Origin of the sequence: Enterocloster sp. 210928-DFI.2.20 (genome assembly GCF_020554465.1) — a bacterium.
Lineage (GTDB): Bacteria > Bacillota > Clostridia > Lachnospirales > Lachnospiraceae > Enterocloster > Enterocloster bolteae.
On the sequence record NZ_JAJCHK010000039.1, the window covers coordinates 1 to 54,808 of the forward strand.

Sequence of the window (54,808 nt, forward strand, 5' to 3'; positions counted from 1 at the left end):
AGTTCAATGCCAGAGTTTTGCTGGCATGATCACTCAAGATTCCGAGAGATCATATTATATAGTTTTTGCTACACCCCATAAGAAACGAAATACCTTCTCCTAAAATGACCAGTTCCCCGACTGGTCATTTTACTTTTATCTGAAGCTGCAAATTCTCGCGGTTTTATCTGGTTGTCACGGAAATGAATCCCCATTCTCAATTAAAAGTGCACAAAATTAAGTACGTAATTTTGAATAATATACACGAAATAAAGGACGGATCAAAAAAACAGTTGACTTTAAAGTTTGCGGGACTTACAATGTGTCCATGAAATGAATACGTATAATTAACAAAAAATTAACGGAAAAAGGAGGAAAAATTAGAAGAAATGACAAAACCATGGCAAAAACTTGGGGACAATGTAAAAAATGACAACAAATGACAAGAATAGATATCCTTAAAACCATGTTAATCTGTATGTGGTTTTTAAAATGATTCTTTGCATACCAAAGAAATGTATCAAAGTTTATTTTTTTAGGCCAAAACCATTAATACGTATTCATACAAACCGTAAATAAAATAGTAAAAAGGAGAAATAACATGTTAAAGGGAAGAATTGTATCAGGAAAAATAGTGAGCATTTTGCTGGCGGCCACAATGATGGCGGGATGTATCCTGACAGGATGCGGCAGCGCAGAGAGCGGCAGCCTGGAAGCCGCGGACAAAGTGGCAGAAACAGCCAATGCACCTGCCGCCGGAAATGGTGAAGAGGGACCGGGCGGGACTTCTGGAAAACCGGCTGAGGTTTCTGTCATCATTGAAACCTTTGACAATACATTTGCATCTTTTGTGATGAATGCCATGAAAAAATACGAGGAAGAGCATAAGGATAAAATCCACATTACATATTTGGACTCCAAGCAGGATGCCAACACGCAGATCAGCCAGGTGGAGAATCAGATTCTCAACGGCACCCAGGCCATTATCTGCCTGGCAGTGGATGCCAAGCAGTCAGAACCCATTGTGAGGGCTTGCAAGGAGGCGGGGGTGCCCCTTATTGCCTTTAACCGCATATTTGAAAACTGTGACAGTTTTGTGGGTGCGGACGGCGCAGTGGCCGGTTCTCTGCTGGCCCGGTTTACAGGGGAAAAGACAGGAGGAAAAGGCAATGTAGCGATTGTAAACGGAATTATGGGCCAGGAGAACCAGTTTATCAGGCGTGACGCAATTGTAGAAACCTTAGGTGAAATGTATCCGGATATGCAGGTGGTGATTGAAGGCGCCGGCGACTGGAAACGAGACAAAGCGCTTCAGCTTGTAGAGACATGGCTGCAGTCCGGAACAGATATAGATGCAATTCTGTGTCTGAACGATGATATGGCCATGGGTACGCAGCTGGCAGTAGAGCAGGCGGGCAAAAGCGATGATATTATTGTCTGCGGCGTCAACGGGGATCCGGATGGAATCAATGCGGTCAGGGACGGCAAGATTGCTGCCACCGTATTCCAGAATCCCGACCGCCAGGCAGAGGAAGCGCTGGAGGCAGCTTTGCAGTATATTCACGGGGAGAAGCCGGAGAGCAAGATCATGATTCCCTTTGAACTTGTGACAGCGGACAATGTTGATGATTATGTGCAGTATTCCCAGAAGTAGCAAAAATAGAAGAGGGCGCTTGGCAGGCGCCCATCCATTCAGATTTTGGAAACGGACAGAAGGGAGGAAAACAAATGGGCAGTGATACCGGATACATTCTGGAAATGAACCACATAACAAAGGAGTTTCCAGGAGTCAAAGCGTTGAAGGATGTTACCTTTAAGGTGCGCAAAGGGGTGGTGCATGGCCTTATGGGGGAGAATGGGGCAGGTAAATCCACTCTTATGAAAATCCTTCAGGGAATCTATACACCCACATCGGGGACAATGATATTTGATGGAAAACCATTGGAGCTAAAGACAATCTATCATGCCCTGGAAGCGGGGATATCCATGATTCACCAGGAAATGAGCCCAATTCCGGACATGACGGTGGCGGAGAATATCTTTTTGGGAAGAGAACCAAAGAATAAATGGGGATTTGTTGACCACAAACAATTGAATGAGATGACAGCCTGTCTGTTAGGCAGGCTGAGGCTTAAGCTGAGCCCCACCATATTGATGAGGGAACTCAGCGTGGGAAATATGCAGATGGTGGAAATCGCAAAGGCTATATCATTTCATTCCAAGCTGATCATAATGGATGAGCCTACATCTGCAATTGCAGACAAGGAAGTGGAAAGCCTTTTTAACATCATAAGAATGTTGAAGGAAGAGGGCGTGACCATTATTTATATTACACATAAGATGTCGGAAGTGTTTGAGATAACAGATGAGATTTCGGTCCTCAGAGATGGAGAGCTGGTAGGAGGGGACCTGACTGCTGACCTGGATAACAATAAGCTGATTTCTCTCATGGTAGGAAGGGAACTGACGGAAATGTTCCCCAAAGTATATTACGAGCCGGGAGAGGAATTGCTGAGAGTTGAACATTTTTCTGACGGAAAACGGTTCTTTGACGTATCCTTCTGCGTGCATGAGCGGGAAATGTTAGGGTTTACAGGACTGATTGGGTCGGGCAGAAGCGAGCTTTTAGAAGCGGTGTTCGGCCTGCGTCCCCATACGGAGGGCAGGGTATTTATCCGGGGAAAGGAAGTACATATAAGGAATCCGCATGATGCCATCGCCCTTGGCATCGGCCTGCTGACAGAGGACAGAAAGGCCAGCGGATGCTTTCTTCCCCTGGATATCACTGACAATATGATTATGTCGAATCTGGAACTCCAGAAAAAGGGGATGTTTCTGGACTTTAACCGGATTAAGGCCCATACGGAATCCATGCGGGCCAAACTGGCGGTTAAAACACCCTCTATGGAGCAGCATATTGAATTGCTTTCAGGCGGCAACCAGCAAAAGGTTCTGATGGGAAGATGGATGATCAATGCCCCCTTGATTCTGATTGTGGATGAGCCTACCAGGGGGATTGATGTAAATGCAAAGGCGGAAATCCACCGCCTGCTAGGTGAAATGAACAAAAACGGCACTGCAGTCATTCTGGTATCCTCGGAGATGCCAGAAGTCCTGGGCATGAGCGACCGCATTGTCATTATGCACGAAGGCCGCAAGGCCGGTGAGATTGGAAGGGAAGACGCCACGCAGGAGCTTCTGATGCAGATTGCATTCGGGGAAGATGAAGGGAGGAAACATTAAAATGGAAAATAAAGAAAGGGCCGCAGCCAGCCGCTTAATCAAAAAATACAGTATTATACTGATACTGATTGCGCTCATGATTGTTCTGACAATGATTAAGCCGCAGTTTATAAAACCGGGAAATCTTGTGAATATGCTGCGCCAGATATCACTGGTAGGGATTCTCACCATGGGCATGATGCTGGTGATACTGATTGGCGATATTGATATTTCGGGAGGACCGCAGATTGCGCTTACATCCGTTATATGCGCTTACTTTGCCAGCAGGGAATGTCCGCTGGTTCTGGCTTTCCTGATGCCTCTGCTGGCAGGATTGTGCTGCGGTCTGGTAAATGGTGTCCTGACCGCGAAAATGAGGATTCCTTCTTTCATCGCTACCCTTGGCATGATGAGCGTGGCAAAGGGCCTGGCTTTGATTGTCTCAAAGGGCCAGCCTATCAGCGGCATACGGCCTGAGATAGAGTGGCTGGGAAGCAAGAAGCTTATGGGAATCCCGGTATTAGTAATTGTATTCATTATATGTGCCGCAGTGGTCAGCATCATGCTGCAAAAGACGGCCTTTGGCAAGAAAATTTATGCACTGGGAGGCAACCAGGAAGCGGCCAGGGTTTGCGGCATTAACGTTGATTTGACCAGAATCAAGGTATTTCTGCTGATGAGTGTGTTTGCCACCATTTCCGGCATCCTGATTACCGGGCGTGTAAGCTCGGGTTCAGCCACCAACGGAATCGAGTATCACATGGATGCCATTGCCTCCACGGTAATCGGAGGCGTCAGCATGACCGGAGGGTCCGGCAATGTGATGGGCGTTGTGGGCGGAGTGCTTATAATGGGCGTTCTGCAAAACGGCCTGGATTTAATGATGGTATCACCGTATTTGCAGCAGATTTTCAAGGGCGCCATTATAGTAATAGCAGTGGTGGCCGACAACATGAAGAACAGAAGGTAGAAGGATAACTTATGAAGGCATTGGTTATGAGGGCGCCGGGGGAATATGGCGTGGAGGATGTAAAAAAGCCGGTTCCCGGCTTTCAGGAAGTACTGGTAAGAATGCATTCCGTGGCAATCTGCGGATCAGATCCGCCCCTTCTGGCGGGAGAGAGCCTGAAGGACGGACTGCCCGCTTACATGCCTTTTATACCGGGCCATGAGGGAGCCGGCGTGGTGGAAACCGTGGGAAGCGGCGTGACTGATTTTAAACCAGGGGATATGGTGGCGGCAGAGGCCCATCTTGGGTGCGGACACTGCGCCAACTGCAGGATGGGGCGGTATAACCTGTGCCTTAATTTCGGCATCAGGGAGCAGGGGCATAAGCAGTATGGATTTACCGCTCAGGGATGCTATGCCCAATACTGTGTCTATCACATACGGGCCGTCCATCATATTCCCGACGGCCTGACCTGTGAACACGGAGCCATGGCAGATACGATGGCCACGGCCCTTCATGGGATTGAATCAGTGGGAATCAGGCCCGGAGGGCTCACGGCCGTCATGGGCTGCGGTCCGGTGGGCATGTCTGCCATGCTTTTGGCAAAGGCAATGGGCAGCCGGGTTATACTGTGCGGCAGGGGAGACAGGCTGGAACGGGGAAAGCAGATGGGCGTGGATGTGGTTCTTGATTATACGGCGGAGGACATTGGAGAGCGGATTCACAGCATAAGCGGCGGAATAGGGGCGGACCAGGTGATTGAGTGCGCCGGAACAGAATTGTCTTTTCGCAATTGCATCGCAGGGGTGAAGCGGGGCGGAAGGATTGCCCTTTTGTCCTCGCCCCGCAAATCCTCTTACGGGATTGACATGAAAGCCATCATGTGGAATGAACTGACCTTGTGCGGCAGCAGAGGAAATCCCAACAGCCACCAACAGGTGATGCAGATGATGAAAATGGGAATTGCAGATCCGCTGCCCATGATAACCCACCGCTTTGCCCTGGAGGATATGAGAGAGGCGGTTGACGTATTTACACAGCGGAGGGATGGATGCATTAAGGCTCTGATACAGCTGTGATATTACTTTGCGGCAGTGGGAGCGCCTTAACAGGCCCCGGCATAGAACGGTTTTTGTTCTATGCCGGGGTGATTTTTGATTTTCTCCATATTTACTAAATTACTATATTAAATTTGTGAGGCTTGCACAAAAAAAGATAATTTAATAAAAAAAAATTGACAAACAGTTTGAGAGCTTTTATAATGAGTGCATAGAAAGTGAATACGTATTAATTAAATAGATGGAAACAAAAGGCAAAAGCAATAAAAAGCATATAGATGTACTGGGGTTTAATTGCGATAATGCCTAATTTTTACCAATAAAATGTATACGTATTCAGAAAACAATCATACATAATAAGCAGCAGAAAATAATGCGGTGTGCGGAGGGAGGATATATACAAACCATATAAAGTGGAAAGAGGTGAAGAAAGATATGATATATCTGGACAACAGCGCCACCACACAGGTTGACAAGGATGTGGCCATGACTGCCTGTGAAGTGATGACTGAGGTTTACGGAAACCCATCATCCCCGTATCTGCTTGGAAGGGATGCGCTGGGGCGGCTGACAGCAGCCAGGCAGCAGGTAGCCCAGGTCATAGGCGCCCCTACCAGGCAGATCTTCTTTACATCAGGAGGTACTGAGGCCAATAACCTGGCCATCAGGGGAAGCGTCCTGGCTGCCCGGGCAGAGGGGAGAAACAAGGGCAGGATAATTACCACTGCCATCGAACATTCTTCTGTCCTGGAATCCTGCAGGTCGCTGGAAGAGGATGGATACGAAGTGGTATTTATCCGGCCCAGGGACGGGAGGATACAGGCGGATGATGTGATTCATGCAGTGAATCAGGATACTCTGCTGGTGTCGGTCATGGCGGTAAATAACGAGACAGGAGAGCGCCTTCCTGTGGAAGAAATTGCCGGGGGTGTGAAACGGAAAAATCCGGATGTCCTGGTGCATTGCGACTGCGTGCAGGGATTCGGAAAGATTCTGTTCAGCTTAAACCGGATAAAGGCTGACATGGTTACCATGAGCTCCCATAAGATTCATGGACCAAAGGGAAGCGGGGCCATCTATGTGCGGGAAGGCGTAAACGTACGTCCCCTGTGCTTTGGAGGCTCCCAGGAGAGTAAGGTGCGGCCGGGAACCGAGAATGTACCGGGAATCGCAGCCTTCGGCCATGCTTCCTTAAAAGCCCTCCGGGATATACGGGAGAACTGGGAGCATGTAAAGGAACTGAACCTGTATCTGACGGACTGTCTGCGGCAGATGGAGGATGTGGTAATTAATTCCCCTTCGGGGGCGGTTCCTTATGTGCTGAATATATCGGTACTTCCCTTTGCCACGGAGGAGCTGCTTCATGAGATGCGTATGAGGGGTATATATCTGTCGGGCAGCTCGGCCTGCGAAAAGGGGGCCAGGAGCCATGTAATCCGGGCCATGGGCATAGAAGGCCCCAGGGCGGACAGTGTTGTGCGGATTGGCCTGGGAAAAAAGAATACCAGGGAAGAAGTAACTGTATTAGTAGAAACATTAAATGAATTAATAAAGAGAGGGAAATGATTATGAGCAAGATTAATGAAAAGAGTACATTAAATGTAAAGTTGACAGTTAAACCGATTTTATTTACCATGTATCATATACATGCGTATATGGGACCGTGCCGTTACGGTGAGGGATATGCCCTGACAACGGAATCCGACATGGAAGTAACTCAGAAGGAATTCGATATTTTCAAGAAGGAGATGGAGGAAGAAGCGGACCTGCGCAATGTGGAATTCCTGGAGCCGGTGGTTATTTTCTGGAATGAGGATTTCGCGCTTAAGGAGGAACAGATTCAGAAGGCCCTGGAAGACGATGCAAAGACTGATTTCTATTTGATCCGCGGCCTGAGAATTTCTTCCTACTTCGCGGTTGAACTGTCTAAGCGGACAGATAAACCTATCGGCCATACTCCTAATAAATCCGCCATATCCAAATGCGACCATGTGGATATGACTGCCCACCTGTTTGCCGAGGGAAAACCCGGCTATGCATTCCTGGATTTCGAGGAGATGAACCGCACATTTGCAGCCCTGAGAGTAAAGAAGGCTCTGGCCTGCACAAAGATATTCTTCCCCTTAAAGAGCGCTATGCTCACCTTTGGATGTCAGAGTTCTTACCTGAACCTGGAGGATATCACCAGGAAGTTCAAGGTGCGGTTTTCCCATGTGAACTCGGATGAGGTGTTTCAGTGGCTGGACGCACTGACGGATGAGGAGAAGGCAGAGGCAAAAGCGCTGGCCGATAAGCTGGAAAAGGAATCCCAGGGCGTACATATGCCGGCTGAATACATACTCAATGATACGGAGTTTTATGAGACTATTAAGAAAATGATGGCTCATTACGACTGCAATGCATTTACCATCCCCTGCTTCGAGGTCTGCGCCACCAGGGAGCTGAACCGCAGGAGGCTGACCTTCTGCCTGGCCCATTCCCTGTTTAAGGATGAGGGAATCGCCTCTGCCTGCGCCGGCGACGTGGGGTCTGTGCTGACCATCACCATTCTTATGAACATTGCCAGAAAGGCTCCTTACATGGGAAATACCATGGTGTTAGATAAGAACACCAACCAGTGCAGGACTCTTCACGATGTGGCCTGTGCCCAGATGAAGGGTTACGACGAGCCTGCCCTGCCTACGGAGTTCGTTTCCTTTACAATGGATTCATGGGGGACCACCATGCGTTATGATTTCTCCAAGGATAACGGGGAAACGCTGACCATGATTAACATGAGTCCGGATATGAAGAAAATTATGGTTGCAAAAGGCACCATCAATGGATGCGACGACTATCTTACACCTGAATGCAAGCACGCGGTGCGCTACACGGTGAAGGACGCAAAACGGTTCCATGAGTGCCAGAAGTTCGTGGGACATCACTTCGCTCTCGTATATGGGGATTACGTGGAGGAGGTAAAGGCATTTGCAAAGGAATGTGATTTAGAGGTACTGGAAGCATAAGCAGCAGAGGGGACGAAGATGGGAGGAGGTATCTTATGGATAGATGGCGCATAAAAGCAGCCATGGGTCTTGTCTGTATTCTGACGGTGAGCGCGTTTGCGCTCACCGGATGCGCCCAGACGGAGAAATCAGATGTGATCACAATCAGGATTGCCCATGACAATAATGTAAACACACCGCTGCACAAGGCATTTTTGAAGTTCAAGGATCTGGTGGAGACAGGGTCTGAGGGGCATATGGAGGTGGTTATATTCCCGGGGGGACAGATGGGCAGTGTCCAGGATACATTTGAACAGTGCAGGCGCGGGGATATCGAAATGAGCGGCTCCACCACCAGCAACTTTACAAGGGCCATGCCGGAATTCGCCGCATGGGAGAGCTTTTACATGTTTGACGACACGGCCCACGCAAAGCGGGTGTTTGAGAGCGAGGCCGGAAAGAAAATGATGGAGCCCTTAAAACGGATGAACCTTACGGGAATCGGTTATATGGAGCTGGGCTTCCGCAATTTCTCCAACAGCAAGCGTCCCATACAGACTGAGGAGGACTTAAAGGGCCTGAAAATCCGCGGCTATAATCCCCTGCAGATTAAGGCGTGGGAGTCCGTGGGAGTCAACACCACCAGCGTCAGCTGGAACGAACTGTTTACGTCCCTCCAGCAGAGACTGATTGACGGTCAGGAATGCGCCACCACCAGCTTCTATACTGAGAAATTTTACGAGGCACAAAAGTACTGGTCCTTGACCAGGCATGTGTTCACGAATTTCCTGTGGTATGCCAATGAGGATTTCATGAACTCCCTGTCGGATTCCGACCGCGCATTTATCATGGAGTGCGCTCAGGAGGCCATTGATTATAATTGGGAACTGGCGGACCAGAGCGAGGAGGAGATACTTAAGCAGCTTGAGGACGCAGGTTTTCCTGTCAACGACGTGGATATCTCTGTCAGGAGACAGCTGGGCGAGAAAATCAACGCGTCCATTAAGGGCGATATTATAGCCAACTGCGGAGAGGATACATATAACATGCTGATGGCTGCCGTGGCGGCTGAGCGGCGGGAGCAGGGGGAGGAGTAAAATGAAAAAAACATTGAGATGGCTGGATGTGAATTTTGAGGCAATCCTCATGGTACTCTTTTTCTCCTTGATGATATTGCTGGTTACTGTGCAGGTGGTGCTGCGGTTTATCTTTAAAACAGGATTTTCCTGGGGCGAGGAAGTGGCCAGGCTGCTGTTTGTATGGATGTCCTTTTCCAGCTTTGGCTATCTGACCAGGGGAAGCCGCCATGTGCGGGTGGGCTTTTTCAGGGAGCTGTTCCCGGTCCGGACCCAGAAAGCCATTCTGATTTTATGCGATGTCCTCTTTCTCGTATTTTCCGCAGGCGGGCTGAGGGCAATGGTGCAGCTTTGTTCTGACGCATGGCGTTTTCAGGATATGCTGACAGCTGTTCCGTGGAACTACAACGCCCTTTATCTGGCCGGAATGCTGGGCTTCTTTATGATGGTGGTGCGCAACATCCAGATCCTGGTGTGGAAATTCCGGCACTGGGGGGATGATCTGGAACGGTTTGTGAACTACGACGGCGATTATTATGAGAACAACCGGATCTGCTTTGAACCCAAGGTAAAGGATGTCCTGGAACTGGCGGAAAAAGAGGCGGCGGAACTGTTGGAGAAGGGGGAATAAAGGCTTATGGTTGCAATCTTATTGTTCGTATCGTTGATTCTGTTTCTGCTGCTTTCCATCCCGATTGGCGTCAGCCTGGGGCTGGCCTCCCTGACCACCATCCGGACCATGGACTGTATCAGCATGACCACCTTTGTACAATCCATGATACAGGGACTGAATTCCTTTCCTCTGATGGCGGTTCCCTTGTTTACATTTGCCGGGGAGGTTATGGGGAAGGGCGGTATTTCCAGGCGCCTTATAGACCTGGCGAGGGTATTCACCGGCCGGTTTACAGGCGGATTGGGCATTGTGACTATTGTCACATCCCTGTTCTTCGCCGCTATCGCGGGCACAGGCTCTGCGGCCGTGGCAGCCATCGGACTTATCATGATTCCGGCCATGGTGAAGAATGGCTATGACAAGGGGTATTCCAGCGCATTGGTGGCAACCGCAGGAACCGTGGGCGTAATCATTCCGCCAAGCGTCTGTATGGTGGTCTATGCCGTAGCGGCAGGCGCCTCCATCAGCGGCCTGTTCATGGCCGGAATCATGCCGGGGCTTCTTATTGGGGCTGGCCTGATTCTGTACTCAGTATTCTATTCAAGAAGGCATGGGTATAAAGGGGAAGATAAGCGGTATACTCCGGGAGAGATATGGCAGATTATACTGAAGGCCATTCCTGGTCTGATGATTCCTGTTATTATCCTGGGCGGTATCTACGGCGGCGTATTCACACCCACCGAGGCGGCGGCCATAGCAGGCGTGTACGGTGTGATTGTGGGACTCTTTATATACAGGGAGATTAAACCGTCGGACCTGATTTATATTATGTACCGTTCCGTGCTGATGTGCGCGCCGGTACTGCTCATCATAGGCATATCCACCGGCTTCGGACGCATCCTGACCATTACCCAGGTGCCGGTCATGATTGCGGATGCCATTCTGGGACTGACCAGCAGCAAGATTCTGGTGCTGCTTCTCATCAATGTACTGCTCTTGATTGTGGGCACCTTCATGGAGACCAATGCGGCCATCATTATCCTGACGCCCATCCTGCTTCCGATTGTGACCAGGCTGGGAGTGAATCCCATCCATTTCGGAATCATCGTGGTAATGAACCTGTCCATCGGCTTTATCACTCCGCCTTTGGGAGCCAATCTGTTCATGGCCTGTCAGGTGGGGGAGATATCCTTTGATAAGCTGGCGCGGAAGATATGGCCGTGGATCGTGGTCATGGTGGCGCTTCTGATGCTGGTAACATACATACCACAGATATCCATGGCGCTGCCTGAGGCGATGGGAGTGATTTGACAGCAACAGAACCGGATATGAAACAGCGGCTTTGACAAATCAAAGCCGCCGTTTTTGCGTTGTTCTAATCCGCGCTCATTCATTTAACAGAATACGGCCACATTTATGCAGATGCATGCAGGCTATCCAACACGGAGCAGTGAGGCGGAACGCTGCTTAAACAGCGGCGTGTCATGCGGTGCCCCTGGTCTTTAAGGTGCAGGGGAAAAGCGTCAGATTGGTGGATTCCGAGGGCTGCTTCTCTGACAGCAGCAAATCCAATACTCTGTCAATCATGCTGTCCATGGGCTGGACAAAGGAAGTGATGCTGTAGGAGTTGTAGGAAGCCAGCTCTATATCGTCGAAGCCTATGACTGCCACGTCCTCCGGCACCTTCAGATTGTATTCAAACCGGGCGCAGTCCAGGACTCCGGCGCAGACCAGGTCGCTGACACAGAACAGGGCTTTGGGGCATGTTCCTTCCTGCTCCAGAAGCCTTCTGAAACCATCCCTGCCCCCTTCGTAGGTAAACGGGGTGTTGATGACAGAGCAGTCATGAATTCCCCGCTCCTCCAGACGGGACACAAAGCCTCTGCGGCGGTCGTGGCTGGTGGAAGCCTCGTCGTGGCCTCCTATAAAGGCAAAGCTGCGGTAGCCCTTCATGAAAAAGTAATCCGCGCAGTCGCGCCCTGCCTGTACGTTGTCGCAGCAGACAGCCTGGATTCCAGGGGTATTCATATAGCGGTTAAACAGAACCACAGGAACCCCGAAGTCCACGCAGGTATCGGCCAGATCGGATGTCAGGGTCACGGATGTGATCAGGATGCCGTCCACCCTGTACTGCAGGATTTGATGGATTAGGTCCTTCATATGGCCTTCATCGTCCAGATAAAAAAACAGGATCTGCTTGCCCATGGAGCGCAGCCGGATAGAAAGCTTGCTTAAGACCGTTGCGTAGAATGGATTGGTGGTGTTCTGCATAATGACGGCCACAATGTTGGTGCTGTTGGATATAAGACTCCTGGCAATCGCGTCAGGGGCGTATTTTAAGGCGCTGGCAGCGTCCAGAACCCGCTGGCGCGTAGATGGATTCATCTTCGAGGCGGGATTGAAGGCCCTTGATACGGTGGCCTGGGATACGCCGGCCAGCTTTGCCACGTCGATGGAGGTATTGTGGCCGCGCCCATTTGCGCGCTTGCCGGTATTCTGGATGCTGTCGCCAGAATCAGAGCTTTTCATAAGAAAAATCCTCCTTGGTGTGCTGAATATGTGCGGTAACCGCACTGAATATAGTTAACAGTACCATAAATTATGGTTATTTGCAAGGTAACAAAGGGAAAATATGGGTGAATACGATTTATAATGCAACAGCTGCGTTGCAATTCAAAAAGTACCAAAGAGAAATTGTTAGAAGTGTACAATAAATGTAATGATAGTTTGAGTAAAATAACTAAAATACTTAAAAAGTTAAAAAATACATTGACGAACAGGCGGCATTGGGAATATAATGAGTTTACAAACAAATGTATACGTATTCAAAAACGGCAAAAAACAAAGTTGTATATTCCGAAAAACAACAGTTTTAATACTTTAAGTTAAAAAAACGGAAGATACAGCTTAAATATAAAAATAAAATGAATAGGTATACATAATTGGAAAATACAGATAAAAACAAGTAATCAGGAGGAAAAACAGTGGGCAATACAGTATTGATGCGCGGTGAAACCGTGACTGCGTTTACGCAGGAATTATTCCAGAAGGCCGGAATGAGCGAACCAGATGCGAAGTATCATGCAGAATGTCTTGTAAATACCAATTATTGGGGAATTGATTCCCATGGCGTGATTCGGGTTCCGGCTTATTTTAAGAGAATGTTAAATGGGGCCATTAACACCAACCCTCAGATCAAGGTGGTGCGGGGCGAGGGATGCCTTGAGGTCCTGGACGTGGACGCGGCAGCCGGATTCATCGGCGGCAGGGCAGGTATGGAGCGCGCCATGGACCACGCTGCTGTAAGCGGCATAGCGGCCTGCGGCGTCATCAACAGCAACCACTTTGGAGCAGGCGCCCTCTATGTCCGCATGGCGGCTGAGCGGGGCATGATTGGAATTGCCATGACCAATGTAAAACCTCTGATTGTGGCTCCGGGAGCCAGTGTTCCGGTGACAGGAAACAATCCCATTGCCTTCGGCATCCCTACATACGGCGAATTCCCATTTGTGCTGGATATGTCCCTTTCCGTGGTGGCCGGCGGCAAGCTTACCCTGGCAATCAAGAAGAAGGAAAAGATTCCTATGGACTGGGCAACTGATAAGAACGGCCGTCCCACCGATGATCCCCAGGCAGCCTTTGACGGATATCTGCTGCCCATGGGCGGACACAAGGGATTGGGCTTATCCTATGTGGTGGACATATTATCCGGCCTGATAACAGGAGGCGTTTTCTCGAAGGATATGAAGAGCATGTACGCCAATCCCAAGGACCCAAGCCTGACCGGCCATTTCTTTATCGCCATGGATATCTCCAAGATTATATCAAAGGAACAGATGAAGGAGCGCATGGCGCAGTTTAAGGACCAGCTGAAGGCAACGCCCATGTGGCAGGAAGGGGCTCAGATGCTTCTGCCGGGCGAGATTGAGTACCGTAAGGAACAGGAGAGACGTCAGAACGGTCTTCCTATTCCGGTGACCACCTACGAGGAACTGGCAGAGCTTAAGAAGGAATATGACATCCAGGCTCCGCTGACCATAATCCAAGAGTGATTTATCTGAACACATAATATAAGGAGAGGATACAATATGAAACTGGAAAATAAAGTTGCCGTTATCACCGGCGGTACAAAGGGAATCGGATATGGAATCGCGGAAGAGTATCTGAAGGAAGGCGCAAAAATCACCATTTGTTCCAGAAACGCCCAAGAGGGCATGAAGGCGGCAAAAGAGCTGGGAAAGCTGGGAGAGGTGCTGTACCTGCAGGCCGATGTTTCATCTATCGAGGATAACCAGATGCTGGTGGACGAGACAGTAAAGAAGTACGGAAGGCTGGATATTTTTGTGGCCAACGCGGGAATCAATGATCCTGACAAGACCCACTACCTGCACATCACGGAAGAACAGTATGACAGGATTCTGGGCGTCAACCTGAAGGGACTGTTCTTTGGAGGCCAGCTGGCGGCAAGGCAGATGGTAAAGCAGGGGCAGGGCGGAGCCATTGTCAATATTTCTTCTGTGAACGCTTACCTGGCCTTGGACAGCCAGATGTGCTATACCACCAGCAAGGGCGGAGTCAGCCAGCTGACCAAGGTACAGGCTGTGGCTCTCACTCCCTATGACATCAAGGTAAATGCCATCTGTCCGGGTCCCATTGAGAGTGAGCTTATGAGACGTGTTGGATCGGATGAACAGCTGTTTAACACGGTGATTTCCAGGACGCCCATAGGCAGGATCGGAACTCCTAACGAATGCGGAAGGCTGGCCGTGTTCCTGGCCTGCGATGATTCCAATTTCGTGTACGGACAGTCCATATACATTGACGGCGGCAGAAGCTTCCAGGCATTCCCGGTACCGGGTTACAAGACGGTTACGGATGAACAGTATGAGAAGCTTATGGAGCTGGAGCAAAAGTAGAGGAGGAATAAAAGGTGAAGAAAATGGGGTTGCCGAAAGTCGGCATGATTACCTTTAGCGATGCAAGAGAACATGAGTACAAGGTGCTTTACGAGGAAAAGACAGCAGCCAGGATAAAACGGACCGTTGAATACTTTGCTGACTATGAGATGGAGCTGCATACCTTTGATACCGTGGCACGTTCTCCCCAGGATATTGACCGTCAGACAGATGAGCTTAAGAAGAAGGGGGTGGAAGTATTTATTGCCAATATCCCCTGCTGGACCTGGCCCAACGGAGTGGTCCGGGGAGTGCTGAATATGGGCCTTCCCACCATACTGCTCTCCAATGACGATCCCGGAACCCATGGAACCGTAGGATTCCTGGGCTCAGGAGGAGCGTTAAACCAGATAGGCTACAAACATCTTCGGATACAGCAGGATTTTACGGATGAGCACCCGAATCTGTTTGACACCAAGATGATGCCTTACATACGGGCCGCTGCCGCTGTGAGAAAGCTGCAGGGCAGGATATTCGGCTTTATCGGAGGCCGTTCCCTGGGCATTGACACGGGAAGTTTTGATCCCATGCAGTGGAAGAAACTGTTTCAGATTGACAGCGACCACATTGACCATGAAGAAATCGTCCGCAGGGCTGAGGCGATTGATGAGAGCAGGGTGGAAGCCGTATTCAAGTGGCTGGTGGATTCTGTGGGCTCTGTGAAGTATGACGAAAAGCTGACCGAAGAGCGGTTAAAATATCAGGTGGCCTGTTATCTGGCAACCAAGGATATTATCGCTGACCGCCATCTGGATTTCGGCGCCATCAAATGTATGCCGGACATGACGAATTTCAGGGCGCCCCAGTGCATTTCCACGGCACTGCTCAACGGCGGATACGATGCGGACGGGGAGTTCGACCCATTCCCTATTTCCTGTGAGGCTGATGCGGACGGAGCCCTGACCATGGAGATGTTAAAACTTATCTCCGGGGGAATGCCCACCATGTTCGCGGATGTGAGCCATGTGGGATACAAGGAAAAGCTTATATACCTTCCAAACTGCGGTTCCATGTGCACCTACTATGCGGGCCGGTGCTGCGACGGATGCAGGAACATGAAGAACATCGAGCTGCGCAGGGCAAACAGGCCCTCCGGGGGAGCTGTCACCTTTACCGTGCCGAGCGCGGGCGAGATGACCATGGCAAGGCTTTGCAGGGTGGATGGAAAGTATCAGATGTTTATTATTGAGACAGAGTTTGTGGATCCGTCCAAGGAGATTCTGGATGCCTTTGTGAAAGCAAGAGGCGTGCATCAGCTTCCGGTTGCATTTATGAAAGCGGATTTTGATATTGAGAAATTTGTGGACAGATTCAACTCCAACCACATCAGCGGTGTGGCGGGCCATTATAAAAAGGAACTTATCAATCTGTGCAGTCTGCTGGACATTGAGCCGGTTGTGATACAGTAGAATGTGAGGCGGTGTAAGTGGGACTTTTCTATGAGAGTTTTGATGAACGGTTTTTCGATGTGGTGGATGTGAAACAGGATCTTGCGACGGTCTGTTCCGGCTTTACCTTCATCGAAGGCCCTATATGGAACGATGTTACAGGATGCCTGACCTTTAACGATATCCCGGAGAGCAGGACTTACCGTCTGGAACAGGGCAAAACGGTAAGGCTTTTGCGGGAAGATACACATAAGGCCAATGGAAATGCCTATGACATGGATAGCAACATCATTGTCTGTGAGCATGTGCGAAGCTGCATATCCAGGACCAATGACCAGGGGGAAAACCTGGAAGTGCTGGTAAGCCATTATGGGGATAAGGAGCTTAACAGTCCCAACGATGTGGTGGTCAGAAGCGACGGGGTTATCTTTTTTACGGACCCCAGATTTGGAAGGAATCCGTCCCGGGTGGGACTTGAGAGGCCCCAGGAACTGGATTTCCAGGGTGTGTTCTCCTTTGACCCGGGGACAGGGGAGCTTAAGCTGCTGGCAGATGATTTTGAAAATCCCAACGGCCTGTGCTTTTCCCCGGATGAAGCCTTCCTCTATGTCAATGACTCGCCGAAAAAGCACATCCGTAAGTTCAGGGTGGAAGCGGACGGCACCTTAAGCGGCGGGGCTGTATGGGCAGAGACAACGGGAGAGGGCGCGGGCCTGCCTGACGGAATGAAGACGGACAGCCGGGAAAACGTGTATTGCTGCGCCCAGGGCGGAATTCATATTTTTAATAAAAATGCGGACTATCTGGGAATCATCAAGGTTCCTGAGCAGACCGGCAACTGCGCCTTTGGGGGACCGGACATGGATATTCTTTATCTGGCAGCCTCCACCACGCTCTACAGCTTCCGGATTAAAGGCCGCGCAGATAAAAACGGGAGGAAGATATTAAATGGTCAGGGAAAATAAAGTAAAACAGAAACTGAAAAACGGCGAAGCCGTAATCGGAACCTTTGTAAAGACAGTGGATCCCAGTGTGATTGAAATTCTGGGATGCAGCGGGATGGAGTTCTTTGTTATAGACAGTGAACACGTCTCCTATAACCCGGAAACCATCACGGATTTGGTAAGGGCCTCAGACCTGACGGGAATCGTGCCCATTGTCCGGGTCAGGGAAGCCACGGCGGTGAACATTATGCAGGCCCTGGATACAGGAGCCCTGGGTTATCATGCGCCGAACGTGGATACACCGGAGCAGGCCAGGATTGCGGTGGACGCGGGAAGATATACGCCTCTTGGAAACAGGGGATTTGCGCCCACCCACAGGGCTGCCAATTACGGAATGATGGATAAGCAGGAGTATATTGACAAGGCCAACAAGGAGATTCTGACTATTATCCACTGTGAGACCATGGAATCCCTGGGCAATCTGGACGAGATTCTTAAGTTAGAGGAGCTGGATGTGGTATTTATCGGGCCCATGGACTTGTCCCAGTCCCTGGGAAGGGATGTGATGGGCCAGAGGAACCACCCAAGGCTTCTGGAAGCCATTGACCAAATCATCGAGAAGGTAAACAAGGCGGGCAAGGCAGTGGGTACTGTGGCGGACAACGCGCAGATGGCAAAGGAACTGATGGAAAAGGGAGTGCGCTATATCCCTATCAGCTCCGATCAGGGCATGATTGGAAATATGGCGAAAAACATTGTAAAAGAGTTTAACCAGTATTCAAAATAATATTAAAATAAAAGGAGATATATTAAAATGAAAAAGCAGACAGAATTCAAATTAGACAAGAGAGATTCCGTATGGTTCCAGGACAATACGGCAGCTGTAAACTGTGCTTACGCAAAGGAAGTGTGTGACATTGCGATTCTTCCAATCGGAGCCATCGAACAGCACGGACCTCACTGCCCATGCGGCAGCGATTCCTTTAACGCCATGGGTATTGCTGAGGCGGTTGCCAGAAAGTCCGGCGCCATGATTCTCGCCTGCCCGATGTACGGCTCCCATCCGGCTCACCACTGGGGCATGCCCGGAACCATCCCGCTGACCTTTGAGACCCATGTGGGCCTTTTGACCGATATCGTCCGCGGCGCTGCCAACGCAGGCTTTAACAAGTTCCTGATTATCTCCGCCCATGGCCAGACCATGTCCATGTTTGAGGCGGTTCATAAGTTAGGTATCGAGGGATACTTTACCATCGGCAGCACCTGGTATGATTTCCTGAGAGACAACAAGAAAACACTGGATACATTTATGTGGCATGCAGATGAGGCGGAGACTTCTGTGGCTCTGTCCCTGTATCCCGACAAGGTACATATGGACCTGGCTGTACCGGGCAAGGCCCACGGCCTCATCGACTCCAAGTGGAAGATCGCGCCAGGCCAGGCAGCAGGTGAAGGCATGCTGTACCACTTCGAGGGAACCTTCTCCCTGATGGAGAAGGATGACCTGGATACAGGTGTAATTGGGGATCCCACCAATGCAAGCAAGGAAAAGGGCGACAAAATCGTGGAGAGATGCGCGGATCTGTACTGCGAACTGCTTGAAGAGGTAAAGACAAAGTATCCATGCGGCGTGAATCCTCTGGGCTTCCGCAATCCTCTGGGTTATAACGGCACCAACAATATCCAGTATGACGCAATGCATGACGAACACGGCAACTTGAAGAAATAACAGCCAGACAGAGAAGCCTGCCGGCAGGTAAACAGGCCGGCAGGCGAACCATAGATCAAAAACAGACAGGCGGGGTGGATATGAGAGAAATCACCAGATTACCGGCAGGAGAGCTGGAGCATAAGGCTGAACGGGATGAGGGACGGATTGAACGGCTCCTTGGGGACGCAATCAAAAGGAGCGGCAGGAAGATCGTGGTGCTGGATGACGATCCCACCGGTGTCCAGACCGTTCATGACGTCTCGGTGTATACGGACTGGTCGGAGGAATCCGTGCTGCAGGGCTTTCAGGAGGAAGGGAACCTGTTCTATATTCTTACCAACTCCAGGGGCTTTACAGAGGACGAGACAAAAAAGGCCCACCAGGAGATTGCCGGAAATATAGTAAAGGCTGCCAGGAAAACAGGCCGGGATTTTCTCATTATGAGCCGCGGCGATTCCACACTCAGGGGACATTATCCCCTGGAGACCCAGGTGCTGCGGGATGTACTGAGCCGGGAAGGACAGCAGGAAACAGACGGCGAAGTCATCTGCCCCTTTTTCAAAGAGGGGGGACGCTTTACCATCGGAAACATCCACTATGTCAGATACGGCCGGGAACTGGTGCCTGCGGGGGAGACGGAATTTGCCGCCGACAGGACCTTTGGATATCGTTCTTCCAATCTGGCTGATTATGTGGAGGAGAAGACGAAAGGCGCCTATCCGGCTGGTGAAGTCATCTGCATCGGCCTGGACGACCTAAGACACGGCAGAGTGGATAAGGTGGCTGGACAGCTGATGGAGGTCAGGAACTTTAATAAGGTGATTGTGAACGCTGTGGACTACGGCGACTTAAAGGTCTTTGCCCTGGCTCTCTATGAGGCCATGGGGCAGGGAAAACGGTTCCTGTTCCGGACAGCAGCCTCCCTGGTAAAGGTGATGGGAGGCATCACGGACCAGCCCCTTCTTACCAGGGAGAAGATGGCGCTGCCGGAGAACGGACACGGTGGCGTCATCGTGGTGGGGTCACATACAGCCAAGACCACCAGACAGCTTATGGAGCTTAAAAAGGTACCCGGAATACGGTTCCTGGAATTCAATTCCGACCTGGTGTTAAATGACGCCGCATTCAGGGAAGAGACAGAGCGGACCCTGGAGCTGATTAGCCAGACCATAGCGGAGGGAAAGACGGCTGCGGTCTATACCAGAAGGAAACTGCTGGAATTTAAGGATGACACCAGGGAAGCCGCCCTTATGCGTTCTGTGAAGATATCGGAGGCAGTGCAGTCCCTGGTGGGGAACCTGAAGGTGGTACCCGCTTTTGTGGTAGCAAAAGGAGGCATCACTTCATCTGATGTGGGCACAAAGGCGCTCCGGGTGAAGCGGGCCACGGTAATGGGGCAGATATGTCCCGGCGTGCCGGTCTGGCAGACGGGGAAGGAGAGCCGGTTTCCGCATATTCCATATGTGATATTTCCGGGTAATGTGGGAGAGGATGCGACTCTCAGGGAGGCAGTGGAGATATTGCTGGGGCGATAAGCGGAATAAGATATACATAGTATAATGGAAAATGGGCTGTACCGTATTGTCTGTGACTGCGGTGCCGGCCCTTTTTCGTCTGCCTGCCGTTCAAACCGGGCATTTGTGCCTGCCGTTCAAACCGGACAGCAGATGCCTGGTTATCGCCGGATGCAGGACTCTTGACTTCCTGGGAAATCTGGTCTACTATTAAATGGAATTTCAGATTAGACTTGAGATTAGGAGAGACTGGTTCATGAATAAGAAAGAAGCAAATGAGATCAAAAAATTGTTTACACCTGCAGGCTGCGCCATCACCCGTATCTGCGGCTGCTATGTGGACGCGGAGAAAAATAAAAAGACGGAGCTTAAGGAGGCATTCCTCTCTCTCCAGGAGGAAGAGGCCTTTAAATATTTTACCATATTCAGAAACGCCCTTTCCGGGACCATCGAAAAGAATCTGATTAATATGGAGTTTCCTTTACATACGGAGGCAGAAGGAGGTACCCAGCATTTTCTCTTAAAGCTCAGGGACAGCCAGTTAAAGGATGACGCGATACTGGAGGAGTTCTATGACAAGGTCATTGCGTCATATGACTACGGCGAGAATTACTATATCATCCTTATCCACTGCGCCTACGATATCCCGGCCAAGGCAACGGACGGTACGGAGATGTTTGACGCGTCGGACTATGTATACGAATTCATACAGTGTACCATCTGTCCTGTCAAGCTTTCCAAGGCCGGATTGTGTTACAACAGCCTTACAAATACCATTGAAAACCGCGACAGGGACTGGCTGGTGGAAGCGCCCGTCCAGGGATTCCTGTTCCCTGCCTTTAACGACAGGAATACGGATATCCACAGCCTTTTGTACTATGCCAAGAACCCGGAAGAGCTGCCGGATACCCTGATCGACGAGCTGTTAGGCTGCGTGATTCCCATGTCTGCCAAAAGCCAGAAGGAGACGTTTCAGGCCATTGTGGAGGAGACGCTGGGTGAGAACTGCGATTTTGAGACAGTGAAGAACATCCATGAGAACCTGAGCGAGCTGGTGGAGGAGACAAAGGATGAGCCTGTCCCCCTGACCCTGGACAAGTATCAGGTGAAGAAGCTGTTAGAGACCAACGGCGCCACCCCTGAGAAGCTGGAGGAGTTTGAACAGAGGTATGCGCAAGTGGAGGACGGCCCCGGCACCAGCTTTGTGGCAGCCAATGTGGTCAACACCAGGAGCTTTGAAATCAAGACCCCGGACGTGAGCATCAAGGTATCATCAGATAAGACATACCTGGTGGAGAACCGGATGATTGAGGGACGGCCCTGTATTGTCATAGCCATCAATGAACATGTGGAGATTAACGGAATCACAGTACGCCCCGTGGCTGCGCCGAAAGGGGATGAGGATGAAAATGTACCTTTTTAGGACATGCCTGAACAGACAGGGATAGAGTCAGGAAAACAGAAAAGGCAGATTCAGAAGAGTCTGTCTTAAAAGAGAGTAAGGAATCACCATATGAATTTTGATTGTTTACAGACATTTATCGTTTTATCTCAATGTAAGAATTTTACCCGTGCTTCTGAAATTATGTATGTGGCACAATCCACAATTTCCAATCGAATCCGCCTTTTAGAGGAATATACAAAATGTCAATTGGTAATAAGAAATAAAACGGGAATTGAATTGACAGAGGAAGGAACACTGTTTCTGCAGTATGCAAAACAATTGCTCAACGTAGAAACAGTGGCTTTACGTGAAATACACATGCTGAATGTATACCAGGACCACTTGAATGTTGCATGTGCTCAATGGATTCATGATTGCTGGTTTGCGGATGATATGGTGCGCTACAGCAGAGATTTTCCGGACATAGCGGTGAATATGACTGTGGACCATGGAGAAACTTTGATTTCAATGATGCACACCAGTACGCTGGATTTGGCAATCACTGCCTATAACATAAACACAAATAGTCTGATAAGCCAGCTTTACAAAAAATCAAAGGTTGTCCTTGTGGGAAAAAGGGAGCAGTACTCCTGTTTGCAGAAAGGAATACGGGGGGACGATTTGTTGAATCTTCCGTTGATATATTCTGATATATGGGACAATTATCTGTCAGATATATCTGAGCACCTTCTGTTGGATGAAAGGATATATCGTATCCACTGCAATATGCTTGGAAGTGCGAAGAACTTTTGCATAGCAGGACTGGGCTGCTGTTTCCTGCCGGCTGACCTTGTAAAACACGAGCTGGAGGCAGAGATTTTAGTGGAAATTCCGGTTGGAGAAATATCTGCACGGTATGTAAATTTGTATGTGACATATAACCGCGCCAGACTGGAGTCTGCGGCCATGAGATATTTTTTTGAATTATTTCCTCAGATGATTCCGAAATAGATCCTGCGGTAACTTATGTTCAGACAACAGAATAGGGATAGGATGTAAAGAACCTGCATAAGTAAGCCAGGTTCTTTTCTTATATACCAAACAATTCGAAAAATAGATTATTTTAATCAATTTAATTCGTTAGACAAATATATAGAGGAGATCTTATAATCTACGTATCAAGTAAATAATGGTTATTCGAAAGGAGAAAAAATGAGTTGTGTATCAACTAAAAAAGCACCGGCAGCAATTGGGCCATATTCACAGGGGATATCTGCCAATGGGTTTGTATTTGTCTCAGGACAGCTGCCAATCAATCCCTCAACAGGAACCATTGCGGAAGGAAGCATCAAAGACCGCACAATCCAGTCCATGATGAATATTGGGGAAATTTTAAAGGAGGCCGGAAGCAGCCTGGATAAGGTGGTAAAAACCACAATTTTTGTGACAAATCTTGAACTGTTTGGCGAAGTGAATGAGGCATATGGGACATTTTTTGGCGGGAATGCGCCTGCGCGTGCGTGCGTCCAGGTTGCGGCGCTTCCTAAAGGGGCAGATATTGAAATTGAGGCCATTGCAACCGTATAGCAGAGGGGAAATCAATGTATACAGGAAAATCAGTTTGTTTAAAATGTGGGCATGTATTTGAATCAGAACGTATTTATGAAGGCTGTTCTTATTGCAGGACAGAAACCTTTGTTTCCAACATAACACCTGTGTATGAACTCCCAAAAACAGATGGAAAAAAGGCAACATTTTTGAAGATGTTTCCAGGTAACAGCATGGAAACATATCGGGAACTGCTTCCATTTAAAGGAAATCAGCCCTTAGTTGACCTTGGAGTGGGAAACACAGCACTTACGAAGCTGCCGGCAATCGGAAAAGAACTGGGATTGGATCTATATATAAAAGACGAGACGAGAAATCCAACCTGGGGACATAAGGACCGTCTGAATGCAGTCTTGATAAATAAGGCAATGGAGCTGGGGGTGCCTGGCGTTGTGTACGCATCGACCGGAAATAATGGGGCATCCGGAGCAGCATTTGCAGCAAAGGCAGGAATGCCCTGTGTGATTCTGACAGTCAAAGGAGTCAATAAAACCCTGGAAACATTCATGCAGGTATACGGGGCTAAATTAATTGGTGTAAAAACAGTATCTGAGAGATGGGAAGTACTGAAATATCTGGTAAACCAATGTGGATGGTATCCTGCCACAAATTATGTGGTTCCGATTGTGGGAAGCAATCCATGGGCTATCGAGGGCTATAAGCTGATTGCATATGAACTTTATAAGCAGATGGATGAGCTTCCGGATAAGATTGTTGTTCCCATTTGCTACGGAGATGCTTTGTTCGGAATCATGAAAGGCTTTTCAGAATTAAAGGAGATGGGATTTATTAACCATATTCCCCAGATGGTTTCGGTAGAAGACTATGGTCCGGTGGCCAAGGCATATAATTCCGGATGTGAAATGATTGAACCGGTAGAAGCATGGGATAGCGTGGCATCCTCCATATCCACCAAATGGGGCACATACCATTCACTTTACGCGCTCAGAAAATCAAGGGGATTGGCAATCGCCCTGGAGAAAAATGAGGACTTTTACCAGGCGCAGAGTGAGCTGGCACAAAAGGAAGGCGTTTACTGTGAATCGGCATCTGCGGCCTCGTACGCAGGGCTGAAAGAGCTGGTTGCCGGCGGAAAAATTAAAAAAGGCGAGAAGGTCGTACTTTTAATTACGGCCAGCGGTGTCAAAGACACAAAGGTCACTTCCTCTTATTTGCCTGAATTCCCGGAGAGTATAACAGGATTGGATGGGGCTTTGGATATTTTGGAGAAACAATATCAAATGAAAGTTCGTTGACTTAAGGGATATTAATTATGATGTATACACAGATGGATATAGACCTGGATGTAATTGCTGAAAATTACAAAAAAGTATCTGATAGGCTTCCGGAAGAGACGGGAATTATAGCAGTGGTTAAAGCGGATGCATATGGTTTGGGGGCTGTCCCCATAGCAAAAAAACTGGAGAAAGCCGGTTGTCCCATGTTTGCAGTCACTTTTATGGAAGAAGCTGTAAAGCTGAGAGAGGCTGGAATTAAAGCTCCGATTCTGGTGATGATGCCGGCAGAAAGTAAGGAATTACTAATTGCCGGAAAACATAAGCTCATAATTACAATAACGGATTATGAAATGGCAAAACAGATATCAGATGAACTTGTAAAACAGTCATACAGCCTGCCGGCGCATTTGAAAGTTGATTGCGGACTGAGCCGGATGGGCATTGTACTTAAAGACCGGTTGGAAGAAGCTGCTGAGGAAGCGGCGAAAATACATGCATTACCCAATCTGAACACAGAGGCCGTTTTCTCTCATCTCACGGCAGCCGGTACAGAGGGAGCATACGCGGCACTGGATTTAGCAGAGCAGCAAAGATTCTTTGAACTCATAAAGATGTTAAAGAAAAAGAATATCTCCATAAAGACACATTTAATGAGTTCAGACCCATATATCTGGTATCCTCAAACGCCAGGTGATTACATCCGGGTGGGGTCCATTCTGTATGGTATTTGTCCTGAACGGTATTCCTGCTGCGGCATCAAAAACTGTATGTCAATGAATACATATATTGTGCAGATAAAATGGATACCCAGAGATACGGAAGTCAGCTATGGTCCTTTATATAGGACGGTCAGGAGAACGAAGATTGCCGTTGTACCGGTAGGGTTTGCAGATGGAATCCGGCGTGCCTTATCTAACAAAGGGGAAATGCTGATCCACGGTAAACGGGTACCCATCATAGGAAAGATATGCTGCGATCACACAATCCTGGATGTGACTGATATAGAAGAAGTAAAAGTGGGGGATGAGGTTACGATTTTTGGAAGGAACGGAGAAGAATCACAGACAGCAGGAGATTATGCAGAGTTGTGCAATGCGTCGGCTCCTGAAACAACTGTTATATTTTCAGCTCGTATACCAAGAAATTATCTAAATATGTAGAAGTGAAATGGGGGAAGCAAATGAAAGACAGGAATATAGACAGCAAAAAAAGAAAAATGTCGCTGGTACCTGCAATTATTGTGTTTGTGGTGATTTGCGCGGCGATTGCAGTCCAAAAAGTAATATTTGATGGTGATATGGGAGCCATGTTTTTAATGCTCTGGGTGGTCCTGATTCCGTTTGGAATGTTTTACGGATTTAAGGCATCTGAACTTGAAGACATTGCGGTTAAATTTACGGCCAAATCGCTTCCGGCTGTTTTTATCATGCTGTCCGTCGGGGCATTGATTGGTACATGGATTGCGGCAGGAACAACGCCGGCAGTTATTTATTATGGTATTAAATTCATTAATCCAAAATTTTTTCTCGTAACGGCAATTATTTTATGCTCTATCATATCACTGCTTAGCGGTACCTCCCTTGGCTCTGTAGGAACCGCGGGGGTTGCAATGATGGGCATTGGAAACAGCCTTGGCATTCCGGCGCCTGTCACAGCAGGCGCATGTATCTGCGGCGCTTTTTTTGGCGACAAAATGTCTCCCATGTCAGATACCACCATCTTGGCTTCCTCAATATGCGGAGTCAATATTTTTAAACATATCAGACATATGGTATATGACCAGGTGCCATCCTATTTAATCACATTGATATTCTTTTTTGTGCTGGGATTTAAATACGGAGGAAACATTGATTCGCCGGAAGTAAACGCCATGATGGAAGGTCTTCAGGGAAACTTTAAGCTGGGTATTATGGCATTTTTACCATTACTTGTGACCATTGTTCTGCTGCTTAAGAAGGTATCGGCCACCTTATGTATCATTATCGGGTCGGTTATGGGGATTGCAGTGGCTGTTTTTTATCAGGGAATGGATGTGGCGGCTTCATTCAATACATTTTACAGCGGGTTTACACTTGAAACAGAGAATGAGATGCTGTTTACGCTGCTGAACCGCGGAGGTATTTCAAGCATGTGGAGTCTGGTTGGAGTTACATTGTTTGGATTTACGGTAGCTGGTATGCTGGACCATATGGATGTTCTGAAATGCATCGCAGATTCCACAGTAAAACATATACATGGTACAGCGGGCGTTACCTTCCTGACTATATTGTTTGGATTTGTCGGAAATGCTGTTGCAATGAGCCAAAACTTTGCCATCGTAATGTCCGGAACCCTTATGGCTCCTTTGTATAAGCGGTATAATATGCTTCCAAAAAATTGTTCCCGTGATTTGGAAGCAGGGGGAACATACGGAGCATTATTCATCCCATGGAACACAAATGCATTATTCTGCGCCGGCGCACTGGGTGTATCTGTATTGTCGTTTATTCCATATATTCCGCTGCTTTACATTACGCCGGTTGTAGTCATTATATATTCAATCACTAAATTCCATATTGATAAAATATATGAGGACGAGGATTTTGTGGATGTCAGCGAACGGCTTGAAAAGGACCATGATAAACAGAACGTGATGGGAGAACTTTAGTTAAGGGGCAGGAATATGTCATGTGAGCATATCAATATAACCTGAAAACTGACAGAAGAGTGTTTCAAAGTATACAAAAAAATCCAGACAGAGGCCAGAGACGGCCGCTGTCTGGATTTTTGTATTAAGAAAGATTCCTGTCCGCGCAGTTTTCTGCCTCTGGGCCAGGGCGCTATAACGGCATGATTTTCCTGCCGATACAGTGTCCGGGCCGCTGTTTCAGGCATCAGATGCGTTCTGCATTATCACGCATGAATTTGAATTCCGCCACGGAGCGGTCAAAGGTCTGGATGTGGTAGTACAGCCAGTCCCTGACTTTCTCGGAGACCTTTTCCACGAATGCATCTGTGGGGCCTTCTTCCTCTGTCAGCATCTCATGAAGCTCCTGGACAGTCCTTCTCAGCTCCTCATGCTTTTCCTTGTGCTCTTTGATGCCTGGATAATTTATGGATTCCTGGAGGGCTTCCTCTTCATTAAAATGATACTCGGTATAATCTGCCAGAAAGTTTAACATCCTGGCTGCACCGCTCTGGTTGGAGCGCTCCTCACAGCTCTTTAATAAATCGTTGATCTTGCAAATCAGCTCCTTGTGCTGGGTATCAATCATCTCATTGCCTGTTACCAGGTCGTCTGTAAATTCTGCGTACATAGTCCAATACCTCCTGAATGTTTGATATATATAATAAATGTCCGATATATATAATTTAGCACATATAATGAGAAAATACTATGACTTTTGCAACAAGAAGAACAAATTACTGAATTCGTGGAAGAATTCATCAGGATTGAAACCTGTTCAGCTATATCTTCGACTCTCCGAATACACTTAATGTAGGGGTGGTTATACGTGTAAGAAGTTGTCTGGACAAAAAAGTCAATAGTTGATATAATGACCATGTACGCGTGGCAATCATAAGATAATGGGAGGATGAAGATACAGATGAGTCGGACAATTAGTGCAGGTTATGTATATCGTCAATATTCTACCGAAGGTGTTTATATTGCGGATTATAAAAGCTCCAGGGCTGCCCATGAGGCAACAGGAGTTTCCATTGGTTCCATCGCAAGAGCTGCTCATGGTGAACGCAGGACCGGAGGCGGTTATGTCTGGAGAAAAGTACTGGCGGATTCGCCAAAGGAAAGTATTGAGATAGATTTGATTAGTAAAATCGGCAACCATGATAAACGTCCTCTGGTCCAGAAAAATCTGGATGGAGAAATCGTTGGGGAATTCCTTTCCATTGCCCATGCCAGCCGGAGTCTTAAAATCAGCCGGAGAAGCCTTTCATGTGCGCTCAGCGGTGCCCAGAAGACGGCAGGAGGCTACATATGGGAAGAGAAGATGGAAGATGATATGCAGGTTCAGGAGCAGTAAGGCCTCTGCATTATAATAGTTATAGAAGAAACAGGATTAAAAACAGTCCGTGCAGTGGGGACTGTTTTTTTGTTTTGGCAGACAGTATGGCGGTATGTTCGGAAAGTCTGTAAATAAAAGAAAAAAACGCAGAAATTTGATTATATTTGCAAGATATTTCTGGAAATTTGCATGAGTTTATAGTACAATAATGAATAAGAGGGGTTGTATCCCTAAGACAGAGGAGGACGCTGTATGAAACGTGACGATTTGGTTTGGAGTGACCGGAAAAGGAACTGGCTGGGGCTGCCATGGACATTTACTGTATATGGACTGACAGAGGACCGGCTGTTCATTAAGACAGGGGTCCTTAACATACATGAAGATGAGGTGCGCCTGTACCGGATACTGGATTTGTCCCTGAGGAAAACCCTGTGGCAGAGGATGGTGGGATTGGGCACCATCCATGTGGACAGCAGCGATAAGACCATGAAGGCCTTTGACATCAGCAATATAAGAAATTGTGAGGATGTGAAGGAGCAGCTGTCCCGGCTGGTGGAGCAGGAGAGGGATAATAAGAGGGTATCGTCCAGGGAATTCATCGGAGGATACGGGGACGATGAAGACCATGGGTTTGATGAGGAGGACAGTCCTTATTAGAATGTAATCCATGTTATTTTATTATAAGAAAGGGGACTTTGTATGGGGAAAAAACGCAATATCATAGTGGGACAGTCAGGGGGACCTACCTCGGTTATTAATTCCAGCCTGGCAGGGGTCTATAAGACGGCGAAGGAGAGAGGCTTCCACAAAGTATACGGCATGCTCCACGGCATTGAGGGTCTGCTGGATGAGATGTATGTGGATCTGTCCACGCAAATCCATTCAGACATGGATATTGAGCTTCTAAAGAGGACGCCGTCTGCATTCCTGGGTTCCTGCCGTTATAAGCTGCCGGATATCCATGAGAATCCTGCATTTTATGAAAAAATATTTGCCATACTGGATAAGCTGGATATTGAGGTCTTTATCTATATCGGAGGCAATGATTCCATGGATACCATCAAGAAGCTGTCTGATTATGCCATTGTCAAGGGACATGGCCAGAAGTTCCTGGGTGTTCCCAAAACCATTGACAATGACCTGGCCCTTACGGACCATACGCCTGGTTTCGGAAGCGCGGCAAAGTACATAGCCACCTCCACCAAGGAAGTGATCCGGGATGCCATGGGCTTATCCTACCGCCGCAAGACCATTACCATTATGGAGTGCATGGGAAGGAACGCGGGCTGGCTCACCGGCTCCACGGCCCTGGCCAGGACAGAGGACTGCTGCGGACCGGATTTGATTTATCTTCCGGAGATCCCCTTTGACATTGATAAATTCCTTAAAAAATGTAAGGATCTGATTCAGAAGAAGCCGTCCATTGTCATTGCTGTGTCCGAGGGAATCAAGGTGCCGGACGGACGGTATGTATGCCAGCTGTCAGGAGGCAGCGATTACGTGGACGCCTTCGGACACAAGCAGCTGGCCGGGACAGCGGATTACCTGGCAGGTTTCCTGGCAGGTGAGCTGGGGTGCAAGACCAGGTCCGTGGAACTGTCCACCCTGCAGAGGAGCGCTTCCCATGTGGCTTCAAGGGTGGATATCAACGAGGCGTTCATGGTAGGAGGCGCGGCTGTCAAGGCGGCGGACGAGGGGGATACAGGCAAGATGGTGGTCATTGACCGGGTTTCCGACGACCCCTATATGAGCGCGGCCGGCATATATGACGTACACAAGATTGCCAATAATGAGAAGACAGTTCCCAGAAGCTGGGTCAACAAGGATGGAAGTTATGTGACCCAGGAATTTGTCAATTATGTGGAGCCTTTAATCCAGGGAGACTACCAGCCGTTTATGGTAAACGGCCTTCCCCAGCACCTTGTTCTTAAGCGGTAGAAGGCAGAGGGGGCTTATATTTTCTATGAAACAGTTAAAAATCACATAAAAAATACCTGCTGCAACGGAAAAGAATCAGGGCGGTTCCCAGAAAAATGGGGAACTGCCCTTAAGTTTTGATAAAGTAAAAGAGTCCAAAAGGCAAATAATGGGATAATTGCACAACGAAAACTTGTATTTTTTCAAGTACAAGACATGAAAAGAAATTTGACAATTGAATATAATAGTGATATATATATTTCAACCACTTTCAATTGGTATCTGTTGGACGGTTCCTTCCTGTAACCTGACAGGACAGGGATGTCACAAAAAAGGAGTTTTGACTATGAAAGAAAAGAAAATCATGTTACCGACAATGGCTGAGGCAAAGAGGTTCGTTGATGAAGCTACGAAGTGTGACTTTGATATTGATGTATTCTATAATCGTGTAACCATTGATGCAAAGTCCATTCTCGGGGTGCTGAGCCTGGACCTGACCCGGATTCTGACCGTTCAGTTTAACGGTGAGAACCAGGGATTTGAGGAGTATCTGGAAACTATTTCCCCGGAAGCCAATGCAAGCGCTGCCTGATAGGGGCGCGGATTAAGAGGCGGATTGCGAACACCTGTTTGCAATCCGCCTCTTTTTATGGTATGATATCCTATATTATATATGGAGTGGACAGGGGAGGAAGAAAGAGTTGGGGAATCATTCGCAGCCCCAGATACGCATTTCGGTGCGGAACCTGGTGGAGTTTGTAATGAGAAGCGGGGATCTGGACAACCGGAGGACAGCTGGGGCCAAGAAGGAGGCCATGCAGGCCGGCAGCAGACTGCACCGGAAGATTCAGAAACGTATGGGAACCTCCTACCGTTCCGAGGTGATGCTGCGGCATCAGGTACAGGAGGACATGTTTGATATCCTGGTGGAGGGAAGAGCGGACGGAATCATCACCGAGCCTGCCGGAGTCACCATTGATGAGATTAAGTGCATCTATATGGATGTATCCAGGCTGGAAGAACCGGATCCGGTCCATCTGGCCCAGGCTCTGTGCTATGGCTGGTTTTACAGCACCCAGAATGAGCTGGAAACCATCGGCATCCAGATTACCTACTGTAACATAGAGACAGAAGAAATCCGCCGGTTTAAGGAGGCCAGGAGCTTTGAGGAGCTGAAGGCATGGTTTGAGGGGCTGATTCATGAGTATGTCAAATGGGCCAGATATCTGTACCACCATGGGATCCGCCGCCAGGAGTGCTTAAAGGAACTGCCTTTTCCTTATCCCTACAGGGAAGGGCAGAAGGAGCTGGCCGGGAATGTGTACCGCTCCATTGCCAGAAAACGCAACCTGTTCATCCAGGCGCCTACCGGGGTGGGAAAGACCCTGTCCACCATCTACCCCAGTCTGAAGGCCATGGGCGAGGGCCACGGAGAGAAGCTGTTTTACCTGACTGCCAAGACCATTACCAGGAGCGTGGCGGAGGAAGCCTTTTCCATTTTAAGGCGGGAGGGGAATCTCTATTTTAATACGGTTACCATCACAGCAAAGGAAAAGCTCTGCGTCATGGAAAAGCCGGACTGCAATCCTCAGGCATGTCCCAGGGCCAAGGGCCACTACGACCGGGTCAATGACGCTGTCTACGAAATCATCCAGGAGGTGGACGGCATCACCAGGGACAAGGTGCTGGAGTATGCCGAAAGATTTGAGATATGTCCCTTTGAATTCTGTCTGGATATCAGCAACTGGGTGGACGGCATCATATGCGATTACAATTATGTCTTTGATCCCAATGTAAAGCTGAAGCGGTATTTTGACCAGGGGGAGCCGGGCCAGGGGTACCTGTTTCTGGTGGATGAGGCCCATAATCTGGTGCCCAGGGCCAGGGAGATGTACAGCGCCAGCCTTATAAAGGAGGATGTGCTTCTGACAAAACGCATTTTAAAGACACAGCCCGGAGCGGCAAAGGTCATTGCCCAGCTGGATAAGTGCAACCAGCGGTTCCTGGAATTAAAGCGTTCCTACGGCGGGGATGAGGGAGAGCGCAGGACCGTGCTGGGGAGCACCTACGAGCTGCTGCCGGATGTGAATGTTCTGGCCCTGAACCTGATGACCATGTTCGGGGAGCTGGAAACCTTTATGAATGAAAACATAGAATTTCCCGACCGGGACCTGGTGCTGGAGTTCTACTTTGCAGTCCGGGATTTTCTGTATGTGTATGACAGGCTGGACGAGAGCTACAGGATATATGACCAGATTCTCGCGGACGGCAGTTTTATGGTAAAGCTGCTGTGCATTAACCCGGCCGTGAACCTGAAGGAGTGCCTGGACAAGGGCGTCAGCACCCTGTTTTTCTCGGCCACCCTGCTACCCATCCAGTACTATAAGGAACTTTTAAGCGGCAGCCAGGAGGAATACGCTGTCTATGCAAAGTCTCCTTTTCCAGAGGAAAACCGCATGGTGCTGGCTGCCAGTGATGTCAGCAGCCGTTACAGCCGCAGGGGGCCTTCCGAGTATGAGAAGATTGTGGACTATATATGCCGGGTGGTGGAGGGAAAAAAAGGAAATTATATGGTATTCTGTCCTTCCTACCAGTATCTCCATGCCATAGAGGATATTCTGGCTGCCAGGGAGGCATCGGGAGCCCTTTCTTTTATCTGGAACGCCCAGACAAACCATATGACTGAGGAGGACAGAGAGACATTTCTGCATAGCTTTGAGGAGGAGCGGGATTGCTCCATGGCAGCCTTATGCGTCATGGGAGGGATATTTTCGGAGGGAATCGACCTAAAAGAAGAGCGCCTTATCGGCGCTGTGATCATTGGAACCGGTCTGCCCCAGGTGAACACGGAGCAGGAGATTCTAAAGGAATATTTTGATGAACATGGGGAACACGGCTTTGACTACGCATACCAGTATCCGGGTATGAACAAGGTGATGCAGGCAGCCGGCCGGGTCATAAGGACTGTCCATGACAGGGGAATCATCGCCCTGTTAGACGACCGGTTCCTCCGCCCGGAGTACGTGGCCCTGTTCCCAAGGGAATGGGGGACCTACACCGTGGTCAACCGGTACAACGTGGACCAGGCTGTGAGGGCGTTTTGGGACGGGGCGGTATAGCCGGCCTTGGCGGTATCCCTGCGGACCATGGCAGACGGCTGTTTCCTATAACATATCCATGAACTGTCTGGCTGCCTGGGATACGGGAAGACTTTCATTATAGGCCACCATCATCTGGCGGGAGGGGAGCTGTTCCTTCAAATCCAGGATGAACAGGTCCTCGTCATTTTTAGGGATGCAAAAGTCAGGGACAAAGGCAATTCCCAGGCCAATGCGGGCCAGGTCGATGAGCAGGTCGTTGCTGGACAATTCGATTTCCGGCACCAGGTCCAGCTGGCTTTTCTGGAATACCTGATGAAGGAATTCGCTGGTGGTGCTCTTGCGGTCCAGCATCATAATGGGATATCGCAGCAGCTCCTCCAGGGCCAGTTTAGATCCCTTCAGGGGAAATGCGCTGCGGCTGGCCACGAACACATCATGGAATTCATTGATAACCCTGGTATTCATGCTGCCGGCCAGGGCGGAATTAGGATAGTTTGCAATGATGAAGTCGGCCTGCCCGTTTTCCAGGAACCTTGCACATTCAATGGAGGTCTGGTTAATGACCTTGATATGGATGTTTGGAAATTCCTTGTGGAAGCGGTTCAGATAGGGGACCAGGTAGTAACGGCATATGGTGTCGCTGGCTCCGATGCGCAGCTGTCCGCCGTTTAGGGTATGGGCCTCCAGCAGCTGGTTCTCTCCCTTTTTTATGAGATTCATGGCAGGTTCAATATGTTTTAACAGAATCTCCCCTTCCGGGGTGAGCTGTACTTTTTTTGTGCTTCGGATGAACAGGGGCTGGTTAAGCTTTTTCTCCAGGACTTTAATGGACTGGCTTACGGCAGACTGGGAGATAAAGAGCTGCTTGGAAGCCTCGGAAAAGCTCAGCGTCACCGCTACATGGTAAAATACCTTATAAAGTTCATAGTTAATATCCATTATTAAGTCCTCCTTATAAACTAAGCATATCTTATCACGATTGCCGGGACTTTGTAAAGAGGGAAACTTGACTTATGGTCTGCCATGGATTATCCTATTAAGGATTATAAAAGGAACATGAAATTCTGGAGAGTTGAAAGGATAGAAGCATGATGGAACACGATTTTTTTGATATGTATTTGGAAGAGATGAGAAGCATTACACCGCTTGAAAGGGATGAAATGGTTTCTGTCCTTGAGGGAACAGCCAGGGGCGACGCAGGGGCCCGCAGCCGCCTGGTGGAGGGCTGCCTGGGGAAAGTGCTGGAGATGGTGAGGGAATACGGGGACAGCGAGCTTCCCTTATCAGATTTGGTCCAGGAGGCCAATACAGCCCTGATGCTGGCCGCCATAGAGTACGATGGCAGCGAACCCTGGAATGAACTTATGACACGCCGGGTAAAGGAAAGCGTGGAGCTGGCCCTGGAGGAGCAGAGAACGGAGAACCAGATTGAGGAAACCATGGCTGCCAGGGTCAATGTGCTTCAGACCGTGTCCCAGGTGCTGGCAAAGGAGCTTGGCAGGGAGGCGACCCTGGAGGAGCTTTCCGCTAAAATGAAGATGAGTGAGGATGAGGTCAGGGACATCATGAAGCTGGCCCTGGATGCGCTGACCGTCAATGGAGAAGGCCAGGCGGCGGCTTCCGGCCAGGATGAGGAAGAAAGCCCAAATCCTGTGAGAAACGGCTGGAATTTGGAGGAAGGCCTGTAGGACGCAGGACGGCAGGAGGTAAAAACAGATGAAACTCTATATCATACGCCATGGACAGACCGACTGGAATGTACAGGGAAGGATACAGGGAAGGCAGGATATCCCGTTAAACGCAGCCGGCCGCAGCCAGGCTCAGATGCTGGCAAAGGGAATGGAGAAACGGCCTGTGACAGCCATTTACTCCAGCCCCCAGCTGCGGGCCATGGAGACTGCAATGGCCCTTGCCGGGAACCAGGGGGTGGAGGTCATACCCCTGCCGGAGCTGGTGGAGATTGGATACGGCGACTGGGAGGGAAGGACTGCTTCGGATATATTGACAAAGGAACGAAAGCTGTATGAAGAATGGTGGCAGCATCCGGCCACGGTGGCGCCTCCCGGCGGAGAGACACTGAACCAGGTGGATGCCAGGTGCAAAAAAGCCTGGGAGCGGATAAAGGGGGAGATAAAAGGGGACACGGCTGTGGTGGCCCACGGGGGAACGCTGGCCCATTTTATTGTCCATCTTCTGGAGGGCCAGCCGGATGCAGCTGAAATTGTTGTGGGAAATGCCAGCATCACCACCATAGAGTATGACCCGGTTACCGGACAGTGCAGTCTGGAAGGGTTAAATGACTGCAGCCATTTATTGTGAAAACATTGACATAATTTTTAGGGGAACAATGTTCAAAACACTTGCGTTCCATGGGGGAATATATTAAAATGAGAGCAGTTTTGTAAGCGCTTACAATTTAAAAGGAGGTATTTCTATGACAGAGGTAAGAGGTAATGTAATCGTAGGGCAGTCCGGCGGCCCCACCGCGGTGATTAATTCCAGCCTGGCCGGCGTGTTTAAGACAGCCAAGGACAGGGGAGCCAGGAAGGTATACGGCATGCTTCATGGCATACAGGGACTTCTGCAGGAGCGGTATGTGGATCTGGAGGAGCACATCAAGTCTGATCTGGATATTGAGCTTTTGAAGAGAACGCCCTCCGCGTATCTGGGTTCCTGCCGTTTCAAGCTGCCGGAGATATGTGACGACCGGGAGATATATGATAAGATATTCTCCATCCTGGACAAGCTGGAGGTGGAATACTTCTTCTATATCGGCGGCAATGATTCCATGGACACCATCAAGAAGCTTTCTGACTATTCCCTGTTAAACGGCAGTAAGATTCGCTTCATGGGCGTGCCCAAGACCATTGACAATGACCTGGCAGCCACGGACCATACCCCGGGATACGGAAGCGCGGCCAAGTATATCGGCGCTATTACAAAAGAGGTTATCCGGGACGGCCTTGTATATGACCAGCAGAACGTGACCATCCTGGAGATCATGGGCCGGAACGCGGGCTGGCTCACAGGGGCTGCTGCCCTGGCAAAGGGAGAGGACTGCGAGGGGCCGGACATGCTGTTCCTTCCCGAGGTAACCTTTGACGTGGATTCCTTTATGAAGAAGGTGGAGGAGCTCCATAAGAAGAAAGCATCGGTGGTGGTGGCTGTATCCGAGGGCGTGAAGCTGGCAGACGGCCGGTATGTGTGCGAGCTGACAGACGGCATTGAGTTTGTGGACGCGTTCGGACATAAGCAGCTTACCGGCACAGCCCGGTTCCTGGCAGAAAAAGTCAACCGGGAAGTGGGATGCAAGACAAGGGCCATTGAGTTCAATTCCCTTCAGCGCTGCGCCTCCCATATCGTGTCAAGGGTGGATATTACGGAAGCCTTCCAGGTAGGCGGTGCTGCCGTGAAGGAGGCATTTGAGGGCGAGACCGGCAAGATGGTTATTCTCAAGAGGGTGTCCGACGATCCTTACGTCTGTGTAACGGATATATACGATGTACATAAGGTGGCCAACGTGGAGAAAAAGGTTCCCAGAGAGTGGATTAATGAGGCGGGGGATTATGTGACCGAGGAATTTGTGAACTATATCCGTCCATTGATTCAGGCGGAGCTGACGCCCATTATGACGGATGGCCTGCCACGGCATTTGTATTATACGGATGTGGAGAGAAAGTAGGGATTAGAAGTCTGAGCTGAGGGGGAATGGGGGAAGAGTACGTTCATGAAGAGGCGGGGGGCAGTGCCTGCGCCGTCCCCCGTCTCTCCGGGGACTGGGGAGTTGGCCGCCGGCAGCCGGGCTGATAGGGAGCGGCTGCCGGCAGCGGAATCATCAGTGGTATAGCTTCTTATGTTCATATACCGGCTCAGACGTTAGCTGGACGCCCAGCTTGCTGAATACCTTAATATCTACGTCGGACAACATGACGGATGTGTGGACCTGGCAGCCCCGGAGTTTCGGAAGCTGTGCCAGGGCTTTTTTTGCGGTTTCATCCGTGGCCGCGCTCATGCTCAGGGCAATGAGTACCTCGTCGGTGTGGAGGCGGGGGTTTTTGCTTCCCATGTATTGGGTCTTTAGGGTCTGGATGGGCTCAATAGCCGATGGGGCAATAAGGTGTATATTGTGGGGGATGTCTCCCAGGACCTTAATGGCGTTTAACAGGAGAGCGGCAGAGGCTCCCAACAGGCTGCTGGTCTTGCCTGTGACAATGGTGCCGTCATTTAATTCCATGGCTGCTGCCGGGCCGCCGGATACCTTGGCCCGCTCCAGACAGGGCGCAATCACCCCGCGCATGGTGGAGTCAATTTTTGCCTTATTCATTAAAAGGTTGATTTTATAAACTTCGTCGGAAGTCCCTTCCTCCTTGGCCAGACGGTTGAGGGCATGGTAGTAGCGGCGAATGATTTCCTGTTTGGATGCTTCGCAGCAGGCTTCGTCGTCCATGATGCAGAAGCCGGCCATGTTCACACCCATGTCTGTGGGAGATTTGTAGGGGCTTTCTCCGTATATGCCTTCAAAGATGGCGTTTAATACAGGGAAAATGTCCACATCCCGGTTGTAGTTCACCGTGGTTATGCCGTAGGCTTCCAGGTGGTAGGGGTCTATCATATTCACATCGTTTAAATCAGCGGTGGCTGCCTCGTAGGCCAGGTTTACCGGATGCTTTAAAGGAAGATTCCAGATGGGGAAAGTCTCAAATTTGGCGTAGCCGGCCTTGATGCCGCGTTTGTTCTCATGGTACAGCTGGGAGAGACAGGTGGCCATCTTGCCGCTGCCCGGACCCGGAGCCGTGATGATTACCAGGGGGCGGGTGGTCTCAATGTAATCGTTCTTGCCGTAGCCTTCGTCGCTGACAATGAGGGGCACATTGCTGGGGTAGCCTTCGATACAGTAATGGCGGTATACTTTGATGTCACGGTGCTCCAGCTTGGTTTTGAACTGGTCGGCGCCGCTCTGGCCGCTGTACTGGGTGATGACAACGCTTCCCACATAGAGGCCCTTGTCACGGAACTCCTGTATCAGGCGGAGTACATCCTCGTCGTAAGTGATGCCCAGGTCGTGGCGGACCTTGTTCTTTTCAATGTCAGCCGCATTGATGGCAATGAGGATTTCGGCCTGGTCAGCCATTTGAAGGAGCATACGAAGCTTGCTGTCCGGTGCAAAGCCGGGCAGGACCCTGGAGGCGTGGTAGTCGTCAAAAAGCTTTCCTCCGAATTCCAGATACAGCTTGTCTCCGAATTCCCCAATACGCTGTTTGATGTGTTCTGACTGCATGGTTAGGTATTTTTCATTATCAAATCCGATTTTCATTTCTTCTGTAATCTCCCGGTTTTTTATAATCACATACTTTTTTAGTATAGCACAACTTTCAGGCCTTCGCTACAAGGAGTTTTGAGGGGATTATTTGAATATTTATAAGTGATGAATATATCAATGATTAAATATATTAATTTTACTAATTTATTATTTTTGTGTTATGATAGGAACAGATAAAAGGGCAAGGGTCCTTTTTGTGTTGTGTATTAATGAAAAGGTCATGATGAGAGCAGGAGGTTGCTAAATGAGCGTAAGACGAATATTTGTGGAGAAGAAGCCAGCTTATGCAGTAAAGGCAGGGGAGCTTCGTGAAGAACTGGAAAATTATCTGGGCATCCATAATGTGAAAAATGTGCGGGTTTTAATCCGCTATGATATTGAGAATTTGTCAGAGGAGACCTATAAAAAGGCGCTGGTGACCATTTTCTCAGAACCGCCGGTGGACTTGGTTTACGAGGAAGAATTTACCAGGAATCCGGGAGACCTGGTGTTTTCCGTGGAATATCTGCCGGGACAGTTTGACCAGAGGGCGGATTCGGCAGAGCAGTGCGTGAAGCTTCTGAAGGAGGATGAGGAGCCGGTTATCCGGTCCGCCACCACCTATGTGGTTACGGCGCCCCTGACCGCAGAACAGGAGGAGGCGATCAAGAGCTTCTGCATCAATCCGGTGGACAGCCGTCAGGCGGATGAGGAGAAGCCGGAAACCCTGGTGACGGAATTCGAGGTTCCGGAGGATATACTGTATTTTGATGGATTTGCGGATTCTTCAGAGGAGGAGCTGAAAGCTCTTTACGGCACCCTGAACCTGGCCATGACCTTTAAGGACTTCCTTCATATCCAGAATTATTATAAGAAGGAAGAGCACAGGGATCCGTCTGTGACGGAGATCCGTGTGCTGGATACCTATTGGTCGGATCACTGCCGCCATACCACCTTTTCCACAGAGCTTAAAAATGTAAGCTTTACGGACGGCGATTACAGAGAGCCCATGGAGGAAACCTATAAGCAGTACCTGGCTGACCGGGAAGTGATTTATAAGGGAAGGGACGATAAGTACGTGTGCCTTATGGACCTGGCTCTTATGGCTATGAAGAAGCTGAGGAGCGAGGGAAAGCTTCAGGACATGGAAGTTTCTGATGAAATCAATGCATGCAGCATCGTGGTTCCGGTGGAGATTGACGGTGCGACAGAAGAGTGGCTGGTGAATTTTAAGAATGAGACACACAACCATCCCACAGAGATTGAGCCTTTCGGCGGCGCTGCCACCTGTCTGGGAGGAGCGATCCGCGATCCGCTGTCAGGGCGTACCTATGTGTACCAGGCTATGCGCGTTACCGGCGCGGCCGATCCCACCAGGCCTCTTGGGGAGACGCTTAAAGGCAAGCTGCCCCAGAGAAAGATTGTTAACAGCGCAGCCCAGGGATATTCCTCCTACGGCAACCAGATTGGTCTGGCAACCGGTTATGTGAAGGAGATCTATCATCCCGGCTATGTTGCAAAGAGAATGGAAATCGGCGCTGTTATGGGCGCTGCTCCCAGAAAGGATGTTATCCGCGAGACCTCTGATCCGGGGGATATCATCATTCTTTTGGGCGGGCGTACGGGCCGCGACGGAATCGGCGGCGCTACCGGTTCTTCCAAGGTTCACACCACTTCCTCCATCGAGGTATGCGGGGCTGAGGTACAGAAGGGAAATGCGCCCACGGAGCGCAAGATTCAGAGGATGTTCCGCAGGCCTGAGGTCAGCAGAATCATCAAGAAGTGCAATGACTTCGGCGCAGGCGGCGTATCAGTAGCCATCGGAGAGCTGGCTGCCGGCCTTAAGATTGATTTGGACAAGGTTCCCAAAAAATATGCGGGCCTGGACGGCACGGAGATCGCCATTTCCGAGTCCCAGGAGCGTATGGCAGTGGTGGTGGATCCAAAGGATGTGGACCAGTTCCTTGGGTATGCTGCAGAGGAAAACCTGGAGGCAGTGACCGTGGCAGTGGTGACAGAGGAGCCAAGGCTTAAGATGGACTGGCGCGGCAAGACCATTGTGGATCTGAGCAGGGCCTTCTTGGACACCAACGGGGCACATCAGGAGGCGGACGTGACCCTGGAGGTTCCAGGCCGGGCAGGCAACCTGTTTGATAAGGCAGATGTGGCTGACGTCAGGGAAAAATGGCTGGGCATGCTTTCCGATCTGAACGTGTGCTCCCAGAAGGGGCTGGTGGAGCGTTTTGACGGCTCCATCGGTGCAGGCTCCGTGTTCATGCCTTACGGCGGCAGGTATCAGCTGACCGAGACCCAGGCTATGGTGGCTAAACTTCCCGTGCTGAAGGGACATACAGATACTGTTACCATGATGAGTTACGGCTTTGACCCAAGGCTTTCCAGCTGGAGCCCATACCACGGCGCGGTGTACGCAGTGGTTTCCTCCGTTGCAAAGATCGTGGCGGCCGGCGGCGATTACAGCAGGATTCGTTTCACCTTCCAGGAGTATTTCCGCAGGATGAACGAGAACCCATCCAGGTGGAGCCAGCCCTTCTCCGCACTTCTGGGCGCCTACAGCGCACAGCTGGGCTTTGGCCTGCCCTCCATCGGAGGTAAGGACAGCATGTCAGGCACCTTTGACACGGAGGACGGTGAAATCAATGTTCCGCCGACCCTGGTTTCCTTTGCCGTGGATGTGAACAGCCATAAGAATGTGATTACCCCTGAGTTCAAGCGTCCAGGCAGTAAGATTGTTGTGTTCCGGATTGCAAAGAATCAATATGACCTGCCGGACTACAGCCAGGTTATGGACGGGTATGGAAAGATATTTGAAGATATAAAGGCAGGCCGCATTATATCCGCCTATGCTGTGGAGGGCAATGGCCTTGCAGAGGCAGTGAGCAAGATGGCATTCGGCAATAAGCTGGGTGTGAAGATTGAGCACAATGTGGACCCAAGGGATTTCTTTGCCGCTGCATGGGGCGATATCGTGTGCGAGGTGCCGGATGGAATGGTGGGACAGCTGTCCATATCCTATACCGTCATCGGTGAGGTGACCGACAGAGGTGCATTTGAGTACGGAAACGTTACCATTTCCATGGAAGAGGCATTAGACGCGTGGATGACTCCCCTGGAGGACGTGTTCCCAACTGCCGCAGGCAGGGAGGCAAGAGGAGAAGCGGCTGCGCTGGAAGAGAAGCTGTATCACAGCGGCGCAGTGTATGTGTGCGACCATAAAATCGGACAGCCAACCGTATTTATTCCGGTATTCCCGGGAACCAACTGCGAGTATGACAGTGCCAGGGCCTTTGAGCGGGCGGGAGCAAAGGTGGTTACCAGGGTGCTGCGCAACATGAGCGCCGAAGATATCCGCCAGTCTGTGGACGAATACAGGAGAGAGATTGCAAAGGCCCAGATCGTCATGTTCCCGGGCGGATTCTCAGCAGGCGATGAGCCGGAGGGCTCTGCCAAGTTCTTTGCCACTGTATTCCGCAATGCAGTGATGAAGGAAGAAATTGAGAAGCTTCTGGGTGAGAGAGACGGACTGATGCTGGGCATCTGCAACGGCTTCCAGGCCCTGATTAAGCTGGGCCTCCTGCCGGAGGGTGAAATCAAGGAGCAGGGACCGGAGTCACCTACCCTTGCCATGAATACCATTGGCCGCCATGTCTCCAAGATGGTATATACCAAGGTGGTATCCGATAAATCCCCATGGCTGGCCGGGGCCGGACTGGGCAGCGTATACTGCAATCCGGCATCCCACGGAGAGGGCCGTTTCGTTGCCAATGAATCATGGCTTCACAGGCTCTTTGCCAATGGACAGGTGGCAACCCAGTATGTGGACGACCAGGGTAGATGCACCATGGACGAGTACTGGAATCCCAATGGCTCTTATATGGCCATCGAGGGCATCACCAGCCCCGATGGAAGGATTCTGGGCAAAATGGCCCATTCCGAGCGCCGAGGCGAGGCAGTTGCCATGAATATTTACGGAGAGCAGGATATGAAGATATTTGAGTCTGGAGTGAGGTATTTTGGGTTGTAGATGGTTACGCGGACGTGTATAGGCAGTCGCGTCCGTGAGAGGAGGGAACGCAGTACGTCAGGTGACTGTTTCCGCAGTGGGAGAGACTAAGGCCCAAGGGGCGGGAAAACCCAGGGACCGCAAAAATTACGCCGAACTCCTGATGAGTTCGGCTCCATGTTTGCTTTACTCCGGGTGTTGAACACCCTGCGTAACCCTGGCTTTTCCCGCCCCTTGGGCCTAAGTCTCTCCGAACTGCTCCAAAGTCACCTCCCGCCCTGCGTTCCCTCCTCTCACCCACTGCTTTTCAGAACGTCCGCTGTCCTTTCCACGCCAGGGATAGAAAAAAATCTCTGGCTATTGATATTTCGGAGATTCGGAGAAATATTGTCTGGCTGGGATTGACAATTGCACAGATGATCCAGCAAAGGCCGCATTTCAAGATGAAATCAAGATAATGCGGCCTTGTATATTGATTGGTATGCCGGTAGATTCGGCATGCCATTTTTCTTTTTTATGAGTAGGATATAAATGATGCAGATGCGAAGATACGTTGTGGGTGAGCGGGATGGGGGCGGGGGAGGCGGAGGCATCTACAGGAGCGTTGGTATCACTTGGGCTGCGGGAAACGGCTTTAAGATTCAGGTGTACCCTTGTCTGAGCCTGGGAAATGGATTCCAGGCTGAGCCTATAGCGCGAGTTGGGTCGCCTGAATCTTGCTTAAAGCCGTTTTCCGCGGCCTTAGTGATTCCCGCTCCGCAGCCGGCCTCCGCCTCCCCCGCCCCCATCCCGTTCACGGACGGATGCCCCTTCCCCCTTCTGCATCCCTTAAATCCTCTTCTGATACCCAACCCTCAAATCCCCTGCTTCGCTTCCTTCTGTGAGAATCAGGGTGCCGCAGCGGATGTAGCCGCTTTTTGCCAGGGCGCGCTGCATGGCCTGATTGTCAGGATGGGTGTCAATGCGGATATTGCGGATGCCTGATTGGAGGACATACTGTTCTGCCTCTGAAAACAGCCGGGCAGCCAGGCCCCGGCCTTTCAGGGAGTCCTTCACACATACCCGGTGGAATGCATAGTATGGCTCCTGGTTCAGCCAGGCCCCGTCTATGGAGGCATAGCTGGCTTCCGGTCCGGGGACAATGGTAATCATCCCGACCACCTGGCCCATGTCCTCAAGAACATGGAGCTGGGACTGACGAATGGAAGCCTCCATCACCTGGCGGTTGGGCTCCCCCTTCTGCCATTGATCGATATTCCTTGCTTTAAATGATTCCTTGGCCTGGTCCGACATGGCTACAAGCTGGTCCAGATCATCTGTGTCTGCAAAACGATATGTCATAAAAGTCCTCCTGTTATAAGGTGAAGCGTTTTAAAACTTGCTGCCGGCGCATTGATATAGTCATATCCAGTATACCGTTGCCGGCCCTCTGCGTCAATAAAAGCAGGGGAATGAAGCGTACTTTTCCTGTGGATGTTCCGGGGCAGGATGGTATTGCATTTTGCCGGACGGCTGATTATAATTGTGATATCATATGATTTCGCACAGAGGAAAGGAGCTTAAGTAAGATGAACACAGCATTGACAAGGGAGAGGGCCTTGGAGGCCCTGAAAAAATATAACAGGGAGCCATTCCACATCCTCCACGCCCTTACCGTGGAAGGCGTGATGCGCTGGTTTGCCCAGGACCAGGGATATGGGGAGGAGACGGATTTCTGGGGAACCGCCGGCCTGCTGCACGACATTGACTTTGAGATGTACCCGGAGCAGCACTGCGTTAAGGCTCCGGAGCTTCTGAAGGAAGCAGGAGCGGAGGATGAGCTGATTCATGCCGTGTGCAGCCATGGGTACGGTCTTGTCTCAGATGTGAAGCCGGAGCACCAGATGGAAAAAATATTGTTTGCGTCGGACGAGCTTACGGGCCTGATTGGGGCTGCGGCCAGGATGCGTCCGTCCGGGAGCGTAATGGACATGGAGGTGTCCAGCCTTAAGAAGAAGTTTAAGGACAAACGCTTTGCGGCTGGATGTTCCAGGGATGTAATCAGGGAAGGGGCCGAGGAACTGGGCTGGACCCTGGAGGAGCTTATGGATAAGACTATCCAGGCTATGCGCTCCTGTGAGGCCGCCGTTAGCGAGGAGATGAAATTATACGAGGCATAACGCCTTCTTAACTGACTTTTGCTTTGCGATGCCTGCAACTGCCCGTTTATCATTTCGCCCCCTTTCTTTGATTTGTAAAGAAAATTTATATATATATTGTAAAAAGACATGCAGCGATATATACTTGAGGGGAAATGTTGTGTAAATTTTCTGGAATGAGCGGTAAGTGCCTGACTACGGGCGCCTGGCTGCTTATGAGAAGGAGGGAATGTAATGGTTGCTATGTATTTTGTAGGAGCAGGTTCGCTGATGGCGCTGGTGTTCGCAGCCTTCATGTTTGTGCGGGTCAGGAGAGAGCCTGGAGGGAACCCGGAGATGCTCCGCATATCCGGAGCCGTACAAAAGGGCGCCAATGCGTATCTGAGACGTCAATACAAAGGTGTGGGAATATTCTTTGCAGCCGTGTTTGTCATCCTGCTAGTGATGGCATTCTGCGGCTTTTTGAGTTTTTTTACGCCCTTTGCATTCCTGACAGGCGGTTTTTTCTCGGGTCTGTCCGGATTTATCGGCATGCGGACAGCCACCATGGCTAACTGCCGGACCGCCCAGGGAGCGTCCCGGAACCTGAACAAGGGACTGAGGGTGGCATTCTCGGCAGGCTCTGTTATGGGGTTTACCGTGGTGGGCTTGGGCCTTCTGGATTTGACTGTGTGGTATTTCATATTGAACATGGCTTTTGGCGCGCTTCCTGATAGCCAGCGGATTGCCCAGATTACGGCCAACATGCTGACCTTTGGCATGGGCGCTTCCAGTATGGCCCTGTTTGCCAGGGTGGGCGGCGGCATCTTTACCAAGGCGGCTGATGTGGGCGCCGACCTGGTGGGTAAGGTGGAGGCCGGAATCCCTGAGGATGACCCGAGAAACCCGGCTGTCATCGCTGACAATGTGGGTGATAATGTGGGCGATGTGGCTGGTATGGGCGCTGATCTGTACGAGTCCTATGTGGGCTCCATCGTATCCACTGCCGCGCTGGCCGTGGCCGCCGGATACGGGGTAAAGGGCGTGGCTGTTCCCATGATGCTGGCTGCTCTGGGAGTGCTGGCGTCTATCCTGGGAACCTTTTTTGTAAAGACAGAGGAGGACGCGTCACAGAAGAATCTTTTAAAGGCTCTGAGGACGGGAACTTACATCAGCGCGGCGCTGGTGGTGGCGGCGGCCTATGCAGCCATCCGTATTCTGCTTCCGGACCACATGGGTATCTACGCGGCCATACTATCGGGGCTGGCCGCCGGTGTGCTGATTGGAGCTGTCACGGAATACTATACGTCTGATACGTATAATCCCACCAGAAAGCTGGCAGCGTCCAGCCGGACAGGAGGGGCCACAGTCATCATCAGCGGTCTTTCCCTGGGCATGCTGTCCACGGTGGCTCCTGTGGTTATTGTGGGCGTATCGGTCCTGATTAGCTATTACTGCTCAGGCGGCAGTGCTGATTTCAATGCAGGGCTTTACGGTGTGGGCGTGTCCGCAGTGGGCATGCTGTCCACCCTGGGCATTACCCTGGCAACCGATGCTTACGGACCGGTTGCCGATAATGCGGGCGGTATTGCAGAGATGACGCACATGCCGGAGGAGGTGCGTCAGAGAACCGATGCACTGGATTCCCTGGGCAACACCACGGCTGCCACAGGCAAGGGATTTGCCATTGGTTCCGCCGCGCTTACGGCCCTGGCCCTGATAGCGTCCTATATTGATAAGGTGAAGCAGATTGATCCGTCCCTGAGCATGGACCTGTCCATCACCAATCCCACGGTGCTCATTGGCCTTTTTATCGGAGGCATGCTGCCGTTCCTGTTTGCGGCCCTTACCATGGAGGCGGTGGGCGAGGCGGCCCAGTCCATAGTGGTGGAGGTGCGCAGGCAGTTCAGGGAAATAAAGGGACTGATGGAGGGAAAGGCAGAGCCGGACTATGGGGCCTGCGTGGATATGTGTACCATTTCGGCCCAGAGGCTGATGGTTGCCCCGGCCATGGTGGCGGTCATCATACCTGTGGCGGTGGGGCTTCTTCTGGGGCCGGAGGGTGTATCCGGACTGCTGGCAGGCAATACGGTTACGGGGTTTGTGCTGGCTGTTATGATGGCAAATGCCGGAGGAGCCTGGGATAACGCAAAAAAATACATAGAGAGCGGGCAGCTGGGAGGAAAGGGCAGTGAGGAACACAAGGCGGCTGTCATAGGCGATACCGTAGGAGACCCGTTTAAGGACACCTCGGGTCCGTCCATCAACATCCTCATAAAGCTGACCAGTATGGTATCCATTGTGTTTGCCGGGCTTATTGTGGCAGTGCATCTACTGTAAAACCGTGAGACGGCGCATGGACATTCTATGAGAAAAAGTCCGCCATAGAAAAACAAATGTCTCCTGTACGCAAATTTTTTCCTTTAAAAGTATTGACATACATAACAAAGTAAGGTATTATTTGCACTTGTAACGCTATACATATAAAGTGGCATTTATTTTATGAAATACGCTCCATATCCGGCGCATAGAAAGAAACAAGGGAGACAGACAAGATGAAAAAAGTGGTGAAGTTCGGCGGAAGTTCATTGGCCAGTGCAAGACAGTTCAAGAAAGTAGCAGATATCATTAAATCTGATAAGTCCAGAAGATACGTGGTCCCTTCCGCACCAGGCAGGCGAAGCGACAAGGATGAGAAGGTGACGGACCTGCTCTATGCCTGTTACGACGCAGTGGCAGAAGGAAGGTCCTATAAGAAAATCCTGGAAAAGATTAAGAGCAGATATATGGATATCATCGACGGCCTGGATTTGAACCTGAACCTGGACCACGAATTTGACAGGATAGAGGAGAATTTTCTGGCAAAGGCAGGACGGGATTACGCTGCTTCCCGCGGGGAATACCTAAACGGCATCGTGGCAGCCAACTTCCTGGGATTTGAGTTTGTGGATGCGGCGGAGGTCATTTTCTTTGATGAAAACGGAAATTTTGAGTCAGAGCACACCAACCGGGAGCTGTCCGAGCGTCTGGAGCATGTGGAGAAGGCTGTTATCCCTGGTTTTTACGGTTCCAAGCCGGATGGAACCATCAAAACATTTTCCAGAGGCGGTTCCGATGTCACGGGCTCTATCGTGGCCAAGGCCATCCACGCGGATATGTACGAGAATTGGACGGATGTGTCCGGCGTTCTGGTGACAGACCCCAGAATCGTGGAGAATCCGGAAGTTATCGAGACCATTACATACAAGGAACTGAGGGAGCTTTCCTACATGGGAGCCAGCGTCCTTCATGAGGATGCCATTTTCCCGGTGCGCAAGGAGGGCATTCCCATCAATATCAGGAACACCAATCGTCCTGAGGACAAGGGCACTCTTATTGTGGAGAGCACCTGCCGCAAGCCGCGTTACACCATCACCGGAATTGCCGGCAAGAAGGGATTCTGCTCCATCAACATAGAGAAGGCCATGATGAATGCCGAGGTTGGGTTTGGGAGAAAGGTGCTCAGCGTGTTTGAACAGTACGGCATCTCCTTTGAGCACATGCCCTCAGGCATTGATACCATGACTGTCTACGTGCACCAGTCGGAATTTGAGGAGTTTGAGCAGTCTGTCATAGCCGGAATCCACAGGGCTGTGGAGCCGGACACCGTGGAACTGGAGTCGGACCTGGCACTGATTGCAGTGGTGGGACGGGGCATGCGCTCCACCAGAGGAACAGCCGGCCGCATCTTTTCCGCCCTGGCCCATGCAAGGGTCAATGTGAAGATGATCGATCAGGGATCCAGTGAGTGGAACATCATCATCGGTGTGGAGAACGATGATTTTGAGACGGCAATCAGGGCCATCTATGATATATTCGTGATCACGGAACTGTAGGCAGTCTGCTTATGGCATAGTACACAGGAAGCTTCGCGGGGTATGATAGCCCTGCGGGGCTTTTTCTGAGGTGAGCCGGAGCATGCCGCTTCTGCCAGGGCTGCCCCCTGTCCCGGCTGCCCCTGCCCAATTTTTCATTTTATTGTAGTTGAAAGTGTGATATACTGGATAAAATAGTAAACAGGAAGAGAAGGAGGGGTCCAAATGCTTGAAAAGATTGATTTAAGTAAAAAAGTTGACAAGAAGACTTACCGCAGGGTCATGGACGAGGCGGAAGAGAAGCTGGGGCTTTTGCAGAGGGAGTGTAAGGATGCAGGCATTCCGGTCATTCTGGTGTTTGAGGGAATGGGAGCCGCCGGCAAGGGAGTACAGATTAACCGGCTCATACAGGCCCTGGATCCCAGGGGCTTTGACGTTTATGCCTGCGACCGCCCCACGGAGGACGAGCAGATGCGGCCCTTCCTGTGGCGCTATTGGACAAAGACGCCTGCAAAGGGCAGGATCGCTGTCTTTGACCGCTCCTGGTACCGCAGTGTCCAGGTGGACCGTTTTGACGGTCTTACGCGGGAGGACAAGCTTGGGGATGCGTACCAGGATATTCTGTCCTTTGAAAAACAGCTGTGTGATGACGGTACTGTCATCATGAAGTTTTTCCTGTATATCGACAAGGATGAGCAGAAGAAACGTTTTAAGAAGCTGGAGGGGTCCAAGGAGACCTCATGGCGGGTGACGGAGGAGGACTGGAACAGGAATAAGGACTTTGACCGTTATCTGAAGATGAATGAGGAGATGCTGGAGAAAACGGATACAGACTATGCTCCCTGGGTCATCATAGAAGCAGTGGACAAGGATTATGCTGCCCTTAAAATTGTCAGCACGGTTATGGACCGCCTGGAGTATGAGTTGGAGCACCGCAGGCCGGAAGACGAAAAAACGGCGCAAAGGCAGGAATCCAAGACCAGGGAGCGGTTTAAAAACGGCGTGCTGTCCGGAATCGACCTCTCAAAGAGCCTTACGGAGGAGGAGTATAAGACCCGGCTGAAAAAGCTTCAGAAGCGACTGGCAGAGCTTCACAGCGAACTTTACCGCCTCAGAATTCCGGTTGTCATCGGTTTTGAGGGATGGGATGCCGGAGGCAAGGGCGGAGCCATCAAACGACTGACCAGCAATCTGGATCCCAGGGGCTACAGGGTGAATCCAACAGCGGCTCCCAATGACATTGAGAAGGTCCACCACTATCTGTGGCGGTTCTGGAACAGTGTGCCAAAGGCAGGCCATATCGCCATCTTTGACCGCACCTGGTATGGAAGGGTCATGGTGGAGCGGATTGAAGGATTCTGTTCGGAGGCCGAGTGGAGACGGGCCTACCAGGAAATCAACGAGATGGAATCCCATATGGCCAATGCCGGAGCAGTGGTTCTTAAATTCTGGCTCCACATTGACAAGGATGAGCAGGAGCGCAGATTCAGGGAGCGTCAGGCCAATCCTGCCAAGCAGTGGAAGATTACGGATGAGGACTGGCGCAACCGTGAGAAATGGGACCAGTATGAGGAAGCGGTCAACGAGATGCTCATACGTACTTCCACCACCTACGCCCCATGGATTGTGGTGGAGGGCAATGACAAACGATATGCCAGGGTAAAGGTCCTCCAGACTGTGGTGGATGCCCTGGAAAAGAAAGTAAAGGAAGTAAAGACAGACAAATGAGTGAGACGAACCATGTAATTGTAATTGGCGCAGGGGCGGCCGGTATGCTGGCCGCCATAGCTGCCGCCAGGGAAGGCGCTGCCGTGGAGCTGTGGGAGCAGAACGAAAAGCCGGGCAAAAAGCTGTTTATCACAGGCAAAGGCCGGTGCAATGTGACCAATGCCTGCGATATGGAGGAGCTGCTGGGCTCCGTGGTGAGCAATTCCAAATTCCTGTACAGCAGTTTTTACGGTTTTACAAACCAGGACATGATGGATTTGCTGGAACAGGCAGGGCTTCGCCTGAAGGTGGAGCGGGGAAACCGGGTATTTCCCCAGTCCGACAAGTCGTCAGACGTCATCAGCGCCCTGTCCGCCCTTTTAAGGCAGGCAGGAGTCAGGGTGTGCCTGAATCAGAAGGCGGAGGGACTGGCGGTGGAGGAGGGCGTGTGCAAGGGGGTACGGTGCGGCGGCAGGATACAGACAGCCGACCGTGTTATCGTAGCTACCGGAGGTCTGTCCTATCCCACCACCGGCTCCACCGGGGACGGTCTTAAATGGGCTGCGGACAGCGGCCACAGACTTACGGAGCTTTCACCGGCCCTGGTTCCCTTTGAGGTGAAGGAGACAGAGACGGTCAAGGAGCTGCAGGGCCTTTCCCTTAAAAATATAGAGGCAGCTGTCTATGACGGAAAAAAGGAGCTGTACCGGGAGTTTGGGGAAATGCTGTTCACCCATTTCGGGGTCAGCGGCCCTGTGCTCTTAAGCGCCAGCTCCTTCTGCGCCAAGGCCATAAGGAAGAGGCCTTTGCGCCTGGTGATTGACCTGAAGCCGGCCTTGTCATGGGAGCAGCTGGACGAGCGCATCCTCAGGGATTTTTCCGACAGCAGGAACAAGCAGTTTAAGAACGCCCTGAACCACCTCTATCCGTCAAAGCTGATTCCGGTTATCATTGACCGCAGCAGCGTGGACCCGGATAAGAAGGTGAATGAGATCACCAGGGAGGAACGGCGCGGACTGGCAGAGGCAACCAAGGCCCTGGAGTTTACCCTGACCGGCCTCAGAGGCTATAAGGAAGCTATCATAACCCAGGGCGGCATATCGGTAAAGGACGTAAATCCATCCACCATGGAGTCCAAGAAGATTCAGGGCCTGTATTTTGCAGGGGAGATACTGGATTTGGACGCGGTGACCGGCGGCTTTAACCTTCAGATTGCCTGGTCTACGGGCTGGGCGGCCGGAAAGGCTGCGTCGTCATAGCGCCGGGAACAGCGGAGGCTGCCCGCAGGGCGGAATACATGAGTACCATATAGTTACATGAGTTTAATAAAATCATATGAGTACAATCAATTCACATGAAAACAGGACAGGAGAGAATGCAACACATGGAGTATTTCAATATTGCCATTGATGGTCCGGCCGGCGCCGGCAAAAGCACCATCGCAAAGCTGGCTGCCAAAAGGCTGGGGTTTGTATATGTGGATACGGGAGCCATGTACCGTTCCATGGCCCTGTATTTTATCAGGCAGGGTATATCGCCGGAGGATGAGGAGGCCATAGCCGGGGCCTGCGGCCAGGTGGAGGTTACCATCCGCTATGCGGACGGAGTCCAGCAGGTTATTTTAAACGGAGAGGATGTATCGGGACTGATCCGGTCAGAGGAGGTGGGGCGCATGGCTTCCGCCACCTCTGTGTACAGGCCGGTCAGGGAGAAACTGGTCCAGCTCCAGAAGCAGCTGGCCAGGGAGGCAGATGTAATCATGGACGGCCGGGATATCGGCACCTGCGTGCTGCCGGACGCGCCGGCTAAGATTTATCTGACTGCTTCCGTGGAAATCCGCGCCAGACGCCGGTTCAGGGAACTGGAGGAAAAGGGAACAGCCTGCGATATCAGGGAGATTGAGAAGGACATAGAGGAGAGGGATTACCGGGACATGCACCGGGAGAACTCGCCTTTAAGGCAGGCAGAGGACGCTGTGCTCCTGGATTCCTCCCACATGACCATCGAACAGGTGGTGGACTCCATCATACGCATAGCCAGGGAGCGGGGGTATGAGGGATAACCATGGACAGGAAAGTTACAGTTGCAAAGAGCGCCGGCTTCTGTTTTGGCGTGGAACGGGCAGTGGACCAGGTCTATGAACAGATAGAAGCTGTGAAGAACAAAAAGGCATCCGGCCCCATCTACACCTACGGTCCCATTATCCACAATGAGGAAGTGGTCAGGGATTTGTCGGATAAGGGGGTCATGGTCCTGGAGACAGAGGATGAGCTGAGGGCCCTTCCAAGAAACCAGGGAACGGTCATCATCCGCTCCCACGGCGTCAGCAGGCATGTTTATGAGATATTGAAGGAGAGGAATGTGGCTGTGGTGGATGCCACCTGTCCCTTTGTGAAGAAAATCCACCGCATTGTTGCGGAGCACAGCGCGGCCGGGGAGGCGGTGGTAATCATCGGAAGCCCGGACCATCCGGAGGTGGAAGGAATTAAGGGATGGGGGAACGAACATACTACGGTTATAATGGATGGGGAGGGGGTAGATAACTACCGTCTGCCCGAGGGCCGAAAGTTATGTATCGTGTCCCAAACGACATTTAATTACAACAAATTTAAAGAATTAGTTGAAAAATTTTTAAAAAAGGGTTATGATAGTAGTGTTTTAAATACGATTTGCAATGCAACACAGGAAAGACAAGTGGAGGCAGCAAGAATTGCTTCGCAGGTGGACGCTATGATTGTGATTGGCGGCAGGCATTCTTCCAACACCCAGAAGCTTTACGAGATATGCCTCAAGGAGTGTAAAGACACCTTTTACATTCAGACACTCGGCGATTTAGATCCTGACAGTGTATCTTCTGTGCGCAGCGTAGGTATTACAGCTGGGGCATCCACCCCAAGAAAAATTATTGAGGAGGTTCATACCAGAATGGCAGAGCAGAGTTTTGCAGAGTTATTAAAGGAAGAGGAAGAATCAACCAAACCAATACGTACAGGAGAGATAGTCACCGGTCAGGTCATCGAAGTCAGCAAAGATGAGATAATACTGAGTATTGCAGGTAATAAGTCCGAGGGAGTTATCACCCGTGACGAATACAGCAACGACAGCAACGTGGATTTGACCACAAAAGTACAGATTGGTGAAGAGATGGAGGCCAAGGTCATTAAGCTTAATGACGGCGTAGGCATGGTTTCCTTATCCTATAAGCGTATGGCAGCTGACAGAGGCAATAAGCGTCTGGAAGAGGCATTTGAGAACCAGGAGGTTCTGACAGCAAAGGTAGCACAGGTATTAGACGGCGGCTTAAGCGTTGAGGTTGAGGGCGCAAGGGTATTTATCCCGGCCAGCCTTGTATCTGACAGCTATGAGAAGGACCTGTCCAAGTATGCAGGACAGGATATTGATTTTGTTATCACAGAATTCAATCCTAAGAGAAGAAGAATCATCGGCGACAGGAAACAGCTTCTGGTTGCACAGAAGGCGAAGCTGAAAGAAGAACTGTTCGCAAGAATCCAGCCAGGCGATACTGTTGACGGAACCGTTAAGAACGTAACCGACTTCGGCGCATTCATTGATTTGGGCGGTGCAGACGGACTTCTTCATATTTCCGAGATGAGCTGGGGCCGTGTTGAGAATCCTAAGAAGGTATTCAAGGCAGGGGACCAGGTAAGGGTACTGATTAAGGATATCCAGGGAGAGAAAATTGCCCTGAGCCTTAAGTTCCCGGAGGCTAATCCATGGGTCAACGCAGCTGACAAGTATGCGGTTGGCAACGTGGTATACGGCCGTGTGGCACGTATGACTGATTTCGGCGCGTTTGTTGAGCTGGAGCCAGGTGTGGACGCACTGCTTCATGTTTCTCAGATTTCCAGGGAGCATGTTGAAAAGCCTGCTGATGTTTTAAGAATTGGCCAGGAGATTGAGGCAAGAGTGGTAGACTTTAACGAGGCTGACCACAAGATCAGCTTAAGCATCAAGGCTATGCTGGCACCTGCTGCACAGGATGCGGATGTGGCTGACGTGGACATTGATGCCATGTCACAGTACACAGAAGAATAAGATTTGAATTCATGAGGACTGGTTATGGGCTTTGGCCCATAACCGGTTTTTTTGCTGGCTCTTTGTCAATAGTTGGGGTGGGATTTGTTAAAATCCCGCCCCAATTCTA

General features: G+C 50.4%; 44 protein-coding genes. 38 read left to right on the forward strand and 6 right to left on the reverse strand.

Annotated features, from left to right (window positions below; genetic code table 11):
- The first annotated feature begins 580 nt into the window (after positions 1–580).
- From LI015_RS24015 to LI015_RS24055, 9 genes are all read left to right on the forward strand, one after another.
- Positions 581–1,633 carry a substrate-binding domain-containing protein gene (locus LI015_RS24015; RefSeq protein WP_227126512.1) on the forward strand — a complete coding sequence of 351 codons (1,053 nt, stop codon included), beginning with the start codon at positions 581–583 and terminating at the stop codon, positions 1,631–1,633.
- Between the two features lie 74 nt (positions 1,634–1,707).
- A complete protein-coding gene (locus LI015_RS24020) occupies positions 1,708–3,222 on the forward strand; it encodes a sugar ABC transporter ATP-binding protein (RefSeq protein WP_002567233.1) in 1,515 nt (504 codons plus the stop codon).
- A gap of 1 nt (position 3,223) precedes the next feature.
- On the forward strand, positions 3,224–4,171 hold the full coding sequence (locus LI015_RS24025; RefSeq protein WP_002567234.1) for an ABC transporter permease: 948 nt from the start codon (positions 3,224–3,226) through the stop codon (positions 4,169–4,171).
- Positions 4,172–4,182: 11 nt separating this feature from the next.
- Positions 4,183–5,229: a zinc-dependent alcohol dehydrogenase gene (locus tag LI015_RS24030; RefSeq protein WP_227126513.1), complete on the forward strand. Its 1,047-nt coding sequence runs from the start codon at positions 4,183–4,185 to the stop codon at positions 5,227–5,229.
- A gap of 414 nt (positions 5,230–5,643) precedes the next feature.
- On the forward strand, positions 5,644–6,774 hold the full coding sequence (locus LI015_RS24035; RefSeq protein WP_117625868.1) for a cysteine desulfurase family protein: 1,131 nt from the start codon (positions 5,644–5,646) through the stop codon (positions 6,772–6,774).
- A 2-nt stretch (positions 6,775–6,776) separates the two neighbouring features.
- On the forward strand, positions 6,777–8,213 hold the full coding sequence (locus LI015_RS24040) for a hypothetical protein (RefSeq protein WP_002567237.1): 1,437 nt from the start codon (positions 6,777–6,779) through the stop codon (positions 8,211–8,213).
- Between the two features lie 35 nt (positions 8,214–8,248).
- Positions 8,249–9,289 carry a TRAP transporter substrate-binding protein gene (locus LI015_RS24045; protein WP_002573482.1) on the forward strand — a complete coding sequence of 347 codons (1,041 nt, stop codon included), beginning with the start codon at positions 8,249–8,251 and terminating at the stop codon, positions 9,287–9,289.
- Between the two features lies 1 nt (position 9,290).
- Positions 9,291–9,899, forward strand: a complete 609-nt coding sequence (locus tag LI015_RS24050; protein WP_002567239.1) for a TRAP transporter small permease — start codon at positions 9,291–9,293, stop codon at positions 9,897–9,899.
- A gap of 6 nt (positions 9,900–9,905) precedes the next feature.
- Positions 9,906–11,192 carry a TRAP transporter large permease gene (locus tag LI015_RS24055; protein WP_002567240.1) on the forward strand — a complete coding sequence of 429 codons (1,287 nt, stop codon included), beginning with the start codon at positions 9,906–9,908 and terminating at the stop codon, positions 11,190–11,192.
- A 171-nt stretch (positions 11,193–11,363) separates the two neighbouring features.
- Here the strand turns inward: LI015_RS24055 and LI015_RS24060 are convergent, their stop codons facing one another.
- The gene (locus LI015_RS24060; protein ID WP_002567241.1) at positions 11,364–12,410 is read right to left on the reverse strand and encodes a LacI family DNA-binding transcriptional regulator; all 1,047 of its coding nucleotides are present in this window, start codon (positions 12,408–12,410) and stop codon (positions 11,364–11,366) included.
- Between the two features lie 455 nt (positions 12,411–12,865).
- Between LI015_RS24060 and LI015_RS24065 the strand changes: the two genes are divergently transcribed.
- From LI015_RS24065 to nhaC, 13 genes are all read left to right on the forward strand, one after another.
- Positions 12,866–13,933: an Ldh family oxidoreductase gene (locus LI015_RS24065; RefSeq protein WP_227126514.1), complete on the forward strand. Its 1,068-nt coding sequence runs from the start codon at positions 12,866–12,868 to the stop codon at positions 13,931–13,933.
- 36 nt (positions 13,934–13,969) lie between these two features.
- Positions 13,970–14,797 carry an SDR family NAD(P)-dependent oxidoreductase gene (locus LI015_RS24070; protein WP_227126515.1) on the forward strand — a complete coding sequence of 276 codons (828 nt, stop codon included), beginning with the start codon at positions 13,970–13,972 and terminating at the stop codon, positions 14,795–14,797.
- Between the two features lie 23 nt (positions 14,798–14,820).
- The gene (locus LI015_RS24075) at positions 14,821–16,245 is read left to right on the forward strand and encodes an L-fucose/L-arabinose isomerase family protein (protein ID WP_007036200.1); all 1,425 of its coding nucleotides are present in this window, start codon (positions 14,821–14,823) and stop codon (positions 16,243–16,245) included.
- 17 nt (positions 16,246–16,262) lie between these two features.
- A complete protein-coding gene (locus tag LI015_RS24080; RefSeq protein WP_002567245.1) occupies positions 16,263–17,189 on the forward strand; it encodes an SMP-30/gluconolactonase/LRE family protein in 927 nt (308 codons plus the stop codon).
- Positions 17,173–17,955 carry an HpcH/HpaI aldolase family protein gene (locus tag LI015_RS24085; protein ID WP_002573480.1) on the forward strand — a complete coding sequence of 261 codons (783 nt, stop codon included), beginning with the start codon at positions 17,173–17,175 and terminating at the stop codon, positions 17,953–17,955. The genes LI015_RS24080 and LI015_RS24085 overlap by 17 nt, the downstream gene beginning before the upstream one ends.
- A gap of 27 nt (positions 17,956–17,982) precedes the next feature.
- Positions 17,983–18,897, forward strand: a complete 915-nt coding sequence (locus tag LI015_RS24090) for a creatininase family protein (protein WP_002567247.1) — start codon at positions 17,983–17,985, stop codon at positions 18,895–18,897.
- Positions 18,898–18,977: 80 nt separating this feature from the next.
- Entirely contained in the window at positions 18,978–20,414 is a 1,437-nt protein-coding gene (locus LI015_RS24095) for a four-carbon acid sugar kinase family protein (RefSeq protein ID WP_227126516.1), read from the forward strand.
- Between the two features lie 235 nt (positions 20,415–20,649).
- The gene (locus tag LI015_RS24100) at positions 20,650–21,816 is read left to right on the forward strand and encodes a DUF4317 domain-containing protein (protein ID WP_227126517.1); all 1,167 of its coding nucleotides are present in this window, start codon (positions 20,650–20,652) and stop codon (positions 21,814–21,816) included.
- 90 nt (positions 21,817–21,906) lie between these two features.
- Positions 21,907–22,788 carry a LysR family transcriptional regulator gene (locus LI015_RS24105; RefSeq protein WP_195631564.1) on the forward strand — a complete coding sequence of 294 codons (882 nt, stop codon included), beginning with the start codon at positions 21,907–21,909 and terminating at the stop codon, positions 22,786–22,788.
- Positions 22,789–22,989: 201 nt separating this feature from the next.
- Entirely contained in the window at positions 22,990–23,364 is a 375-nt protein-coding gene (locus LI015_RS24110; protein ID WP_117625736.1) for a RidA family protein, read from the forward strand.
- Between the two features lie 194 nt (positions 23,365–23,558).
- Complete coding sequence (locus LI015_RS24115) at positions 23,559–24,641, forward strand: threonine synthase (protein ID WP_227126518.1); 1,083 nt, start codon at positions 23,559–23,561, stop codon at positions 24,639–24,641.
- Between the two features lie 32 nt (positions 24,642–24,673).
- A complete protein-coding gene (alr, locus tag LI015_RS24120; protein WP_227126519.1) occupies positions 24,674–25,783 on the forward strand; it encodes an alanine racemase in 1,110 nt (369 codons plus the stop codon).
- Positions 25,784–25,803: 20 nt separating this feature from the next.
- Entirely contained in the window at positions 25,804–27,270 is a 1,467-nt protein-coding gene (gene nhaC / locus LI015_RS24125) for a Na+/H+ antiporter NhaC (RefSeq protein ID WP_227126520.1), read from the forward strand.
- 226 nt (positions 27,271–27,496) lie between these two features.
- Here nhaC and LI015_RS24130 read toward each other — a convergent pair whose 3' ends face one another.
- The gene (locus tag LI015_RS24130) at positions 27,497–27,919 is read right to left on the reverse strand and encodes a bacteriohemerythrin (RefSeq protein ID WP_002567255.1); all 423 of its coding nucleotides are present in this window, start codon (positions 27,917–27,919) and stop codon (positions 27,497–27,499) included.
- Between the two features lie 291 nt (positions 27,920–28,210).
- Here LI015_RS24130 and LI015_RS24135 point away from each other — a divergent pair, with 291 nt between their 5' ends.
- The 5 genes from LI015_RS24135 (at position 28,211) to LI015_RS24155 (ending at position 33,663) form a co-directional block, all read left to right on the forward strand.
- Positions 28,211–28,645, forward strand: a complete 435-nt coding sequence (locus LI015_RS24135) for an NUMOD1 domain-containing DNA-binding protein (RefSeq protein WP_002567256.1) — start codon at positions 28,211–28,213, stop codon at positions 28,643–28,645.
- 234 nt (positions 28,646–28,879) lie between these two features.
- Positions 28,880–29,284: a PH domain-containing protein gene (locus tag LI015_RS24140; RefSeq protein ID WP_002567257.1), complete on the forward strand. Its 405-nt coding sequence runs from the start codon at positions 28,880–28,882 to the stop codon at positions 29,282–29,284.
- A 42-nt stretch (positions 29,285–29,326) separates the two neighbouring features.
- Complete coding sequence (locus LI015_RS24145) at positions 29,327–30,565, forward strand: 6-phosphofructokinase (RefSeq protein ID WP_002567258.1); 1,239 nt, start codon at positions 29,327–29,329, stop codon at positions 30,563–30,565.
- A gap of 325 nt (positions 30,566–30,890) precedes the next feature.
- The gene (locus LI015_RS24150; protein ID WP_002567259.1) at positions 30,891–31,136 is read left to right on the forward strand and encodes an HPr family phosphocarrier protein; all 246 of its coding nucleotides are present in this window, start codon (positions 30,891–30,893) and stop codon (positions 31,134–31,136) included.
- Between the two features lie 109 nt (positions 31,137–31,245).
- Complete coding sequence (locus LI015_RS24155; protein ID WP_002573474.1) at positions 31,246–33,663, forward strand: ATP-dependent DNA helicase; 2,418 nt, start codon at positions 31,246–31,248, stop codon at positions 33,661–33,663.
- Positions 33,664–33,708: 45 nt separating this feature from the next.
- Here the strand turns inward: LI015_RS24155 and LI015_RS24160 are convergent, their stop codons facing one another.
- Positions 33,709–34,584: a LysR family transcriptional regulator gene (locus LI015_RS24160; RefSeq protein ID WP_002567261.1), complete on the reverse strand. Its 876-nt coding sequence runs from the start codon at positions 34,582–34,584 to the stop codon at positions 33,709–33,711.
- 152 nt (positions 34,585–34,736) lie between these two features.
- Between LI015_RS24160 and LI015_RS24165 the strand changes: the two genes are divergently transcribed.
- The 3 genes from LI015_RS24165 (at position 34,737) to LI015_RS24175 (ending at position 37,327) form a co-directional block, all read left to right on the forward strand.
- Positions 34,737–35,333, forward strand: coding sequence for a sigma-70 domain-containing protein (locus LI015_RS24165; protein WP_319638743.1), 597 nt, complete (start codon positions 34,737–34,739; stop codon positions 35,331–35,333).
- A gap of 28 nt (positions 35,334–35,361) precedes the next feature.
- Positions 35,362–35,964, forward strand: a complete 603-nt coding sequence (locus LI015_RS24170; RefSeq protein WP_002567263.1) for a histidine phosphatase family protein — start codon at positions 35,362–35,364, stop codon at positions 35,962–35,964.
- 115 nt (positions 35,965–36,079) lie between these two features.
- Positions 36,080–37,327, forward strand: coding sequence for a 6-phosphofructokinase (locus LI015_RS24175; RefSeq protein ID WP_002567264.1), 1,248 nt, complete (start codon positions 36,080–36,082; stop codon positions 37,325–37,327).
- Positions 37,328–37,480: 153 nt separating this feature from the next.
- On the opposite strand, the gene LI015_RS24180 is transcribed toward LI015_RS24175, so the two are convergent.
- The gene (locus tag LI015_RS24180) at positions 37,481–38,959 is read right to left on the reverse strand and encodes a DUF1846 domain-containing protein (protein ID WP_054354197.1); all 1,479 of its coding nucleotides are present in this window, start codon (positions 38,957–38,959) and stop codon (positions 37,481–37,483) included.
- Between the two features lie 250 nt (positions 38,960–39,209).
- On the opposite strand from LI015_RS24180, the gene LI015_RS24185 reads away from it, so the two are divergent.
- The gene (locus tag LI015_RS24185) at positions 39,210–42,986 is read left to right on the forward strand and encodes a phosphoribosylformylglycinamidine synthase (RefSeq protein ID WP_227126522.1); all 3,777 of its coding nucleotides are present in this window, start codon (positions 39,210–39,212) and stop codon (positions 42,984–42,986) included.
- A 620-nt stretch (positions 42,987–43,606) separates the two neighbouring features.
- Here the strand turns inward: LI015_RS24185 and LI015_RS24190 are convergent.
- Both LI015_RS24190 and LI015_RS24195 read right to left on the reverse strand, forming a co-directional pair.
- Positions 43,607–43,816, reverse strand: coding sequence for a hypothetical protein (locus LI015_RS24190; RefSeq protein WP_151189883.1), 210 nt, complete (start codon positions 43,814–43,816; stop codon positions 43,607–43,609).
- Positions 43,794–44,306: a GNAT family N-acetyltransferase gene (locus LI015_RS24195; RefSeq protein ID WP_227126523.1), complete on the reverse strand. Its 513-nt coding sequence runs from the start codon at positions 44,304–44,306 to the stop codon at positions 43,794–43,796. The genes LI015_RS24190 and LI015_RS24195 overlap by 23 nt, the downstream gene beginning before the upstream one ends.
- A 227-nt stretch (positions 44,307–44,533) precedes the next feature.
- On the opposite strand from LI015_RS24195, the gene LI015_RS24200 reads away from it, so the two are divergent.
- The 7 genes from LI015_RS24200 (at position 44,534) to LI015_RS24230 (ending at position 54,699) form a co-directional block, all read left to right on the forward strand.
- Entirely contained in the window at positions 44,534–45,124 is a 591-nt protein-coding gene (locus LI015_RS24200; protein ID WP_002567269.1) for a hypothetical protein, read from the forward strand.
- A gap of 213 nt (positions 45,125–45,337) precedes the next feature.
- The gene (locus LI015_RS24205; protein WP_227126524.1) at positions 45,338–47,422 is read left to right on the forward strand and encodes a sodium-translocating pyrophosphatase; all 2,085 of its coding nucleotides are present in this window, start codon (positions 45,338–45,340) and stop codon (positions 47,420–47,422) included.
- Positions 47,423–47,637: 215 nt separating this feature from the next.
- Positions 47,638–48,957, forward strand: coding sequence for an aspartate kinase (locus LI015_RS24210; RefSeq protein WP_002567271.1), 1,320 nt, complete (start codon positions 47,638–47,640; stop codon positions 48,955–48,957).
- Positions 48,958–49,161: 204 nt separating this feature from the next.
- Positions 49,162–50,664, forward strand: coding sequence for a polyphosphate:AMP phosphotransferase (gene pap / locus LI015_RS24215; protein ID WP_002567272.1), 1,503 nt, complete (start codon positions 49,162–49,164; stop codon positions 50,662–50,664).
- Positions 50,661–51,902, forward strand: a complete 1,242-nt coding sequence (locus LI015_RS24220; protein ID WP_002567273.1) for an NAD(P)/FAD-dependent oxidoreductase — start codon at positions 50,661–50,663, stop codon at positions 51,900–51,902. The genes pap and LI015_RS24220 overlap by 4 nt, the downstream gene beginning before the upstream one ends.
- 125 nt (positions 51,903–52,027) lie before the next feature.
- Positions 52,028–52,705 carry a (d)CMP kinase gene (gene cmk, locus LI015_RS24225; protein WP_002567274.1) on the forward strand — a complete coding sequence of 226 codons (678 nt, stop codon included), beginning with the start codon at positions 52,028–52,030 and terminating at the stop codon, positions 52,703–52,705.
- Positions 52,706–52,707: 2 nt separating this feature from the next.
- Complete coding sequence (locus LI015_RS24230; protein ID WP_119204618.1) at positions 52,708–54,699, forward strand: bifunctional 4-hydroxy-3-methylbut-2-enyl diphosphate reductase/30S ribosomal protein S1; 1,992 nt, start codon at positions 52,708–52,710, stop codon at positions 54,697–54,699.
- Positions 54,700–54,808: the final 109 nt, after the last annotated feature.

Bases quoted from the DNA above. Each gene is read 5' to 3' on its own strand.
- LI015_RS24015 (WP_227126512.1), top strand. From the start codon at position 581: ATGTTAAAGGGAAGAATTGTATCAGGAAAAATAGTGAGCATTTTGCTG.
- LI015_RS24020 (WP_002567233.1), top strand. From the start codon at position 1,708: ATGGGCAGTGATACCGGATACATTCTGGAAATGAACCACATAACAAAG.
- LI015_RS24025 (WP_002567234.1), top strand. From the start codon at position 3,224: ATGGAAAATAAAGAAAGGGCCGCAGCCAGCCGCTTAATCAAAAAATAC.
- LI015_RS24030 (WP_227126513.1), top strand. From the start codon at position 4,183: ATGAAGGCATTGGTTATGAGGGCGCCGGGGGAATATGGCGTGGAGGAT.
- LI015_RS24035 (WP_117625868.1), top strand. From the start codon at position 5,644: ATGATATATCTGGACAACAGCGCCACCACACAGGTTGACAAGGATGTG.
- LI015_RS24040 (WP_002567237.1), top strand. From the start codon at position 6,777: ATGAGCAAGATTAATGAAAAGAGTACATTAAATGTAAAGTTGACAGTT.
- LI015_RS24045 (WP_002573482.1), top strand. From the start codon at position 8,249: ATGGATAGATGGCGCATAAAAGCAGCCATGGGTCTTGTCTGTATTCTG.
- LI015_RS24050 (WP_002567239.1), top strand. From the start codon at position 9,291: ATGAAAAAAACATTGAGATGGCTGGATGTGAATTTTGAGGCAATCCTC.
- LI015_RS24055 (WP_002567240.1), top strand. From the start codon at position 9,906: ATGGTTGCAATCTTATTGTTCGTATCGTTGATTCTGTTTCTGCTGCTT.
- LI015_RS24060 (WP_002567241.1), bottom strand. From the start codon at position 12,410: ATGAAAAGCTCTGATTCTGGCGACAGCATCCAGAATACCGGCAAGCGC.
- LI015_RS24070 (WP_227126515.1), top strand. From the start codon at position 13,970: ATGAAACTGGAAAATAAAGTTGCCGTTATCACCGGCGGTACAAAGGGA.
- LI015_RS24075 (WP_007036200.1), top strand. From the start codon at position 14,821: ATGGGGTTGCCGAAAGTCGGCATGATTACCTTTAGCGATGCAAGAGAA.
- LI015_RS24085 (WP_002573480.1), top strand. From the start codon at position 17,173: ATGGTCAGGGAAAATAAAGTAAAACAGAAACTGAAAAACGGCGAAGCC.
- LI015_RS24090 (WP_002567247.1), top strand. From the start codon at position 17,983: ATGAAAAAGCAGACAGAATTCAAATTAGACAAGAGAGATTCCGTATGG.
- LI015_RS24095 (WP_227126516.1), top strand. From the start codon at position 18,978: ATGAGAGAAATCACCAGATTACCGGCAGGAGAGCTGGAGCATAAGGCT.
- LI015_RS24100 (WP_227126517.1), top strand. From the start codon at position 20,650: ATGAATAAGAAAGAAGCAAATGAGATCAAAAAATTGTTTACACCTGCA.
- LI015_RS24105 (WP_195631564.1), top strand. From the start codon at position 21,907: ATGAATTTTGATTGTTTACAGACATTTATCGTTTTATCTCAATGTAAG.
- LI015_RS24110 (WP_117625736.1), top strand. From the start codon at position 22,990: ATGAGTTGTGTATCAACTAAAAAAGCACCGGCAGCAATTGGGCCATAT.
- LI015_RS24115 (WP_227126518.1), top strand. From the start codon at position 23,559: ATGGAAACATATCGGGAACTGCTTCCATTTAAAGGAAATCAGCCCTTA.
- alr (WP_227126519.1), top strand. From the start codon at position 24,674: ATGGATATAGACCTGGATGTAATTGCTGAAAATTACAAAAAAGTATCT.
- nhaC (WP_227126520.1), top strand. From the start codon at position 25,804: ATGAAAGACAGGAATATAGACAGCAAAAAAAGAAAAATGTCGCTGGTA.
- LI015_RS24130 (WP_002567255.1), bottom strand. From the start codon at position 27,919: ATGTACGCAGAATTTACAGACGACCTGGTAACAGGCAATGAGATGATT.
- LI015_RS24135 (WP_002567256.1), top strand. From the start codon at position 28,211: ATGAGTCGGACAATTAGTGCAGGTTATGTATATCGTCAATATTCTACC.
- LI015_RS24140 (WP_002567257.1), top strand. From the start codon at position 28,880: ATGAAACGTGACGATTTGGTTTGGAGTGACCGGAAAAGGAACTGGCTG.
- LI015_RS24145 (WP_002567258.1), top strand. From the start codon at position 29,327: ATGGGGAAAAAACGCAATATCATAGTGGGACAGTCAGGGGGACCTACC.
- LI015_RS24150 (WP_002567259.1), top strand. From the start codon at position 30,891: ATGAAAGAAAAGAAAATCATGTTACCGACAATGGCTGAGGCAAAGAGG.
- LI015_RS24160 (WP_002567261.1), bottom strand. From the start codon at position 34,584: ATGGATATTAACTATGAACTTTATAAGGTATTTTACCATGTAGCGGTG.
- LI015_RS24165 (WP_319638743.1), top strand. From the start codon at position 34,737: ATGGAACACGATTTTTTTGATATGTATTTGGAAGAGATGAGAAGCATT.
- LI015_RS24170 (WP_002567263.1), top strand. From the start codon at position 35,362: ATGAAACTCTATATCATACGCCATGGACAGACCGACTGGAATGTACAG.
- LI015_RS24175 (WP_002567264.1), top strand. From the start codon at position 36,080: ATGACAGAGGTAAGAGGTAATGTAATCGTAGGGCAGTCCGGCGGCCCC.
- LI015_RS24180 (WP_054354197.1), bottom strand. From the start codon at position 38,959: ATGAAAATCGGATTTGATAATGAAAAATACCTAACCATGCAGTCAGAA.
- LI015_RS24185 (WP_227126522.1), top strand. From the start codon at position 39,210: ATGAGCGTAAGACGAATATTTGTGGAGAAGAAGCCAGCTTATGCAGTA.
- LI015_RS24195 (WP_227126523.1), bottom strand. From the start codon at position 44,306: ATGACATATCGTTTTGCAGACACAGATGATCTGGACCAGCTTGTAGCC.
- LI015_RS24200 (WP_002567269.1), top strand. From the start codon at position 44,534: ATGAACACAGCATTGACAAGGGAGAGGGCCTTGGAGGCCCTGAAAAAA.
- LI015_RS24205 (WP_227126524.1), top strand. From the start codon at position 45,338: ATGGTTGCTATGTATTTTGTAGGAGCAGGTTCGCTGATGGCGCTGGTG.
- LI015_RS24210 (WP_002567271.1), top strand. From the start codon at position 47,638: ATGAAAAAAGTGGTGAAGTTCGGCGGAAGTTCATTGGCCAGTGCAAGA.
- pap (WP_002567272.1), top strand. From the start codon at position 49,162: ATGCTTGAAAAGATTGATTTAAGTAAAAAAGTTGACAAGAAGACTTAC.
- LI015_RS24220 (WP_002567273.1), top strand. From the start codon at position 50,661: ATGAGTGAGACGAACCATGTAATTGTAATTGGCGCAGGGGCGGCCGGT.
- cmk (WP_002567274.1), top strand. From the start codon at position 52,028: ATGGAGTATTTCAATATTGCCATTGATGGTCCGGCCGGCGCCGGCAAA.
- LI015_RS24230 (WP_119204618.1), top strand. From the start codon at position 52,708: ATGGACAGGAAAGTTACAGTTGCAAAGAGCGCCGGCTTCTGTTTTGGC.